The sequence below is a fragment of the Streptococcus sp. 3109 genome, assembly GCF_013276905.1.
Taxonomy (GTDB): Bacteria; Bacillota; Bacilli; order Lactobacillales; family Streptococcaceae; genus Streptococcus.
Genome location: NZ_VMLY01000013.1, coordinates 1 through 57,671, shown reverse-complemented (window position 1 = coordinate 57,671; position 57,671 = coordinate 1). Strand labels below are relative to the sequence as shown.

The window sequence follows — 57,671 nt, the reverse complement described above, 5'->3', positions numbered from 1 at the left end:
CTTAGACAGCCCTTTGTGATTCATCCTCTTCTCTTTTCGACTAAATCCAAAATGGACCAACTCTTGAAGATAGGCAGATTCCTTACTTTCACTTTCATTAAAAAGGCTTGGAGCCGATAAGACCAACTGCTTACGAGCAGAATTGACCAAGGAAAGCATAGTATAGCGATTTTTCTTGAGGTTTTCACTGCTGGCAATCAGCAATTGAACGCCTTCTTCGGTTGCTTGGTTTAAGCTTTGTCTTTCTTCATCTGTCAATAGACTGGTGTTTTGCGCAATTTTTGGTAAATGATTCTGAGTCAGCCCAATGGCATAAACAAAGTCAGCTGTCAGAGGAGCAATCAAATCATAACTCTGCACCAGAACGGTGTCCACTGTTGCTGGAATGGTACGGTACTGAGATAGGCTCATTCCAGAATGGAGCAAGGCTAGGAAGTCCTCCAGACTAACCTGTGAACCAGCAAAAACAGTCGCAAATTGTTCTAAAACATGACAGAATGCCTTCCAAACCTCGGCTTGTCTTTCCTGTTCAAGAGCTTCCATAGTGGCTGTCAAATCTTGCAACTGCTTGGTCACAGCTCCTTCTTTTAGAAAGCTATTCCACTTGTACAAGAGATTTTCAGCCTTTTGTTTTCGGCTAGCAAAAAGAGTCTCAAGAGGGGTTAAAATACGCAAACGAAGAGCATTTAAACGTTCCAGATTAAATTTTCCATGGTGGGATTTGGTAAAGATTTGCTGAAAGGCTGGCAAGCCATTGATACCAAGATAACGGATATATTGCTCAAAAGCATCAATATCAGCCTGACTAAGGTCGGTATACAAACCTGTTCTGAGAAGGTTAATCAAATCCTCCTGACGGAAACGATAGCGTTTTAAAGCCAAGATAGACTCGACAAACTGTGTCAAGGGATGGTGAGCCATAGCTTCGCTTCTACCAATATAAAAAGGAATCTGATACTGGTCAAAAATCGTTTTTAGAGATAATTGATAAGAAGCTACATCCCCCAAGAGAATACGAAAATGCTTGTAGCTCAGGTCTGAGTTCTCATGTAATTTCTGACGAATGCTACGGGCTACTAACTCCAACTCCTCCTTTTGTGTCAAGCAAGACCAGATTTGTAAGTTTTCACGGTCTTTCTCATCGACATCCAAAGCGAGTTCTGAAAAGTTATAAGAAGACTCCAGCAAACGAGAGGCCTTATCAAAACTATCCATCTTCTCATGAGTCTGAGAACGGTCTTGAGCAGGAATTTGGTATTTAGAGGCTAGATGATGGAGAAACTCCACACTGGCTTGATAGAGATTGCCTTCAGCGAATGGACTGGTATAAGCTTTCTTACTAGCATAAGCCCCAATAATAATCTCAACTCCCTTGCCATGAAGTAAGTCCACAATTCGTTCTTCTTCGGCAGAAAAACGGGTAAATCCATCAATGACTAAGGCGATTTGAGTAAAATCACTACTAACTTTGTTATTCTCAATAGCATCAATCAATTGAGACAACTGACTTCCTTGAGCCAACTGGCCTTGATTGAGATAGGCCGTTACCTTCTCAAAAATCAAGAGTAAATCAGATCGCTTGTCCTCATCCGTCAAACTCTCCAAGTCTAAAAAGTTCATCTGAGCCTTGGTCATCTCGTGGTAAAGCTCAATCAACTGCTGGATAAATTGAGGATCTTGCTTGATAGCGCCATAAACACGTAAATCCTTAGGATCAAGTTCGGCAAGGCATTTGTAAAAGGCCATCCCAAGACCAATATCATCAAGACTGATCTTGGCAGGCAAATCATTCAAAATCAGGTAACGAGCCATTTGAGTAAAGCGCGTGACGGTAATCGCAAAAGAAGCCTGCTGGGACAAGCATTCCAGCACGGCGCGTTCCTTTTCAAAAGAAAGAGAGTTAGGAGCGATATAGAAGACTCGCTTGCCAGCAGCAACTAGCTCTTCTGCTTCTCTAGTTAGAACCTCGGTCAAAGAAGTCCGAATATCAGTATAAAGTAATTTCATCTCTGCCTCGTTGGAATTTTTCATTACCCTATATTATACCATGATTAGTCTCGTAAATCTGTTAAAATATTTAGGCCATCCTTTCTTTTATTCATCATCTGCTAAATCTGCTAGATCTTAAATACTTAATTTTACTTGTATTATAGATAGAATAAATCTGCCTACTGAAAATCACATAATGAAAAAAGCCTCGGTAACAAGGCTTTGAGTTTTATGATTGTTTCTTAGGTACGGAATACACTTCAATGTGTTGTCCTAGTACCTTGATGTCGACTGGTAGATTATCTGATTTATCGCCATCAACATCCGACTCTAATTCGATATCAGAAGAAATTTTAATAGTACGTGCCTTTATATATTCAATATTTTCATTCTCTACAAGATCTCCTTTTAACAAATCCGGAATCAAAGATAATTTAGAGAATATAGAAGCATCTTTCAAAATTAGAATATTTGCATATCCATCCTTGTTTTCTTCAAAGATTTTTTTATCTGCAAAATAATTTGTTAGAAGTACTAAAACATGACTTGCTTCCCCAAGGTAATTTCCATTTTCGGTTTCAACTTTAATGTTAAAGACTTGATCTGTCATGACAGACTTCATGGTATTAACTGCATAAGCCAAGATACCAAATTTCGTTTTATCTTCAATTTCAACATTATGAATGGCTTCAGGGAGAGACCCGATACTAAAGATATATCCAAAATAGTGACCATTTGCTTTTCCGATATCAATCTTATCAGTTAAATTGAAATCTAGTTCTTCAATAGCTCCGTCAATATCTTGATTGATTTCTAAAAGTTTTGTAATCAGGTTACCAGTACCACCTGGTATAATTCCCAGTTTAGGAATATAGTCCCTTTCAGCAATCCCTGAAATAACTTCATTGACCGTACCATCTCCACCAAAAACTAGAATTGATTCATATCTTTCTCTAGCAGCTTCTTCTGCGAAATTTGTAGCATCTTTAGCTTTTTGAGTAATTTTAGTTTCCACATCATCAAAATACTCTCTTGCTTTATTCTCCAGCTTCTCTTTGTAATCTAAAGCTTTTTCTCCTCCAGAAGTTGGATTGATAATTAGCATTATTTTTTTCACTCTGTATTTTCTCCTTAAAATTGAAATAGAAAGGTTATTCTCGATGAAAATCAAAGCGTAAACTAGGAAACTAGACGCAGGCTACTCACGACATTGTTTTGAGTCTGTATATTAGCCTAACATGGTTTAAAAAGATTTTCTAAGAGTATTAACCTGATGACACATGATATTTGCGTATATTGCTATTATACAATGAAATGTTAAAAAATAGAAATAAATTGCTTTTAATATCGGTTTTTATCTCATATTAAAAAATGATCTATTTTTTACTAGTAGGTTGTTCTTAATCATCCAAATTAGTCTCTCTCCTCCACACGATGGAATATAGTTCGTAGATATTATTGCTATTTTCTAGTTTCGGATAAAGATAAAACTCACTTGAAAGAATATTTCCCCATATATAAATCAGTCTTTGTCTGACTAGCTACTAGCAAGTAGATGAGTTAATGTTCATTGTCTACTAATCTGAATATGAAAATACTTCAAAAGTCAGTTCAGCTAAGGATGGAAAAAACTCAATTTTTAAGAGAATATGAAATAATACTCAATCAAAATCAAATAGCAAACTAGAAAGCTAGCTACAGCTTGCTTAAAGCAGGACTTTGAGGTTACAGATCAAACTAACGCGGTCAGCTCAAGACACTGTTTTGAATTTGTAGATTAGACTGACATGGTTTGAAGAAATTTTTAAAGAGGATGAATATCTCTATAATAAAAGGCATCTTATCAAGTGTTTTTGACACCTGATAACATGCACTTTTCTGATTTTAAAGATTTTTTATCATTTAAGATAAGACATTTTCATTATGCTCTGTATTATCATCAACAAACTGTTCTTTAACCAAATCCTTGATATCACTTTTGATACTTTTAGTATCTATAATAGAATCTTCACCTAGTTGGTGAAATGTCGCTTTATCTTTAATAGTATATTCTTGTTCATCGTCATATTTTTTGGTTATCAATCGAATCATCTTTCGTCTTAAAGATTTTTCCCCTTTGATGTTTCCTCTTTCTTTTATCCATGCCACTGCTAAAATGACCAGCATTAGACAACCGACATAACCTAAAAGAGGATACATAATGGAGACTAATTCTTTAAATCCCATAAAAGATAAACCATATCCTATAGCGACCGTAGCAATTAGAATAGGGTAAAAGCGCTTAGGTTTGTTGGAAGAGAAACGTTTTGCCAAGGCATAAAATAAACTGAAAGCTGTATTAAAAATGAGTCCAAAAATAATTAGAGCATACAGTAAAGAAAATAGAGGATGAATTTGCTCCGCAATTGTTAACATAGGAATATCAACAGTTGAAACAAGTTTTATATTGGCGTATAAAATACCAGTTGCTACGGTAATAATCAAACTAACTACAAGTCCACCTAAGAGACCACTTTTTTCCGCAACACCAATTCTCATGACAGAACCTCCTAAGACAAATGCCATGGATACACCAGTCATAACAGTTAGTGCGAAATAATTTAGTAAAGAAACCCATACATTGGGCATTGGAGAAGAAAGTGTAGCTGTGATTGCTTCTAACTCTTCAAAATCAAAACTTTTCCCTACGAACGTATGGACTGCCATAATGATAATCATGACAAAGACCAAAGGAGTAAATATCCCAAGAACGCTGGTAATCTTTTCAAAATTAAGAAAACTGACAATAATGACCAAGATAGCACAAATCAATCCTCCCAACCAAAATGGCAAACCAAATTGTTGGTTAAGATTTGAACCAGCTCCTGCAATCATAACAAAACCAATTACAAAGCAGGAAACAATTAAAGCAAAATCAAGAATCTTATTAGTAATAGGCCCGGCAATTTGGGAAAGAACTTCAAAATGATCATTTGAACGGAAATAGCTTCCTAAGGTAATGATAATTTTACCAAAAATAATACTTATGATTCCAAGAACAATCGTTCCAATGATACCCCATTTACCAAAACTAACAAAGTATTGCATTAAATCTTGGCCTGAAGATAGTCCAGCACCAATAACAACACCGACATAAGCTAATGCTATATTTAAAATACGTTTTAACACTATTTTCTCCTAACTGTTATCACTACAATCAATGACTGTCTATTTAGTATACTATTTTCTTATATTATTGTCAAAAATATAAGAATTAGAACCTTGTACATAGAAATATTTCCGCACAATATAGCAAGATAACACAAGGACTAGTCAGCTACTAATCAAACTTCTATCCTCCTCAATTGTTTGGAGATATTGGCTGCTCTTACGTTAAACAAATATCATAAAGATAGCAAGACATTAGACATCCATACAACATTCAATCGATACATTCCAGATGATGATGGAACTAAGACTTTTGCCAGCTTCAGAACAACTCACCTCACAAAGAGAGAGATTGAGATACTAGACAAAATGGTTGAACTGAACCAGCTCAGTGAAAATACTGACCCAAATTGGTACAAGAGCACTCGTATATTCGTCACAAACACTGGTAAGCCAATCCACAGTTCAATTCTAAGCAAGTCTCTCCAGCGAGCAAACGAACGCCTTAAAAAACCAATTCCCAAACATCTGTCCCCTCACATCTTCAGACATACAACTATTAGCATTTTAGCTGAAAATAAAATTCCGCTAAAAACAATCATGGATAGGGTTGGACATTCTGATTCTGATGTTACTAATTCCATCTATACCCACGTCACAAAGAACATGAAAGATGAAGCAATCAATGTACTGGATAAAGTTATGAAAAAGATTTTTTAAAAAGTTTTGCCCCCTAAATACAAAAATAGCCCTTCGGATAAAATCCGAGGGGCTAGAAACGTTGTTAAATCAATGATTATTTCTTAAGGTTGTAGAATGATTTCAATCCACGGTATTCAGCTACTTCACCAAGTTGGTCTTCGATGCGAAGCAATTGGTTGTATTTAGCGATACGGTCTGTACGTGAAAGTGAACCAGTCTTGATTTGTCCTGCGTTAGTTGCAACTGCGATGTCAGCGATTGTTGAATCTTCAGTTTCACCTGAACGGTGTGATACAACGGCAGTGTAACCAGCTTCTTTCGCCATTTCGATAGCGTCGAATGTTTCAGTAAGAGTACCGATTTGGTTAACTTTGATAAGGATTGAGTTAGCAGCACCTTCTGCAATACCTTTTTCAAGGTAAGAAGTGTTTGTTACGAAGAAGTCGTCACCAACCAATTGAACTTTACCACCAAGACGTTCAGTAAGAGCTTTCCAACCGTCCCAGTCATTTTCATCCATACCATCTTCGATAGTGATGATTGGGTATTTGTTTACCAATTCTTCAAGGTAGTCGATTTGTTCTGCAGCAGTACGTACAGCTGCTCCTTCACCTTCAAATTTAGTGTAGTCGTAAACTTTACGTTCTTTATCGTAGAATTCTGATGAAGCACAGTCAAATCCGATAAATACGTCTTTACCAGGAACATATCCAGCAGCTTCGATAGCAGCAAGGATAGTTTCAACTCCGTCTTCAGTTCCTTCAAAACGAGGAGCGAATCCACCTTCGTCACCTACGGCTGTTTCCAAACCACGAGATTTAAGGATTTTCTTAAGAGCATGGAAGATTTCAGCACCCCAACGAAGAGCTTCTTTAAATGATGGCGCACCAGCAGGTACGATCATGAATTCTTGGAAAGCGATTGGAGCGTCAGAGTGAGAACCACCGTTGATGATATTCATCATTGGAGTTGGAAGAACTTTAGTGTTGAATCCACCTAGGTAGCTGTAAAGTGGGATTTCAAGGTAGTCAGCAGCAGCACGAGCTACAGCGATAGACACACCAAGGATTGCGTTTGCACCCAATTTACCTTTGTTAGGAGTACCGTCAAGAGCGATCATAGCACGGTCGATAGCTTGTTGATCACGTACATCGTAGCCAATGATAGCTTCAGCAATGATGTTGTTTACGTTGTCAACAGCTTTTTGTGTACCAAGACCACCGTAACGAGATTTGTCACCGTCGCGAAGTTCAACTGCTTCGTGTTCACCAGTAGAAGCTCCTGATGGAACCATACCACGTCCGAAAGCACCTGATTCAGTGTAAACTTCTACTTCAAGTGTTGGGTTACCGCGTGAGTCTAGGACTTCGCGAGCGTAAACATCAGTAATAATTGACATTTTTTACTCTCCTTATGAGTTAAATTTTTTACACCTCTATAATACCTTAAAAACCCACCTTTTTCAAGAAAAAACGTTATCTTTGTGCAAATTTTCCTTAACTTTATAAAGTAATCGCTTTCTTTTGTCTGTTTTATTCTAACTTTTATGATATACTGTTTTCATGACAGATTTATCAAAACAATTACTTGAAAAAGCTCATGGTGGGCCAAAATTAAATCCGGATGAGCAAAGACGCTATCTTGGTACCTTTGAGGAAAGAGTTCTTGGATATGCAGATATTGACACAGCAAATAGCCCTCAGCTAGAAAAAGGTTTTTTATCTATTTTAGAAAATCTTCAAGAAAAAGCAGAGCCACTATTTGTGAAGATTTCACCAACTATCGAATTTGACAAACAAGTTTTCTACTTAAAAGAAGCAAAAGAAACTGATAGCCAAGCTACCATAGTATCTGAAGAGCACACTTCTTCTCCTTTTGGACTGATTATCCATACCGATACACCAGTACAAGTAGAAGAAAAGGACCTTCGACTTGCTTTTGCAAAACTTTGGGAAGTTCAAAAGGAAGAACCAGTCAAAACATCCTTCTGGAAGAAATGGTTTGGCTAAATCTTGTGCATATTTAATAAGTGCCCAATATTGGCAGCCGTGCGCTCCAGATAGAGACTGGCATTTTTCAAACTCTCTTCTAAAGATTCACTTTTCTCCAAAATTGAAAAGGCAGCTTGAATATTTTCAAATGGTAGGGAAGGTAAATCTTCAGCAAGACTACCACAAATAGCAATGACAGGAACTCCGACAGGGGTTCTTTTTGCTACGCCTATCGGCGCTTTCCCAGCAAAGCTTTGACTGTCCAGTCTACCTTCGCCGACGATAACCAAGTCAGCATATGCAACTTTCTTATCAAAATCAATCAAATCTAAACAGGTATCAATTCCAGACACGATATTTGCCTGAGCAAAGGCACACAAACCAGCAGCAAGGCCTCCACCAGCTCCTGCTCCTTTAATTTCTAATGTTGCAGGTGAGACTTTTTCATAAAAATCTTGGATCGCTTGATCTACGACTGCAAACATAGTAGGTTGTAGGCCTTTTTGTTTGCCAAAAATGTAGGTCGCACCTTGATGACCACATAAGGGACTCACAACATCTGCTAAAATATGAATTTGCACATCTTCAGGAAGTTCATAGCGATTTTCTGTTGAAACAGAAGCTAATTTTAGTAAGGATTGACCGCATGCAGGCAAGACATTTCCATCCTTATCATAAAATCGATAACCTAAACCAGCAGCGATCCCAATTCCTCCGTCATTACTGGCCGTGCCACCAACGCCGATATAGATTTCTTTAATCCCTTGAGCAATGAGATGGCGAATCAACTCTCCGATACCACGAGTTTGGATTTGAAGTGGATTTCGTTTCTCTATCGGAATTTTTCCAAGGCCAACCAAATCAGCAACTTCAAATAGTGCCAGTTTCCCTTTTTGAAAATAGCGCATGGCTTCTTTTTGGCCAAAAGGGCCTGTCACTTGGATCCATTTTTCTTCTAGGTCAAGAGAATGTCGGATAGCATCTACAGTACCTTCTCCCCCATCACCAACAGGGCAGAGGAGATATTCTACATCTGCTATCGATTGTTGGAAACCTCTTTTAATAGCTTCAGCCACCTGTTGAGCAGACAAGCTTTCCTTAAACGAATCTGGTGCAATTACAATCTTCATATTTTCCCTCATTCTAAACAGTCAATCAAAGGTAGAACTTCTAAAAAATCCCTCTTGTCAACATGATTTGGTATTTCTTTTTTGAGTACTTCTTTTGCACAAAAGGCGATTCCTAGTCCCGCTGACTTCAACATCAATAAATCATTGGCCCCATCACCGATTGCAATCGTTCTTTCTTTAGGAAGTTTTAGTTTCTCTCTCCATTTTTCCAGAGTCTCTTTTTTGATCTGGGGACTGATAATTTGTCCAACTAATTTTCCTGTTAGAAAGCCACTTTTTACTTCAAGTTGGTTGGCAGAGAAATAGGCAATGTCGAGGGATTTTGCTAATCTTTCAACTATTGGTGTAAATCCACCTGACACCAGACCAACTAGGATGCCATTCTTTTGGAGAATAGAGATGAATTCTTGAACATTTGGCGATAGATGAATTGAGTTGAAAACTTTATCAAAGACCGAAATAGGAAGACCTTCCAAGAAGGACACTCTTTTTCGTAAACTGCTTTCAAAGTCTATCTCTCCTCGCATTGCCTGACTTGTAATCTGCGAAATTTCCTCCTCACGACTTACCTCTCTTCCCAAAAAATCAATCACTTCTTCTAGGATTAAGGTTCCATCCACATCCATAACACACAAGCCTTTTACTTGAGACATCAGTTCTCCTCTCTAAACAGCCCAAAAATCGTATGAAGTCATCATACGATTTTATCTATTAGTTAACTAAACTATGGTACAAGTCAAGATATGACTTGCAGGCTGTATCCCATGAGAAATCACACTCCATAGCTTGTTTTTGTAGATTTCTCCATACGTCTGGATGATTTCTATACAAGTCCAAAGCTGTTTGGAAAGTCCAATTTAACCAATAAGGAGATAGGTTGTCAAAGCTAAAGCCAGTACCGCTTCCTTCAATTGGATTAAAGGCTCGAACAGTATCTCGCAAGCCACCAACTTCATGAACCAATGGCAAGGTTCCGTAACGCATCGCCATCATTTGAGACAAGCCACACGGTTCAAAACGACTTGGCATGAGGAAGAGGTCGCAAGCAGCGTAGATTTCTTGAGCTAGTTTGACATCAAAAGTGATATTTGCTGATAGCTTGTCTGGGTAAATCTGAGCAAACCATGAGAAAGCTCCTTCAAAGGCTGGATCTCCAGTTCCCAAAAGAACAATCTGGACATCTTCTTGCAAGATATGGTGCAGACTTTCTACCACCACATCAAAACCTTTTTGACGTGTCAAACGAGAAACAATTCCCACCAGTGGAACGTCAGCTCTAACTGGCAAGCCAACTCTTTCTTGTAATTTTGCCTTGTTTTGGGCTTTCCCAGACAAATCTTCCTGATTAAAATGATAGTCTAAAAGGACATCCGTCTGAGGATTATACAGATCAGCATCAATCCCGTTCACGATACCAGACACCTTGCCAGATTCCATTCGAAGAATCTGATCCAAGTTACATCCGAACTGACTGGTCATAATTTCATGAGCATAGCTAGGTGAAACGGTTGAAACACGGTCAGCATAAAGAATACCAGCCTTCATCCAGTTCAGACAGTTGTTCCAGCGAAGGGTACCATCAGCATAACGTTCAAAGCCGACTCCAAACAAATCCCATAACATTCCTTCTGAAAATTGTCCTTGAAATTCCAAATTATGAATGGTTAAAACAGTTTTTATTCCTTGATAGGCTTGAATCCAACGGTATTTTTCCTTTAACAAGAAAGGAATCATAGCTGTATGGTAGTCATGAACATGGAGAAGGTCAGGAATGAAGTCAATCCTTTCCATAGCCTCAATGGCAGCCAGTTGGAAGAAAGCGAAACGTTCCCCATCATCAAAATCACCGTAAACATGACCACGGAAGAAATAATATTGGCTGTCAATAAAGTAGAAGGTTACACCGTTTAAGACGGTTTTCTTAATCCCACAATACTGTCTGCGCCAACCAACACTCACCTCAAAATGAAGCACATCTTCAATCTGATTTCCAAATTTAGACTCTACCATGTCATAGTAGGGTAAAATCACTGCAACTTCATGTCCCGCTTTTACCAGTGATTTAGGAAGAGCGCCAATGACGTCTCCCAGACCACCTGTTTTTGAAAAGGGTGCACCCTCTGCTGCTACAAATAAAATTTTCATGAATGAATATCCTCTGTTACTTTGCTACCTTTCTTAACGACAACTGGATGTTCTGCAGTTCCTCGAATCACAACACCAGGCTCAACTTCAACACCCTTGTCCAAGATAGCATATTCGATCTGAGCACCTTCTCCAATAACAACACGAGGGAAGAGTAGGCTATCTTTAACCAAGCTATCCTTATGGACATGAATATTACGTGATAGAACAGAATTAGCCACTTGACCTTCAATGATACTACCAGACGCAAACTGAGAAGTGCTTACTTTAGATGTATTAGCATAATAAGTTGGTTCTTCGTTTTTGACCTTTGTATAAATCTTTTGATTTGGTGAGAAGAGAGAATAGAATTTCTGTGATTCAAGCATATCTTTATTAGCTTGGTAATAAGACTCTACAGAATGAATATTTGCAAGGTAGCCTGTATACTCGTAGGCGAAAGCTCCCTCTTTTGCAGCCAAATCCCGTAAAACATAACGCAACTTCTCTGGATGTTCTTTTTTAGCTTCTTCTTCCAAGCGTTCAATCAACCAAGGTGTATCAACGACAAAGATATCTGTAGACATATTGAACGTTTCAGCTGCTGACTTGCTATCAAAGAGTTTATGAGAACGAACATGGTCTGTTTCATCCACTTCTAAGATTGCATTTACTTCTGAAATATCTTTCTTAGCTAGTTTTTTATAAACTACAGTGATAGGCCCTTTTGTTGTACTATGTAGGTGGAAAACTTGGTTCAAATCAATGTTAATCAAAACATCACAGTTGAGTGAAACTGTTTGGTTTGACCCAGAACGTTTCAAATAAGTGAGAAGCTGCTGGTAGTACTCTTTTCCAACTGTGCTACTTTCTACACGGGTATTGTAAATTCCTAGATAGTAATGGCTAAGAAGGGTTGATAAGCCCCACTCGCGTCCTGAACGAATATGGTCAAAGACTGAGCTGATATTATCCTGCTGGAAAATACCAAAGACACTACGAACACCTGCATTAGCAAGACTAGAAAGCGGGAAGTCAATCAAACGATATTTCCCACCAAATGGCAAACTTGCTACTGGACGGTGGTCCGTCAATGTCGACATATCATGAAAACCAACTGTATTTCCTAAAATGGCAGAATATTTATCAATCTTCATCTGTTGCTACCCCCACTACTTCATTATATCCTACAACTTGTACTTCATCTGTTCCATCAATTTCGACACCGTCAGAAATAATCGCACCTTCACCAATAATGGCACGTTTAATCTTAGCTCCTTGACCAATGATAGCTCCACTCATGATAACTGAATCAACAACTTCCGCTCCTTCGCGAACTTGCGCGCCTGTTGAAAGGATAGAATGTTTAACAGTTCCATCAACGAAACATCCGTCTACAACTAATGAGTCTTCCACATCAGCATTTGCACCGAGGAAGTTTGGTGGTGAAATCAAGTTTCTTGAGTAAATCTTCCATTGACGGTTACGGCTATCCAAGGCATTTTCTGGAGAAATGTACTCCATGTTCGCTTCCCAAAGTGACTCAATCGTACCGACGTCTTTCCAATAACCACTAAATTCGTAAGCATAAACACTTTCACCTGACTCAAGGTAATTTGGAATGACATTTTTACCAAAGTCTGACATATCTACATTGCTCTTTTCAGCAGCGACTAACATATTACGAAGGCGTTGCCAATCAAAAATGTAGATTCCCATAGAAGCTTTTGTAGATTTAGGTTGAGCTGGTTTTTCTTCAAATTCAACAATACGATTGTTGGCATCAGTATTCATGATACCAAAACGGCTTGCTTCTTTAAGAGGGACGTCTAAAACTGCTACTGTCAAGCTGGCATTATTATCCTTATGAGACTGGAGCATATCATCATAGTCCATTTTGTAGATGTGATCCCCAGACAAAATCAAGACATACTCAGGATTGACACTGTCGATATAGTCGATATTTTGGTAAATAGCGTGACTAGTCCCCTCAAACCAACGATTTCCTTCACTGGCAGAATAAGGTTGGAGAATAGAAACACCAGAATTAATACCATCTAGTCCCCAGCTTGAACCATTCCCAATATGATTGTTGAGAGCAAGTGGCTGGTACTGTGTAATGACTCCAACATTGTGAATCCCTGAGTTGGCACAGTTTGAAAGGGCAAAGTCAATGATACGGTAGCGCCCACCAAATTGCACAGCTGGTTTTGCGATGCTTTGAGTGAGTTTACCGAGACGAGTTCCTTGCCCACCAGCAAGAATCAAAGCTAACATTTCATTCTTCATTTTCTACTCCTTTTTGGTTTTTACTTGTGACGGTTTTTGCAGATTTCAAGCGACGTTTGATTTTCCAGACACTAGCCCCCATAGCCGGTAGGGTAAAGGTTAAGGTCTGCTCATAATCTTTCCATAGTCCTTCTTGCGTTTGAACAGTTTGATTATGTTCTTTCCAAACGCCTCCCCACTCTTCTAACTCAGTATTCCAGACTTCTTCATAAATCCCTGCAACAGGCAGACCGATTGTAAAATCTTTTCGTTCAACAGGTGCCATATTAAAGACGCAGACTAGCATGTCGCCCTTCTTACCCTTACGGATGAAGGAAAGAACACTCTGGTCTCGATTATCCGCATCAATGATTTCAATACCATCATAGCTGGTATCAATTTCCCACAAACAGCGGTTGTCTTTGTAAAACTGGTTTAGCTGAGAAGTGAAATACTTCATCTTAGCATTCATTGGGTCTTCTAGGTTAGACCATTCCAACTGTTCTTCAGATTTCCATTCTAGGAATTGACCATATTCGCTACCCATGAAGAGCAATTTCTTACCAGGGTGACAAATTTGGTAAGTGTAGAGATTGCGCAAACCTGCAAATTGATTGTAACGATCTCCCCACATCTTATGCATCATACTCTTCTTGCCATGAACCACTTCATCGTGCGAGAATGGTAAGAGATAGTTTTCATTGAAAACATACATAAAGCTGAAAGTCACCAAATTAAAGTCATACTTACGGTAAATTGGGTCTTCTTCGTAGAAACGGAGGATATCATTCATCCAGCCCATATTCCATTTGTAGTCAAATCCTAGACCACCAAGCTCTTTCATTCCCGTAATCTTGGTTGCAGACGAACTTTCTTCTGCAATCATCATCACATCTGGATATTCTAACTTAATAATGTCATTCAAGCGTTGAAGGAAATAATAACCTTCATAGTTGAGATTTCCCCCATCTTTGTTAGGTGTCCATGGAGCATCATCATAGTCCAAATAGAGCATGTTGCTAACAGCATCCACACGAATACCATCCAAATGATAGACATCGATCCAATGCTTAATACAAGAAATCAAGAAGGACTGGACTTCATTTTTTCCAAGGTCAAAATTGAGAGCGCCCCAACCATAGTTATGAGCCTTATTATGGTCTTGGTACTCAAAAGTCGGTGTCCCATCATAATAGGCTAAGGCATCATCATTGATGGTAAAGTGACCTGGTACCCAGTCTACGATAACCCCAATATTATGGATATGACACTCCTCGACAAAATCTTGAAACTCCTCTGGTCTACCATAAGCATGCTCTAAAGCGAAGTAACCCATAAGCTGATAACCCCAACTCAACCCCAAAGGGTGGGACATCAAGGGCATAAACTCAATATGAGTATAGTTCATTTCAACGAGATAAGGAATGAGTTCATCCTTGAGCTGGGCAAAACTATAAGGACTACCATCAGGATTTCTTTTCCATGAGCCAGCGTGAACTTCATAGATATTGACAGGACGTTCAGCAAAGCCCCAACGTTTTCTTCGTGCCAGCCAAAGTCCATCCCTCCATTTCTTCTCAGGAAGCTCTGTTACGATTGCCCCTGTTCCTGGACGCGCCTCATATCTGACAGCAAAAGGGTCAATCTTCATCAGTTGATGACCATTTTGACGTGTGACATGATATTTGTAAATATGCCCTTCTTGAGCCATATTGGTAAAGACTTCCCAGACCCCAAAGTCATTTCTTACCATTGGAATCTGACCCTCAATCCAGTTGGTAAAATCCCCCACCAAGTGGACAGCCTGAGCATTAGGTGCCCAAACACGGAAAGTATAGCCATACTCTCCATTCACTTGCTCTTTATGTGCTCCTAGATAATGCTGAAGGTGAAAATTCTCTCCTGTCATAAAGGTGCGCAAAGCTTCTCTTTTATCCATAATACCCCCTCTTTTCTGTAAGCGTTTTCTATGTTTTTATTATACTACCTTTTTAGAGAAGATTCAAGTAAATTACTATACTTATTTAAAATTATTTTGAAAATCTACAAAAAGTTCACTTTCTCGTTCAATTGTAAAGCAATATTTTTTCAAAAAAATGTGAAAACGCCTTTCTTTTCTCTACTATAATACCAAAAAGTTCGGATTTTTTCTATGATTATTATTGTTTTATAGCAAAAAAATAAAACCAGGAAAACAATTTCCTGATTTTACACATTTGATGAAAATATTTATCAACTTTTCTATACAAGTGAGTTGTTAGCTAAGCTCTTTCTATTCGTTCACTTCCAATAATGTGTTAGAATAGCGAGATAGATGGTCTTTATAAAACACTCAAGACGGCTAGACTAATATCATCTAAAACATTATCTTCTTTTGAACGACTATTGGTTACCAACATGGCTAAATTTCCTGCATTCTCAAACTGATAGGGTTCGGATTTAGCATTCACAACAACCAAGAGGTGTTCTTTCCCATGAACTTCATAGATAAGGCAGCCGCTATGTTCAATCGCAGAATGCACAAAGACATGATGGTAAATTTCATCATAGCTAGAGTAAGAAAAGGCACCAGTTTTTGTCTTCAATCGGATGACTTGACGGATAAACTCAATACTATCTTGACGCTCATTGATCAAATCCCAGTTGACTTGGTTCACACTGTCAGGAGCATTATAGCTATTCATCGCACGCTCTCTATCATCATGGGTCAACTCACCATTCTCACCAGTCGCAACCAGTTTGGTACGACCAAATTCTTGACCGATTTCCATAAAGGCCATTCCTTGCATGAGCAGATTCATGGCTGTGGCTGTCTCAACCTTGCGCATGATTTGTTCTGAACTTTGGTCTGGATGAAGAGTTGCCAATAAATCGTGAAGATTGTAATTGTCATGGGCTTCTACATAGTTAAGCACCTGATTTGGATGTGTATAGGTTCCTAATTCACGACTTCCTAGGATTGCTTTAGCTAGAATTGGCTCTGTCGCAGCACCACTGACAAAACCTGATTTAATTGCACCGTAAACTTCTCCACCTTTGACAGCATCACGCTGATTGTCATTAAAGAAACCAATGTTTGGCATTTCGTAGGCGTTGTCTTTCTTAGCCTTATCATAAGGGGCAAGACCTGTTCCCATATCCCAACCTTCTCCATAGAGGATAATGTTAGGGTCAATTTCATCCAAACTCTGACGAATCATCTGCATGGTCTTGACATCATGAATCCCCATCAAGTCAAAACGGAATCCGTCAATATTGTATTCCTGCACCCAGTATAGAAGAGAATCAATCATATACTTGCGAAACATTTCGTGTTCACTGGCTGTTTCATTTCCAACACCCGTTCCATTCTGGAAGGTACCGTCTGGATTCATACGATAATAGTAATCAGGGACAGTTGTTTGGAAAGGTGCATCAACAACTGAAAAGGTATGGTTATAGACCACATCCATAATGACACCAATACCCGCATCGTGGTAAGCTTGAACCATGGTCTTCAAATCACGAATGACCTGAGCTGGATCATCTGGATTAGTTGAAAAACTAGTTTCTGGTGCGTTATAGTTTTGTGGATCATAACCCCAGTTGTAGGTTACATTCCCGTCCTCATCGTATTCTTTGTGACGGTCTGCAATTGGTTGCAACTGAACATAATTGTAGCCCAACTTCTTGATATGATCAAAAGCAGTTGACTGACCGTACTGGTTAACCGTTCCAGTCTGAGCAGCACCCAAGAACGTTCCTCGAAGATGTTCATCCACACCTGAGGTCGGTGATTGGGTCAAATCACGAATATGCATTTCACAAATAACTGCCTTACATGGATTTTCCAAACGCCAAGCAGCATCAGAACCATGCTTGACCTCGAAATTTTCGACTTGTTTTTCTGCATGGCTCAGAATAGCAGAACGTTTGCCATCAGGGCTGGTCGCTATTGTATAAGGATCACGTGTCAGTGTTTCGTGATGAGGGAATTGGACTTGATACTGATAAGCCTTACCAGTCAAATCTTCCTCAACATCCAAACTCCAGACACCAATAGTATTGTCCTTATGGTTATAAGAGTAGCGATTGCCTCTCTCCATATCAAAAGTCTTCCAAACAGGTGCATCATTAGTAGCTGATTCATAAACCACAACCTGTACTGCTGTCGCTGTTGGTGACCAGAGGGAAAAATGAGCCTGATTGTCCTCTACATGGCAACCCAATTCCCCTTGGTAACCCCAATGATGGTCAAAACTAGCGCTGTTAATGGCCTTATCAAAGGCAAAAGGATTTTGATTTTTATAGAAAGGACTGGCAATAGCAGGATTTTCAGAGTAATAAATCCGATCATCGCCTTCCAAAATCCAGACCTCTGTTAAGAGGGGATAGTGATTAAAACGGATAGCATATTCTTTACTGATTTGGCCGGTATGAACCACAAAATTCAAGCTTTCTAAGGGATGAACACTTGGGTGTTCAAAGCTAAATAAGGCACCAAAATAATCTTCTTGGTAAGTTAGTAAATCAATTCGTTGATCCTGGCTTTTTACAAAAGAGCAAGTGTCATATTCACCATTCTTGCGATGGTAATGAATGCGCATAGGGTAGGTATACATTTTTATTTTTCCTTTTTATTTTATTTCTGTTTCACTAATAAATTCTTGACCGATTTTGTCCCGATTAACAAATATTGTCATTCTATCTAAACTCTATTTTTAAAAGATCATTACAAACTTTCTAGCCATGCCTCGTCTCTAACCTCAATACCAAGTTCTTGTGCCTTTTGAAGTTTACTTCCAGCATCTGCTCCTGCCACGACGAGGTCGGTCTTTTTAGACACACTGCCTGTTACCTTGGCACCCAGACTTTCGAGTTTACTTTTGGCTTCTGAGCGCTTGAGACGTTCCAATTTTCCAGTCAATACCACGGTCAAACCTGACAAGGCTGCATCCGCTACTACTGTCTGACCTTTATAGTCCAGATTGACCCCAGCTTCTTTTAATTCTCTGAGAAGAATTTCAGAGCCTTCTGTAGCAAAGTAAGTCTGAAGACTCTTGGCAATCACACCACCCAGGCTTTCAATACTAGCCACTTCCTCTGGATCTGCCTGAGCCAGATTTTCGATTGAGAGAAAATGTTGAAGTAAAAGCTGACTGGCCTTACTGCCGACATGACGAATTCCCAAACCAAACAAGAGTTTCTCGGCTGAATTTTCCTTAGATGCTTGGATAGCCTGATATAGTTTAGAAGCGGACTTTTCCTTGACCCCCTCTAAAAGGAGAAAATCTTCTTCTTTCAAACGGTAAATATCTGCCACATCCTTGACTAGATCTGCAGCAAATAATTTCTCAACTACTGATGGTCCAAGGCCTGTAATATTCATGGCATCTCGAGAGGCAAAGTGGATCAAACCTTCCATGATTTGAGCAGGGCAACGCGGATTGATACAACGGAGAGCCACTTCATCTTCAAAGTGCAACAAGTCAGAGTTACAACTTGGACAGTTTGTAGGAATATCTAGTTTCTCTTCAGAAACCCGTTTGGACTCTACCACACGTAAAACGGCAGGGATGATGTCCCCGGCCTTATAGACGATGACCGTGTCGTCTTTGCGAATATCTTTTTCAGCAATATAATCCACATTGTGCAGGGTCGCACGGCTAACAGTTGTACCAGCAAGCTGAACAGGTGTCAGATTTGCAGTTGGGGTTACAACACCGGTACGACCAACTGTCCAATCAACTGATAAGAGTTGAGCTTCTTTTTCTTCAGCAGGAAACTTGTAGGCTACTGCCCACTTTGGAGCCTTGACGGTAAAACCAAGTTCTTCTTGGCTTGCTAAGTCATTGACCTTGATTACAACTCCATCAATATCATAAGGCAGATTTTCCCGTTCCTCTCCTACTTCTTGGATAAAATTCCAAATCTCATCCATGCTTTCAGCCAGAATTCGTTTAGAATTGACTACAAAACCAAGTTGTTCTAGGTGCTTCAAAACCTTTTCTTGGCTGTCACGAGTTGACGGGCTGGCTTCTTGATAGAGAAACGTTGCAAGATTGCGCTTGGCAACTACTGCTGTATCCAGCTGACGTAGTGTGCCTGCCGCCGCATTACGGGGATTGGCAAATTCAGGCTCTCCATTTTCTTGGCGAGCTTGATTAACCTGGTCAAAAGAAGCGCGTGGCATATAACATTCCCCACGAACTGTGATATCTAGTTCTTCTGGCAAAGTTAAAGGAATGTCTTTAACACGCTTAAGATTTTCTGTGATGTTCTCCCCAACAGAACCGTCTCCACGTGTTGCACCTGCAACTAAAATCCCCTTTTCATACGTCAGCGAGATAGATAAGCCATCGATTTTCAGCTCACAAATATAGGTTGGATGAGCCACTTCCTTACGAACACGCGCATCAAAAGCTTCAAGCTCCTCACGTGAAAAAGCATCCTGCAAACTATAAAGAGGATACTGATGACTGTATTTTTCAAAACCATCTAAAACCTTACCACCAACACGATGGGTCGGACTGTCTGCTAATACTTGATCTGGATAGGCAGTTTCTAACTCAACCAACTCTCGGTAAAGACGGTCATACTCACTGTCTGAAACCGATGGATTATCGCTGGTATAGTACTCAGTCGCATAGCGATTGAGCAAGGCGACTAACTCATTCATTCTTTTATTCATAAGACCATTTTACCATAAACTAAGCCCTCCTCACAAACGAGAAGGGCGGAAAAAATACTTAGTTTGAAATTATTTTTGAAACTCAAGCAGCCTTATATCAATTTTTCAAAATGAGTTCGAACATAAATAAACGATATACAAGACAAGATGATAACACCACTTCCAATTATCAGGAAAGAAGAGAGATGTACACTTGGCAAGAATGTCATAAATCCTTTTGCAATAGGCATAAATAGAATAGCTAAGGTAAAAATTGTACTCAGTACTCTCCCAAGAAATTCGCTCTCAACCTTGGTTTGTACTTGAGTAAAAAAGTGAATATTAAAAATCGTCATAAACAATTCACAAACTAAATTTCCAGAAAAGGAAAGAAAAGTTGGCAGTGGTAATCCCATCATAAAAACTCCGACACCTGTCAAAGCCAGTAAAATCAAAAGATTATAAACATTAGCTTTAATTTTACTAGCTAGAAGAGCCCCAATGATGGAACCAATAGCCCCCATAGTTAAAATACTTGCATAGACTCCTTCTGACCCGTAAAGCTGATTCGAAAAGGGGAGGAGAAATTCAAAAGCTGCAAAAAAGAAATTAACGCTGGAAGCTACCAGCAAAAGGAAGAAAATTTCTTGCTGATGCCAGATATAGTGTAACCCATTCTTGATATCTACAAACATATCTCTCCCAGTAAAAGCCTTTTTCTCTTGAACTCCTGCTTCCTCTTTTGGAAGGAGAGCCACTAGAATAAAAGCAATGAAAAAAGTCAGCGAGTCTAGCAGTAGCGTCATATGGAGACTTGCAAACTGTAAAACAAGGAAGGAAAGAACAGGAGAGCTAACACCTACAACCTGCAAAATCAGCTCTAGGCGAGAATTATAGATCACAATCTCATCTTTCTCCACCACTTCAGTTATGATAGCTTTATTGGCTGTACGAGAAAAGGCAAAGGCAATCGACTGCACAATATTAGCAAAAATCAAAGCGCCAATCATCCAGCTGTCATTCCTTATGAAAGAAATAGCCAGACAAAGAATCCCACAAACAAGGTCTGTCACCATTAAAATCTTACGACGAGAAAAACGGTCTGAAATCACTCCGCCAAAGGGATTGATCAGAATAGATGTGACGAGTTCAGAAATCTGATACATTCCTAAAACTGTCTGTCCGATAGTCCCCATGGAAGCCAACCAGACACTATTTCCATAATCATAGAGCATATTCCCTATCTTGTTAACAGCTCCGCGACTAATCAACTGTACGGCATAGCGATTCATATAAAAACTCCTCTCAAATTTTGAAACTATTGTATCAAAACTGAAAGGAGCTTTTTTCTTTTTCCCTTATTTGGGAAAATTAATTTTTGATAAATTTTTCGTAGTGTTCCTGATAGTAGGCTACTTGCTCTGGAAGACCTAGCACGTCAAAAATATGCATGGCCTCTTGCATTTGGCTACAACCTTCTTTACACTTTCCTTTTTGATATAAGGCAAAACCTTTTAAATAATGGAAAACATTACGCTCATAAAGCTTAATACCTTTACCAATAATCTTCTCTGTATAAGTCTCAAAATAGCTTGCATTGTCAAAAGAAAGATGCTCTAAACAATGCTGGTAACAATTGAGGGCCAAAATCAACACTAATCTCTTATGGCGACCAATCTCTTGGTAAAATTCCTCCCTCTCCATAACTTCTCTACCAATCCGAGTGACATAGTCCACATCGTAGAAACTATAGAGGTTCCCGAAAAGAATCAATTCATACATGGTCCATTCTTCTGTTTTGAAGAGATAATCTGCTACCTTATCCAAATCATCCTGCTTCATCTCATAAGTCGAATCTCTTTGACAAATCAAACCTTGTAGCAAAATCCAGTTCAACTCAAAATAAAGGGGATTCGTCGAACTCTTAGCCTTTTCAAGTTGTTCTCTTTGAAGCTTTTGAAAACCTGCAATATCATTTGAGTAGTAAAGAGGTATAATTTGTGCCATCATAGAAACATGTTCATGATTATGAAAATCCCTTGCCTTATCCATGAAATTTTCGATTGTGACATGAATGTTGTCCAAAATCTCAAAGAAACGTGAGACTGCTAAGTCAGACTCCCCAAGCTCAAAGCGAGATAACTGAGAGGTAGAGCAGGACTCGCCTGCCGCCTCCTTTAAAGAATAATTTCCACTTGTCCGAAATTCACGAAATACTTTTCCAAGATGTTCCATCTTTACACCTGCTCTGATAATTCTTCCCACTCAAGCATAGCTTCTTCCTGACGGTGGCTGATTTTGTCCAGTTCAGCCTGCAATTCCATCAGTTTGCTGGCATCGTTTGTTTCTAACATTTTTTCAGAAATGGCTTGACTTTGACTTTCTAGCTCTTCAATTTCAGCTTCTAGACTTTCTATTTGTCGCATGAGCTTACGAACTTCTTTTTGACTTTCTTTCTGAGCTTGATAGTCATTAACTGGGCTTGCTTCTTTTGCTTGATTACTGGTTGAAGCTTCCTCAGTTTGAATCATTTCTACTTCTGATTTCTTCTCAACATAGTAATCGTAATCTCCAAGATAGAGAGTTGATCCATTCTCGGACAATTCCAGTACATGAGTTGCTACACGATTGATAAAGTAACGGTCATGGCTGACGAATAGAAGAGTTCCATCAAAGTCAATCAAGGCATTTTCTAGCACTTCCTTGCTATCAATATCCAAGTGGTTGGTCGGCTCGTCCAGAATCAAGAAGTTGTTGTTTTCCATAGACAATTTAGCCAAAAGCAAACGAGCTTTCTCTCCACCAGACAGCATGCCGACTGATTTTTTAACATCATCTCCTGAGAAAAGGAAGGCACCTAGACGGTTGCGGATTTCAACTTCTGGTGTCAGTTTAAAATCATTCCAGAGTTCATCCAATACAGTATTACTTGGTGTCAGCTTGCTTTGGCTTTGGTCATAGTAACCAACCTCAACATTAGCCCCAAAGCGCTTTTCACCCTTGATAAAAGGAATCTGATCCACGATTGATTTGATAAAGGTTGACTTGCCAATACCATTGGGACCAACGATGGCAATAGCATTCATCTTACGAAGGTCTAGGTTAATAGGCTCTGACAATACTTCCCCATCATAGCCAATAGCCGCATTTTCAACAGTCAGAACAACATTACCCGAGGTTTTCTCAGACTGGAAGGTCATATTGGCTGATTTCTTACCAGCTTCAGGCTTGTCTAAGCGGTTCATTTTTTCTAGTTGTTTACGACGAGATTGGGCACGTTTGGTCGTTGAAGCTCGGACTAGATTGCGATTGACAAAGTCTTCCAGAGCAGCAATTTCCTTCTGTTGCTTTTCATAGTTTTTTGCCTCAGTTGCTAGTTTTTGCTCCTTCAACTCGACAAAACGAGAGTAATTGCCCACATAACGATCCAAGGAATGCTTGGTCAAATCTAGCGTAATTGTCGCAACCTTGTCTAAGAAATAACGGTCGTGGCTGACAATAATGAGAGCACCGCTATAATTTATCAAGTAATGCTCTAGCCAAGCAATAGTTTCAATATCCAAGTGGTTGGTTGGCTCGTCCAAGACCAAGAGATTAGGTTTTTCAAGGAGCATTTTGGCTAGAGCCAAGCGAGTATTTTGACCACCAGAAAGATCTGCAATTTTCATCTGCCACATAGATTCGTCAAACTTGAATCCATTCAAAATCGCTCGAATATCAGCTTCATAGGTAAAGCCACCTGCCTGACGAAAATTCTCAGATAAGCGGTCGTAATCTGACATCAGCTTATCCAAATCCTCACCAGACTTTTCACCCATCTCCAACTCCATCTGACGAAGTTGTTTCTCCGTTCGACGCAAGTCATCAAAGACATGAAGCATCTCGTCGTAGATGGTATTTTCAGACTCAAAACGGCTATCTTGGGCTAGGTAAGACAGAGAAATATCTTTTTTCTTATTGATTTCTCCACTAGTTGGCTCCTCTTCTCCAACCAAAATCTTCAAAAGAGTAGACTTACCTGCACCATTTTTCCCAACAAGGGCAATCCGATCTCGTTCATCAACCTGCAGGTTGATATTATCAAAAAGAACCTCTCCTGCAAAAGAACGTTCAATTTTATTAGCTTGTAAAATAATCATACAAGTAGTATAGCATGTTTCCCTAAGGCATTCAAGATAATCGTAAGTCTTTTAGTACATTTTTTGTAACATAAAATAAATTATGTATATTTCATGTTATATTCCTTCGCTATCTTGTTGGATTTTCTAACCAGCTAATCTTGCTTCAAATAGTTATCGCACAATTCTATTATTTAATTCTTTTCATTATATACATACGTATAGCGGATTGAAATAAGATGAGAACAAATCGATTGAGGAAGTAAAATTAATTTCTATAAATGTTTTAGAAATTGTTTCGTACTATTTTAGATTCAACTACTATATATACAATATTTTCGGAGCATTCAACTTTTTAATTCTATTTATTACTAGATTTCATAATTAAAAAGCCTACTGACCAAGCTAGAAAGCTTGATACAATAGGCTTTTTAAAGACTGATTATTTAACAGCGTCTTTAAGAGCTTTACCAGCTTTGAATGCTGGAACTTTAGAAGCTGCAATTGTCATTTCTTTACCAGTTTGTGGGTTGCGACCTTTACGTTCTGCACGCTCACGAACTTCAAAGTTACCAAAACCGATCAATTGAACTTTTTCACCAGCTGCAAGATAGTCAGCTACCGCTGCAAATACAGCTTCAACTGCTGCTGCTGAGTCTTTCTTAGTCAATTCTGTAGCTTCTGCTACTTTAGCGATCAAATCTTGTTTGTTTGCCATGTTAACGATTCCTCCAAATAATTTCTAATTAACAAATATAATCATATCCTAAAATCCCTTTTAGGTCAAGTTAAAAACGCTATTTCTTCCCATTTTCTTTATTTTTTTAGGAGTGGTAACGTACCAAAATAGCCCAAGCATTCTCACCTGTGTGCGTTTGAATAATGGAACCCGTTTCCAAAACAGAAATTGGCTTTTCAACATAAGCTTGTAAGCTTTCTTTCATCTCTTTTGCCCAATCATCACTACCAGAATATGAAATTCCAATCTCTGCTACAGAACGTTCAGAAAGCGATGTTATCAACTCATCTAACCATTTTTTAAAAGTTTTAGCTCCACGACCTTTAACCATTGGCTGCAATTCATGGTCTTTCATTTGCATGACAACACGGATATTGAGAAGTGAGCTCAACAATCCAGTTACACGGCCAATTCGTCCACCTTTGACAAGATTTTCCAAAGTTGAAACGCCAATATAAAGTTCTGTGTTGTTTTTAACCTCTTCTACATGAGATAAAATTGTCTCCATATCTTTGCCTTCTTGTGCTAATTTAGCAGCTTCGACAACTTGGAATTTCAAGGCTTGGTCAGTGAAGGAACTATCGATAACTGTCACATCGGCAGTAGATAAACTAGCACCTTGGCGCGCTGCTTCTACAGTCCCCGAAAGAGCATGGGACATATGAATAGCAAGAATTTGGCTACCATCCTTGCATAGGTCTTCAAAAACTTCAGCGAAGACACCTACAGGCGGCTGGCTTGTTTTTGGAAGATTCTTAGCTTCTTGCATCAAGTGAAGAAATTTACCTTCTTCTTTCAAATCAGCATCAGAATAAACAACATTATCAATCATTACAGATAATGGAACAATTGTAATATCTAATTGTTTTACGAGTTCTGGTTCAATAGTAACAGATGAATCGGTTACAATCTTAATTTTTGTCATAGTATCAATCTTTCTATTTTAGGATTCAGATTGGTTTTCTTACTTTTAATTATATCAAAAAAAGATTAAAAATCCTAATGGAGTCACTCAAATTTTCCGTAAAAATTTGATATAATCAACTTATAAGAAAAGAGGTGTCCTATGATTAAAAAAATTTACCCCATTTTTACCATTTTACTAGGTGCTGCTATTTATGCTTTTGGCCTGACTTATTTTGTAGTTCCTCATCATCTCTTTGAAGGAGGGGCGACAGGTATTACCCTCATCACCTTTTATCTTTTTAAAATCCCTGTTTCTCTCATGAACCTGCTGATTAACATTCCCCTTTTCATCCTAGCTTGGAAAATCTTTGGAGCAAAGTCCCTCTATTCTAGTTTACTAGGAACCTTAGCCTTGTCCGCCTGGTTGGCCTTTTTTGAACGTATTCCCCTTCATATTGACCTTCAAGGTGATTTACTAATCACAGCCCTTATAGCGGGAATTCTATTGGGAATTGGCCTTGGAATTATTTTTAATGCTGGAGGTACAACTGGCGGAACTGATATTCTAGCTCGTATTCTCAATAAATACACTCATATATCCATGGGAAAACTGCTCTTTATCTTAGATTTTTGTATTCTCATGCTCATTCTCCTTATCTTCAAGGATTTGAGATTGGTTTCCTACACACTCTTATTTGATTTTATTGTTTCTCGTGTCATTGATTTGATTGGTGAAGGAGGATATGCTGGCAAAGGCTTCATGATTATTACAAAACGTCCTGACCACCTTGCTAAGGCAATCAATGATGACCTAGGAAGAGGTGTTACTTTCATCTCAGGTCAAGGCTACTATAGTCAAAAAGATTTGAAGATTATCTACTGTATTGTCGGCAGAAATGAGATTGTGAAAATGAAGGAAATGATTCATCGAATCGATCCGCAAGCCTTTATAACCATTACAGAAGCCCATGAAATCCTTGGAGAAGGATTTACCTTTGAAAAAGAATAAAAAGAGGTAATGTCGTGACATCAAAAGTTAGACTACATCATCTATCTTTTGGGTTACAGACAACCTCTTTTCTTTACTCAAACTCTTAAGACCAATTCCTAGCGACTTCTTCATCAGCCTTTAACTGATCCACTAATTGGTCAACTGAGTCAAATTTGGTCATATCTCGAATGCGATCAAGCCAATAAACCATGACGGTTTCCCCATAAATATCTTGATTAAAATCAAAAATATTGACTTCAAAACGTGCTTCTTCTCCATCAAAGGTCACATTTTTCCCGACACTAGCCATAGCACGATACTTCTGTCTTTGAATCTCAACATCAACAACATAAACGCCATCTGCTGGCATATAAGTACGGTCTAAAAGCACTAAATTAGCTGTTGGATAACCAATCGTACGACCACGAGCATTACCATGAACCACCATACCTCTGGATGGAAGCGGTGCCCCCAAAAGTTCTCCTGCTTCTTTCACATTTCCATCTAAAATAGCTTGACGGATACGAGTTGAACTAATCTTTCCTTTCTCATCTTCTACAGGTGGAACAATGATAACTTCTCCATCAAAGTAATCCTTTAAATTTTCTGCTGTTTTTTTGTCAGAACCAAATGTATAATCAAAACCTGCAACAATAATTTTGGCATTCATAGCCTTGATATAGGTTGCAAAAAATTCTTCTGCCGTGAGACTAGCGAATTGACTACTAAAATCAAGGAGATATAATTCTTCTACGCCTTCACGCTTTAATTTCCTCTCACGTTCAGCAGGGTTCAAAATATGTAAAAACAGATCAGGATGATAAGGCTCTAAAGCGATCTTTGGAGATTCATTAAAGGTCATAACGACGATAGGTAATAAATCTTTTCTCGCAGCCTTATTGGCAACACGAAATAATTCTTGATGCCCCTTGTGTATACCATCAAAATAGCCGAGAACAACGACTGAATCAGATGGTGTGCCAATATCTTTTTGGTTTTTTATAGGAATAGTAATAATCATAAAATAATTATATCATAGCGATAGCTATTTCTGGAACAGAAAATCTGAAATATCGTTTTTTTCACCTGAAGTGTACCTGTTTTCAAAAAGCACTTCACTCTATCGTTGCTTAACTATGAACTTTGCAATATTCTTCTCAAAAACTTGTAGGACATCTTCAAAAGTTTGAAAGGAGTGATTAGACTTGTTAGGTAACCATAAAGTGTCATACTATGCTTATGTATGAAAAAGCAATGCAACTAACTCCTGAGAACTTTAAATTACTAATTGGTGTCGAAAAGGTAGAATTTAGAATCGAGGTACACCTATGGCTGTAAAATTTACAAAACGAGACAACTTGGTCAAGATATTTGAAGAGTTTCCTAAACTCCCTGATTTGAAGCAAGTCACTTTCCCTGATGACAAAGAAAAAAAGCCAAAGTAGAAAAGAAAAACTAGATGACTGCTTTTCAACAACTCCCATCCAGTGTGCTTCAGATTGGAGCTATTTTTCTCTCCGTCTGTTAGCTTGGATTCTCAGACAGTTTCAGCTAAAGAATATCTTTTCCCTTATCAGAAGGAACGGCTCAAGCCATTCAGACAAGTTAAGGGACGACAAGCCAATATTTGAAACCGGATACCAGTTCTTATAGTCAATTGAAATAAAATCTGAAGAAATCGAGTAGGAAACTCAAATCAATTTTTAGCAGTGTTCTATTCCAGATTCAATCCACTATACATATTAAAAAGTATGGGTACCAAAACAAAAAAACAGGCTCTCCGAAAACTCGGAAAGCCTTATTTAATGCTACTTCGAGCTTCCTCACCTTTACAATTCAAGGCTCTGGATAAAAAGGTTCACTGGAACTTTTTATTTAGCGATTGGGTAAACAGAAACTTGTTTTTTATCGCGTCCTTTACGTTCAAAGCGTACTACGCCCTCAACTTTAGCGAACAAAGTATCGTCTCCACCACGTCCAACGTTTACACCTGGGTAGATATGTGTACCACGTTGACGGTAAAGGATTGATCCACCTGTTACAGTTTGTCCGTCAGCTGCTTTAGCTCCAAGACGTTTTGCTTGTGAATCACGTCCGTTTGATGTAGAACCTCCACCTTTTTTGTGGGCGAAAAGTTGCAAGTTGTTAAGAGTCATTTTTAACATAATGTTTTCCTCCGTGTTAGTTTTCTGTGATAACTCTGGTTTGGACGAACTCAGAAGAGTTCTCCGATAAGTTTGCCATACCTAAGAAAAATGATTCAAAGAATAACTGGGTCATTTCTCTCTGGTGTGAAGGCAGGTCTTTTGGAATCTCAACCATCAGATAGCCACCTTCATCTTCGTTTAATTCTAGGATTGGTTCATAGCCTGCAAATTTCTCAATGGAATTGATAAAGTTAATGGCAAGCGTAGAAACCGATGCACACACGACATCTAAGCCGTATTCGCCACTCTCGGCGTGTCCAGTAATTTCCGCACTCCTCAGCTCGCCATCTTCGGCTCTCTCAAAGACTGCCTGTATCATGTGTTCTCCTTAAAATTAAGCGTTAATTGCGTTGATGACAACTTTTGTATATGGTTGACGGTGACCTTGTTTACGGTGGCTACCTTTTTTAGGTTTGTACTTGTAAGTAACAACTTTCTTTTGTTTTCCTTGTTTTTCAACAGTTCCAACTACAGTAGCTCCAGCAACAAGTGGAGTTCCGACAACAGTGTTTTCACCACCAACAAGAACAACTTCGTTAAAAGTAACTTCTTGACCAGCTTCAACGTTCAATTTTTCAACGTAAACTGCTTGACCAACTTCAACTTTAACTTGTTTTCCGCCAGTTTTGATAATTGCGTATGTGCTCATTATGCACCTCCTATGATTTTTATGGGTTTCCCCGATTTTTTGTGAAGACTCGCCTAGCATCGTGGGACGAACCACTTAAACTTGAATAATCAAGCAACGATGTTCGTGCGGTTGCACAGGAACGTGCATAGTCAACTCTCTAAGTATAGCATATCTCCTATTTTCTTACAAGTAATAACACCTAAAATGAAGCTTTTTCTTTTACTTGCTAACTTCTCAAAGTAACTTCCACTTGCCTGACCAAAGTGGAAATTAGTCTAAAACGGATTTTTATGGTGGAATTAAGTGTGAGACGTTTGAGTTAGAAATGAGGCTCACTATGACAAAACATAAACATCTTACCCTTTCAGACCGTAATGATATCCAACTGGGCTTAGAGAGCGGTGAAACCTTCAAAGCTATTGGACAGTCCATTCTAAAAGATCCAACAACCGTTTCCAAAGAAGTCAAACGAAACAGACAAGTCCGAGAGTCTACATGCCATAACCTTCCTTGCCCTCTACTCGATAAGGCTCCCTTTGTCTGTAATGGATGCCCTAAAAGAAGACAGAATTGTGGCTATAAGAAGATTTTATACCTCGCTAAACAAGCTCAAAAGCAGTACGAACAAACTCTTGTCGAATCTCGTGAAGGAACTCCTCTCAATTCCAAGACCTTCTGGGACATGGACAAAGTCATTTCTGATGGTGTTAAAAAGGGACAACACATCTATCATATCCTCAAAACTCATAACCTTGATGTCAGCTCCTCAACCGTCTATCGACACATCCGAAAAGGATACCTATCTATCGCTCCTATTGACCTAGCCAGAGCCGTTAAATTCAAAGAAAGACGGAAAAGTAAGCTACCTTCCATCCCTAAAGAAGCTAAAAAAGGCCGTTCCTATGAGGATTTCCAAAACTATTTAGCACTGAATCAACTAGACTCTTGGCTGGAAATGGACACAGTTATGGGGAGAATGGGAGGTAAAGTCCTACTCACCTTCAATCTATCTTTCTGTAACTTTATCTTCGCTAGACTTCTGGATAATAAAACTGCCCTTGAGGTTACCAAACATCTCTATGACATCAAGAACACTCTTCACCAAGCGGACAAAGATTTCTTCCAACTCTTCCCTGTCGTCCTGACAGATAATGGTGGAGAGTTTGCCAGGGTCGATGATATCGAAATGGATGTGCGAGGGGAGAGTAAACTCTTCTTTTGTGACCCTAATCGCTCTGACCAGAAAGGGAGAATTGAGAAAAATCATACGCTGATTCGCGACATTCTACCTAAAGGAACTTCTTTTGACAATTTAACTCAAGAGGACATCAATCTCGTCTGTTCGCATGTCAACAGTGTCAAACGTGCTACTTTGAATGGAAAGTCAGCCTATGAACTCTTTGCATTTACCTATGGAGAAGAGATTCCTAAGCTTCTCGGCATTTCTAAAATACCTGCAGAAGACGTCTGTCAGTCGTCTAAATTACTCCAACATAAGTTCTAAAAACTAACCTTTAACCGCATTCAAACGTCTCACACTAACTTCCACCATAGCGGAACTTAATCTGAAACGCTTTCAGATGAGGGGATTTTGTGCGCTCTTTTTTTCAATTCATTTCGGCTACAAAAGCGATGAAATCAAGCATGTTTAAAACCAGTAGAACTTACCCTGACACGGATTTCCACTGGTTTTTACGATTTTTATCAGACTAACTTCCACTTGGATTAGCAGTGGAAGTTAGTTTGGGAATTTACCTTTTCTTTTACTTTTTTCCGCCACGAGGCAAAAAGCATACTGAGATAAAAAATGCTCATCATAATAGGAACACCAAGAATGGTCTTTTCATGATAGAAAATCGTCAAATAAGCTGAAAAGACAACACCAAGGACAAAACTACTAAGCAGGCTAACAAATATGAAGCCTTCACGTAAAAAAGGAGTGTGCTTGGTCCGGAAATAATCTCCAAAAGCTAACATCGTCCGTTTGATATTCCCTGTCATAAAGGCATTATTGTAGGCAATACCCGAAACCTCACCAAAGGCAGTTGTCACCAAGCCCATACAAAAGGCTAAGGGCGGTACTAGATAGATATTATCTACAGTTTGCGGCACAAAACCAATAATGATTGATAGTATTGCCAAAGGAATCAGTGACAGAATCGGTTTTTTTACAATTCTCAATTTTTCCTTATAAATGGTTAGTAAAAAAACTCCCAGCATAAACGCTATTAAGGTTAAAAGCTTATCCCTAACATCCGAAACATTATTTTGTATTAGCTCCACCGAAAGAAAGACAACATTTCCTGTTTGTCCAGCTACAAGGGTATTCCCGCGAACAATAAAAGTATAAGCATCTACATATCCAGCACAAAACGTCAAAAAAAGTGCTAACCTTTTAGACTGACGTGATATTTTTCTTATAGGTAATAACCTCATTTTCCCTCCCATTGTATTTTCTCTTAGAATATTGTACCATTTTCTTTCTAAAAAATCGTAGGCTACCATTTAGATTTTACTATTAGCATAAAAATAATAATAGACAACTATTTATCCAAAAATAGATAGAGGTAACATGTTTGTAAACAAAGCATACGAACCTTTAGTAAAATCATTTCCATGAAACTAGAATAGAGCCCCTCTTAGCAAAAATCATTATTTTAATTTATTTCTAATCACTCCTTGATATAAATAACTCTCACCAATAAAAGACTATGTCTTAAAAAAATGGTATAATAAAATCAGTACTTGGGCTTGATGGCTATGCTACTAATAACAATTAGGAGAGAAAATCAGGCACTTGTTAACAACAAGGATTATCCCCTTGAAACGAAAGGAACTTTAGAAATCTTATGATGAACATGCAAAACATGATGCGCCAAGCACAAAAACTTCAAAAACAAATGGAACAAAGTCAAGCTGAACTTGCAGCTATGCAATTTGTTGGCAAATCTGCTCAAGACCTTGTCCAAGCGACCTTAACTGGAGATAAGAAAGTTGTCAGCATTGACTTTAATCCAGCTGTCGTTGACCCAGAGGACCTTGAAACTCTTTCTGATATGACCGTTCAAGCCATCAACTCTGCTCTTGAACAAATCGATGAAACTACCAAGAAAAAACTGGGTGCTTTCGCTGGGAAATTGCCATTCTAAAAACAAGGACCTAGAACAATACTTGTCGATAACAAAGGCTAAGAAAGGTGCAAAAATTATAAAAAACGCATAATAGCAGGTGTCAAAAACACTCAATATTATGCGTTTTCTAATGAAAAAATTCTCTTTTCATACTCATTTAATACTCTTCAAAAATCAAATTCAAACCATATCAGCGTCGGCTTGTCGTACTCAAGTACTGCCTGCGCCTATCTTTCTAGTTTGCTCTTTGATTTTTATTGAGTATAAAAAGCCTCTTCCCAAGGGAAAGAGGACTAAATCTTATTGATGAACAGCTTGAGCTGCTGTGATAAGAGTCAAATTGTAAACATCTTCTGCACTACATCCACGTGAAAGGTCATTAACTGGCTTATTCAAACCTTGTAAAACAGGTCCCACAGCTGAGAAACCACCGAGACGTTCTGCAATCTTGTAACCGATATTTCCAGCTTCGATACTTGGGAAAATAAATACAGTTGCTTGTCCAGCAACTTTACTTCCTGGAGCTTTTAAAGCTGCCGTTTCAGGGTGGAAGGCAGCGTCAAATTGCAATTCCCCATCTATTTCAAGATCTGGGCGTAGTTCGTGCGCACGTTGTGTAGCTGCTACTACCTTATCAACGTTATCACCAAAACCAGAACCTTTACTTGAATAGCTCAACATAGCAATTTTTGGTTCTATACCAAACATTTTCGCAGTGATTGCTGAATTAATCGCAATTTCAGCCAAGGCATCTGCATCAGGATTGATATTGATAGCACAGTCACCAAATAGGTAACGTTCTGAACCACGAGTCATTAGGAAGGCACCTGAAGTACGAGTAACATTAGGACGAGTTTTAATGATTTGAAGGGCTGGACGAACTGTTGCAGCAGTTGAGTGAAGTGCACCTGAAACCATACCGTCAACCAAGCCCATATATACTAGCATTACACCAAAGTAGTTAACGTCTTCACGTAAGAGTCTAGTAGCTTCTTCTTCTGATATCTTACCGTTTCGACGTTCAACGAGCGCAGCAACCATTTCGTCAAACTTAGCGTAGTGGTCAGGATCGATGACTTCATAACCCTCGTGAATCCCTTCAATTTCAAGGTAAATTTTAATTTTTTCTGGTTTACCAAGCAAGACTGGAATAACATCTGTTTCTTTTACCAAGCGTTTCGTAGCTTGAAGAATACGAGGTTCTTTTCCTTCAGGTAGAACGATGCGGACATTTTTACCAACTAGGTTGGCTCTTAGACTTTCAAAAACTTCCATGAGTTTTCTCCTTTAAAATAATAAATTATACTCTAATATATTTTATTGAGTATTAGTTGATAACTGTTTAATAAGGTTACTGAAATCATCCGGCAAGAGACTTGATACCTGCAAGTCTTGCTCTAAAAATGGATGATAAAAGGATAGGTAATGGCAATGCAGGGCCTGACGTTGAATGCCGTCGTCCAGACTACCTCCGTACAAATCATCGCCCAACAAAGGGAAACCAATATGAGAAAAATGGACTCGGATTTGGTGGGTACGTCCAGTATGCAGGCGAATGTCGACCAAGTGGATATTTCCATAAGAAGCGACAATCTTGTAGGAAGTATGGGCGTACTTCCCACCTTTAGCTACTCTTCTAGTGATAATAGAGTCTTCATCACGCGCAATCGGAGCAATAATTTCTCCTTCAGGCTCTAAATATCCATCTCCTTTAACCAGAGCAAAGTAGCGTTTTTCAATGGACTTCTTCTGCAACTGCTTGTCTAATCGTGCATGGGCATAGCCGTGCTTGGCAAAGAGCATCAAGCCAGAAGTATCTCTATCAAGCCTGGTTACAATGTGAACCTGCTGATTTTTATAATTTTGCTTGACATAGTAACCCTTGATAAAATTGGCAATGGTATTGGAGTGGTTGACACTAGGAATAGACGCCACTCCATAGGGTTTATTCAAGACTAGAAAGTGGTCATCCTCATAGAGAATATCCAGTGAGCGCTCGATAGCTTCCAGAGTTTCAAAGCCTTCCTCAGCGGGAATATCAATAGTAACGCGGTCCCCAATATCCAATAGATATGTTGCATTTTGCGGTTGGTCATTGACCAGAATAGCCCCACCTCGAAACTTAATCTTGGCCAGCAGCCCCTTAGAAACCTCGTGCTTTTTTAAGAAGGTCTTAACCTTGATATGTTCATCTGCGATAAATTCAAACCTCATTCGTCCACCTCGCCGATAAAGGCATCCTTAACGCGGTTCCAGAAACTGGTATGGCTAGGAGTCGCGACAAAGTGAATCTTATGATGATCAATTTGATACTCGATTCGCTCGATACTACGAAAAGAATAGACACTATTGTCAACCGAAATGGTGTGGTAATCATTTCTTGTTGGAATGAGTTCAATCTTATCCTTCTTAGGCACAATAATGGAAGAGCCCAGCGTTCGATAGACACGATTATTAAGGCTGGCAATTTCCGTTAATTGCAAAGCTTCAATGGTAGGATGTAAAACAGCACCACCAAGAGACTTGTTATAGGCAGTACTACCAGTCGGTGTCGAAACTGTTAGCCCGTCTCCACGAAAACGTTCAAAGGGAACACCATTGATGACAATATCTGCCACCATGGTTCGATCAGACCTGCGAATGCTGGCTTCGTTGAGGGCACGAAAAATCTTGACCTCTCCATTTCCAAGAAAAACCTTCACATTTAGAACAGGGTAAGAAACCCTTGCTCCGGTATCTAGCTGCAAATTGGTCATTAACTTATCCAACTCAAAATCACGATAATCGGTATAAAAGCCCAGATGTCCTGTATGAAGACCGATAAAGCGTACCTTATCAAGTTGGTCTTCGTACTTATGAAAGGCCGACAAGAGCATGCCATCTCCACCAATGGAAATGACAATGTCCGGACTGCTATCATTGAGTATAAACTGATTTCTCTTCAAACGATCTCGCAATTCATACAAAACCCTTTGACTCTGCGGTTTTCTATTGGCTATCAGATCAATTCGTTTACCTGTATTCTTCATCTGTATCGTCACTGTTTCCTACACCGTCATTTAATTTTCTACTCAAGGGATCAAAAAGAGCCTGGGCTTCCTGGATATCATCACGAATTTCACCCATTTCTTCATCCAACTGATGGGCGATTCTAGCTGTAATTTCCAGTCGCTTCTTAATCTCATCTGGGAAATCCCCTTGGTACTTGTAGTTGAGAGAATGTTCTATCGTTGCCCAGAAATTCATGGCCAAGGTACGAATTTGAATTTCTGCCAAAATGGTCTTGGCTCCATTGATGGTATCAACCGTATATTCTACTACCACATGATAGGAACGGTAGCCTGAAGCCTTTCGATGAGTAATGTAATCTCGCTCCTGTATGATTCGCATATCCTGACGCTTATGCAAAATCTCCACTACTTCCTTGACGTCATCTACAAACTGAACCATCACACGTAAGCCAGCAATATCCTGCAAATCGTGCTCTAAGGTCGCATAAGTAATGCCACGACGAGCCATTTTTTCTTTGATGCTCTCAATTGGCTTGACCCGACCCGTCACAAACTCAATCGGAGAATGCTTATTTTGCTTACGATATTGCTTGCGAATACCACGAAGTTTAATCTTTAACTCACCAACAGCTTGAATGTAAGGATCTAGAAATTCTTCCCATTCTAAGGTCATATATTCTCCCTTGTTCTCATATTATCCGTCAAAAATATCTTTGATTTTTTCTCCAGATTCATATACAATAAATACAATGCTTATTATACCATAAAATAAAACAATCTCCGATTTCAAAATTGAAGGTGGAGATTGTTCAAAATATAGGTCGAAAAGAATAATAAGAAATTTAGAGATATTCAGTTGACTTACACCACCATACTTAGCCTATATTTCAGTACCTTACTTTAAAAGATAACACCTATAGACTAATCATAGAACTAAAAAGTTTCTTTCTCCCAGCCATCTTCTGTACGATGACGGTAGAAAAACTCTGACTTGTTCGGAGCTTCCATCATCTCCATCAAGGGTAACATATCATAGGCCAGATCCAAGTTTGTAATCTGGTCTTTTTGCACCCAAGAAACTTCTCCCTCTTCTGAGGATTGAAGGGTACCAGAGAACTCAGTCGCCTTATAACAAATGACAATGTAGCGCCCACCTGTATCCAGTGGCCAATTTTTAATGCCGACAAGTTGAGGATTTTGGATAGTCAACCCTGTTTCTTCATATATTTCACGAATGACAGACTCCGCAAAAGCCTCACCATTTTCAATATGACCTCCAGGAAATGCATAACCAGACCAGCGATTGGTTTCAGGAGAGCGATACTGCATCACCACGCGCTGGGTTTCTAGATCTTCAATCAGACAAATATTTGTTAAAATCGTTAATTGGGAACGGGACATAAATTTACTCGCTTTCTAATTTATTAAATTTTCAGACTTACTACCAGAGACATTAGCTTTTACTTTTTAAAATTGTTTAGTATTGAAATACCATTCGTTTTTCCTTTATAGGCTTTCCAAGTTCAAGTATTTTTTCTTGACCATCAAAAGTAAAACCCATTTTTTGATAGAAAGCAATGGCTCGCTTATTATCTTTCAATACCCATAAGAAAATTTCAGAAAAATGATCCAGAGCAGTCAAAGCTGCTTTCACTAACTTTTGTGCGATTCCTTTTCCATAATAGTCTTTTAAAACATATAAAGCAATAATTTCACCAGCTTGAATAGTCTCATCACGAAAGTTGCCATAACTTATAAAGCCAACTACCTTCATACCATCCATCGCAATCAATGTATTTTCTGGATATTTTTGACTAAAGAATCGACATCTTTCTAATGTCATCGTCTCCTGAAATTCTGCAGGTAAAAGGTCATCATAAGCCTCTCTCCACGTTTGCCAGTGAACGAAGGATTTACCTTCTATTTCTTCAGGAGTTTCCATTGATTTGATAATAACCGTCATTTATTTTCTTCTCCTACCCCAACGCCTTGACTTCTAGCATCATATCACGAATCTGTGCTGCTAGTTCAAAGTCAAGCACTTCGACGGCTTCTTGCATTTGTTTTTCTAGTTTCTTGACTAGTTCTTTGCGCTCTTGTTTGTTGAGGCTGTTGATGTCGACTTCCTTGTCCTCTTCCTTGGCAACTGCCTTAGTCACGGCAATCAAGTCACGAATTTCTTTCTTAATGGTTTGTGGCACGATACCATGTTCTTCATTATAGGCCATCTGGATTTTGCGACGGCGGGCCGTTTCATCGATGGCACGTTGCATAGACTGAGTCATCGTGTCCGCATACATGATGACATGCCCTTCGCTGTTACGAGCAGCACGGCCAATGGTCTGGATGAGCCCACGTTCGTTACGAAGGAAACCTTCCTTGTCAGCATCGAGAATGGCTACGAGGCTCACTTCAGGAACGTCAATTCCTTCACGAAGGAGGTTGATTCCGACCAAGACATCAAAGACACCCAAGCGCAGATCACGGATAATCTCCGTCCGTTCCAAGGTCTTAATATCCGAGTGCATGTACTTGACCTTGATGCCCATTTCCTTAAAGTAGTCGGTCAAGTCCTCTGCCATTTTCTTGGTCAAAGTGGTTATAAATGTTCGTTCATTCTTTTCAACACGGGCATTGATTTCACCTAAGAGGTCATCAATCTGTCCCATTGTCGGACGTACTTCCACCTCAGGATCCAATAGCCCTGTCGGACGAATGATTTGCTCAATCACTGTCTCGGTTTGTTCATTTTCATAGTCACCAGGTGTCGCTGAAACGTAAACAATCTGATGCACATGACTTTCAAACTCTTCACGACGGAGAGGACGATTGTCCAGAGCAGACGGCAAACGGAAACCATAATTAACCAGCATTTCCTTACGCGAACGGTCTCCATTGTACATGCCTTTGATTTGTCCCATAGTCATATGGCTCTCGTCAATCATGATTAAGAAATCATCTGGGAAGAAGTCGAGAAGCGTATAAGGAGGCTCTCCTTCGCTCCGTCCATCCATGTGGCGAGAATAATTTTCAACCCCATTGGTATAGCCCATCTCACGCAACATTTCGATATCATACTCTGTCCGCTGTTTCAAACGCTGGGCTTCAAGCAGTTTACCTTCCTTTTCAAAGACAGCTAATTGTTCTTCCAACTCGGCCTGAATCTTGGCAATGGCAACTTCCATATGGTCGTCATTGGTCACAAAGTGAGTAGCTGGGAAAATCGCCAAATGATCCACTTCTCCCAACACCTGACCTGTCAGAGCCTCAACCTCACGGATACGGTCAATTTCGTCTCCAAAAAATTCTACTCGAAAGGCGTGTTCATCACGGGAAGCTGGGAAAATCTCCACCACATCCCCACGAACGCGAAATCTTCCCCGTTGGAAATCAATATCATTTCGCTCAAATTGGATATCCACCAAGTCATTCAAGAGTTTATCACGGGAAATTTCAAGACCTGGACGGAGACTAACGACACTATCAGCGTATTCCTTGGGCGAACCCAGACCATAGATACAAGAGACTGAGGCCACGACAATAACATCATTACGCTCCAAAAGGGCTGAGGTAGCTGAGTGGCGAAGCTTGTCAATCTCGTCATTGACAGAACTATCCTTCTCAATATATGTATCGCTAGAAGGGACATAGGCCTCTGGCTGGTAATAATCATAGTAGGATACGAAATACTCAACTGCATTTTCAGGGAAAAATTCCTTAAACTCCCCATAGAGCTGTCCTGCTAACGTTTTATTGTGGGCAATGACCAGAGTGGGTTTATTGACTTTGGAAATGACCTGACTCATGGTATAGGTCTTCCCTGTTCCAGTCGCCCCCATCAGAATCTGAGCTTTTTCTCCACCCTCGATATTATCAACCAACTGCTCGATAGCTTGGGGTTGATCTCCTGATGGTTGATATTTTGATACTAGTTTAAATTGATTATCTGTAATGCGATTGATCATAAGAATCCTCTCTCGATGTGCTATTCCTATTTTAGCATACTTGTAGCATTTTCACGAAGAAAAGGACGGACCGAAGTCACATCCTTTCATTTTCTTTCTTTAATTGATAAGCGAGATAAAGAATCAGCAGAAACAAAATAATACTGGACACGATGGAACCCTCAATACCAAAAGACCCACCAGATAGCCAGTCTTGATTGCCTTGTGGAGTAAATTTCATGATTGATGTTCCTGAAGACTGACCACTAACTAATACTCCAAAGAGGTTTCCCTGTGCGAAATTCCAAGCTCCATGAATACCACCTATACCCCATATAGTATCTGTTTTAAGAAGATATAGAGACATGGCAACCCCAAATAAAAAGAGATCAATTGCAGATAAGAAGGTTATGCCTGAATTTCCTAAATGAAGTAAGGTAAAGAGACTACTAGATATGATAATAGCGACTTTAAGATTGGTTCTCTTAGCCAATTGTGGAATCAACCAAGCACGAGTAACCAATTCTTCTGCCGTTCCCTGTAAAATCCAAAAAGGTATTGTAAATAAAGTAAAAGCTAGCGAATAAGTATCCAAGTGAATGGAATCAAATTGATACTGCCCCAACACTACTAGTCCAGCCAAAGCAAGTATAAAGAGGGATAGACCAAGACCGTATCCTTTAAATAAGGCACTTAAAAAATTTTCTTTATAGAATCCCAAGGTTCGAATCGGTCTTTTCTCTACTTTTCTAGTCCATCTAAACACAGTTAAGATGATAAAACCAAAGGACAGTAATTCAAATATCAAATGGATGGCACTTGATTTATCAGATAAATTCTGAAATAACATTTGAAGGAAATCTGCAATTCTTTGACCACCCATACCAAGATTGCTAAATAGCCCGATCAATGCTAAAAAACTAAGGCCAAAAAATAGAGAAGATATGAACTCAGATATATAGACGAAAAATAAAGCTAACAAGGGGCTTGTGTAAATGTTTAAACTCATTTTAGAAGTTTCAAAGTCTTTTAAGATTCTTTTGTCTTTCATAACTTTATCCTCTTTTACTATATGATATACCTTTATTATAGCACTTCTGTTGTGTGATTCAAGACAAAACAAGAATTATGGATGTTATATTTTCTAACACAGAAATATAAAAATTTGCCTTTTTTTACTTTTTCTGATATAATGGGAAAATATTCGGAAAAGGAGACTAAAAATGAAGAAAAAATTTCTAGCATTTTTGCTAATTTTATTCCCAATTTTCTCATTAGGTATTGCAAAAGCTGAAACGATTAAGATTGTTTCTGATACCGCCTATGCACCTTTTGAGTTTAAAGATTCAGATCAAACTTATAAAGGAATTGATGTTGACATTATTAACAAAGTCGCTGAGATTAAAGGATGGAACATTCAGATGACCTATCCTGGATTTGACGCAGCGGTCAATGCGGTTCAAGCTGGTCAAGCTGACGCTATCATGGCAGGGATGACAAAGACTAAAGAACGTGAAAAAGTCTTCACCATGTCTGATACTTACTATGATACAAAAGTTGTCATTGCAACTACAAAGGCACACAAGATTAGCAAGTACGACCAATTGTCTGGTAAAACTGTTGGTGTTAAAAATGGAACTGCTGCTCAACGTTTTCTTGAAACAATCAAAGATAAATACGGCTTTACTATTAAAACATTTGACACTAGTGATTTGATGAACAACAGCTTGAGTGCTGGTGCCATCGATGCCATGATGGATGACAAACCTGTTATCGAGTATGCCATTAACCAAGGTCAAGACCTCCATATTGAAATGGATGGGGAAGCTGTAGGAAGTTTTGCTTTCGGTGTTAAAAAAGGAAGCAAATACGAGCACCTGGTTACTGAATTTAACCAAGCCTTGGCTGAAATGAAAAAAGATGGTAGTCTTGATAAAATCATCAAGAAATGGACTGCTTCATCATCTTCAGCAGTGCCAACTACAACTACTCTAGCAGGCTTAAAAGCCATTCCTGTTAAAGCTAAATATATCATTGCCAGCGATTCTTCTTTTGCACCTTTTGTTTTCCAAAATTCAAGCAACCAATTTACTGGTATTGATATGGAATTGATTAAGGCAATCGCTAAAGATCAAGGTTTTGAAATTGAAATCACCAACCCTGGTTTTGATGCCGCTATCAGTGCTGTTCAAGCTGGACAAGCTGATGGTATCATTGCTGGTATGTCTGTCACAGATGCTCGTAAGGCAACTTTTGACTTCTCAGAATCCTACTACACTGCCAATACTATCCTTGGTGTCAAAGAAGCAAGTACCATTGCTTCTTATGAAGACTTGAAAGGGAAGACAGTTGGTGTTAAAAACGGAACCGCTTCTCAAACCTTCCTAACAGAAAATCAAAGCAAATACGGCTACAAAATCAAAACCTTCGCTGATGGTTCGTCAATGTATGACAGTTTAAATACTGGTGCCATTGATGCCGTTATGGATGATGAACCTGTTCTCAAATATTCTATCAGCCAAGGTCAAAAATTGAAAACTCCAATCGCTGGAACTCCAATCGGTGAAACTGCCTTTGCCGTTAAAAAAGGAGCAAATCCAGAATTGATTGAAATGTTCAACAACGGACTTGCAAACCTTAAAGCAAACGGAGAATTCCAAAAAATTCTTGATAAATATCTAGCTAGCGAATCATCAACTGCTTCAACAAGTACTGTTGACGAAACAACTATCTGGGGTTTGCTTCAAAACAACTACAAACAACTTCTTAGCGGGCTTGGTATCACTCTTGCTCTAGCTCTTATCTCATTTGCTATTGCCATTGTCATCGGGATTATCTTTGGTATGTTTAGCGTTAGCCCCTACAAATCTCTTCGTGTGATTTCTGAAATTTTCGTTGACGTTATCCGTGGTATTCCATTGATGATTCTTGCAGCCTTCATCTTCTGGGGAATTCCAAACTTCATTGAGTCTATCACAGGCCAACAAAGTCCAATTAACGACTTCGTAGCTGGTACTATCGCCCTCTCACTCAATGCGGCTGCTTATATCGCTGAGATCGTTCGTGGTGGTATTCAGGCTGTTCCGGTTGGTCAAATGGAAGCCAGCCGAAGCTTGGGGATCTCTTATGGAAAAACCATGCGTAAGATTATCTTGCCACAAGCAACTAAATTGATGTTGCCAAACTTTGTTAACCAATTCGTTATCGCACTTAAAGATACAACCATCGTATCTGCTATCGGTTTGGTGGAACTCTTCCAAACTGGTAAGATTATCATTGCCCGTAACTACCAAAGTTTCAAGATGTATGCAATCCTTGCTATCTTCTATCTTGTAATTATCACGCTTTTGACTAAACTAGCGAAACGCTTAGAAAAGAGGATTCGTTAATGGCAAAATTAAAAATTGATGTAAATGATTTACACAAAAGCTACGGAAAAAATGAAGTTTTAAAAGGAATTACGACCAAGTTCTATGAAGGAGATGTTGTTTGTATCATTGGTCCTTCGGGTTCTGGTAAGTCAACTTTCCTTCGTAGCCTAAATCTTTTGGAAGAAGTTACGAGCGGTCACATCACTGTGAACGGTTATGACTTAACTGAAAAAACAACCAACGTTGACCACGTCCGTGAAAATATCGGAATGGTTTTCCAACACTTCAACCTCTTCCCACATATGTCTGTATTGGACAACATTACCTTTGCTCCTATTGAGCACAAGTTGATGACTAAGGAAGAAGCTGAAAAATTGGGAATGGAGTTGCTTGAAAAGGTTGGACTAGCAGATAAGGCTAAGGCCTGTCCAGATAGCCTGTCAGGTGGTCAAAAACAACGTGTAGCCATCGCTCGTGGACTTGCAATGAATCCAGACATCATGCTCTTTGATGAACCAACTTCTGCCCTTGACCCTGAGATGGTCGGAGACGTACTAAACGTTATGAAGGAATTGGCTAAACAAGGTATGACCATGATTATCGTAACCCATGAGATGGGATTTGCCCGTCAGGTTGCCAACCGTGTTATCTTTACTGCAGATGGTGAGTTCCTAGAAGATGGGACACCTGACCAAATCTTTGATAACCCTCAGCACCCTCGTCTGAAAGATTTCTTGGACAAGGTCTTAAACGTCTAAACGCAAACTGTAAGGATTTCCTTGCAGTTTTTTTCTATCTCGTATTGGAATTTTTGATTTTTCGGAAAATTATGTTAGAATTAAGTTTATGAAATGAGGTTTCCTCATACCTAGCAAAACTAGGAATAAAAATAGAAATTAGGTAGCTAGATGTCATCTAAGGTTATTGTTACAATTTTCGGTGCGAGTGGAGACCTGGCTAAACGCAAGCTCTACCCTTCCCTTTTTAGACTATATAAATCCGGTAATCTTTCCAAACATTTTGCCGTTATTGGAACTGCCCGTCGTCCTTGGAGCAAGGAATATTTTGAATCTGTTGTAGTCGAATCGATCCTTGATTTGGCAGATAGTACCGAACAAGCTCAGGAGTTCGCTAGTCACTTCTACTATCAAAGCCATGATGTCAATGATACAGAACACTATATTGCTCTACGTCAATTGCAGGCTGAACTAAATGACAAGTACCAAGCTGAACACAACAAGCTCTTCTTCTTGTCTATGGCTCCTCAATTCTTTGGAACCATTGCTAAGCACCTCAAGTCTGAAAATATCGTAGATGGAAAAGGTTTTGAACGTTTAATCGTTGAAAAACCATTTGGTACAGATTACGCAACTGCAAGCAAGTTGAATGACGAGCTCCTAGCAACATTTGACGAAGAACAAATTTTCCGTATTGACCATTATCTTGGTAAGGAAATGATCCAAAGCATCTTTGCAGTCCGCTTTGCAAACTTGATTTTTGAAAACGTTTGGAACAAGGACTTTATCGACAATGTTCAAATTACCTTTGCGGAGCGCTTGGGTGTAGAAGAACGTGGTGGCTACTATGACCAATCTGGTGCCCTCCGCGACATGGTACAAAACCATACTCTACAACTTCTTTCGCTCCTTGCTATGGACAAACCAGCCAGCTTCACAAAAGACGAGATTCGTGCTGAGAAGATTAAGGTCTTTAAAAACCTCTATCATCCAACGGATGAAGAGCTTAAAGAACACTTTATCCGTGGTCAATACCGTTCTGGTAAGATTGATGGCATGAAATACATCTCTTATCGTAGCGAGCCAAATGTGAATCCAGAATCAACAACTGAAACCTTTGCATCTGGTGCTTTCTTTGTAGACAGCGATCGATTCCGTGGTGTTCCTTTCTTCTTCCGTACTGGTAAACGTCTGACTGAAAAAGGCACTCATGTCAACATCGTCTTTAAACAAATGGATTCTATCTTTGGTGAGCCACTTGCTCCAAACATTTTGACCATCTATATCCAACCCACAGAAGGCTTCTCTCTCAGTCTAAATGGGAAGCAAGTAGGAGAAGAATTTAACTTGGCTCCTAACTCACTGGATTACCGTACAGATGCGACCGCAACTGGTGCTTCTCCAGAACCATACGAAAAATTGATTTATGATGTCCTAAATAACAACTCAACTAACTTTAGCCACTGGGATGAGGTTGGTGCATCATGGAAATTGATTGACCGTATCGAAGAGCTCTGGGCTGAAAATGGTGCCCCACTTCATGACTATAAAGCTGGAAGCATGGGACCTCAAGCCAGCTTTGACCTACTTGAAAAATTCGGTGCCAAATGGACTTGGCAACCAGATATCGCTTATCGTCAAGATGGTCGTTTAGAATAAAAAAAATCCTGCAAGTTTGTACCTTGCAGGATTTTTGCTTCTGATTAGATTAAGCCTTCCAAGAGACCCTTCATAAAGTTTTCTGAGTTAAACTCTCCAATATCATCGATTTTTTCACCAAAACCAATCAATTTTACAGGAATATTGAGTTCTTCACGGATGGCTAGAACCACACCACCTCGAGCAGTTCCATCAATCTTAGTCAAGACAATTCCAGTTAATGGCGTGATTTTTGAAAATTCTTTGGCCTGTACAAGAGCGTTTTGACCTGTTGATGCATCAAGTGCCAAGAAGGTTTCATGCGGAGCTTCTGGCACAACACGTTTGATGATACGACCAATCTTCTCCAACTCAGCCATGAGGTTGTCCTTGTTTTGCAGACGACCTGCTGTATCAATCATGAGAATATCGATACCTTCAGCCACGGCACGTTCCATGCCATCAAAGACCACACTGGCTGGGTCAGCTTTTTCAGGTCCAGTTACAACTGGAACGTCAACACGACGGCCCCATTCAGCTAGCTGTGCAACTGCACCTGCACGGAAAGTATCTGCCGCAACTAGCATAACCTTCTTACCTGCTTGTTTGTAGCGGTGGGCTAGTTTTCCGATAGAGGTTGTTTTCCCAACACCATTAACACCAACAAAGAGCATGACTGTCAAGCCATCTTGGAAGTGGATATTTTCATCGTAGTTGCCATCCTTTTCATAAAGCTCAACCAATTTCTCAATGATGACACGGCGCAGTGCATCAGGTTTCTTGGCGTTTTCAAGCTTGGCTTCGTAGCGTAGCTCCTCAGTTAAGTTGGAAGCCACCTGTACACCAACGTCACTCATGATCAGTAATTCTTCCAGTTCCTCGAAAAATTCTTCGTCAACAGAGCGGAAATTAGCAAAGAAGGCGTTCAAGCGAGCTCCGAAGCCTGTACGAGTTTTCTTAAGACTGCGGTCATATTTTTCCTGAACAGTTTCTTCTGCTTGAGGCGTTTCTGCTTCAAGAATTTCAGAATTATTTTCTTCTACAGTTTCTAGGAGCTCAGTATTCTCTTCCTCTGGGACTTCTTCTGAGTTTAGCAATTCTTCGACTTCTTCTTGAGAAACTTCTACAACTGGCTCTGAATTCTGACTCTCTTCAACTGTCTCTTGATTATCCTCTTCTTCGAGCAAAGATTCTTCAGAACTTTCAACCTCTGCTTCTTCTTGAGGAAGTTCCTCAGCTTCTGTAAGAGAAGACTCAACATCTTCAGACAAATCAAGATTTTCCAGAGCTTCTTTTACAACTTCTTCGATTTTAGGTTCTTCTTTTTTTCCGAATAGACGGTCAAACAATCCCATATCTTAGTTCTCCTTTAGCACATATTCTTCGATAGCCCAGGCGACAGCTTCCTCATCGTTGGTCATCGGCGTCACTACATTTGCGGCTGCCTTTACTTCAGGAACAGCGTTTTGCATGGCAACACCGAGCCCTGCCCATTCAATCATAGAAAGGTCATTGGCCTCGTCACCACAAGCCATCACTTGGCTTTGGTCGATTCCAAGATGGCTGATTAGTTTTGCCAAGCCTGTTGCTTTATGAACATTCTTTGGTGACCACTCTAGCAACATTTCACGTGATTTAAAGATTTCATATTGGTCAAACAATTCTGGAGAAATCTTCTGAATGGCTGCATCCAAGGGTTCTTGAGCAAAGGCAGTCACGCATTTATTGTAAGTCATTTGACTAGACAGATCTTCAAAGTCAACTGGAACAAAGGTCAATGCTGGATTGAATTTGGCATACAGACTTTCTTGGTCCGATTGGATTTGATAAACAGTTCCTTCTGAGATGGCATCAAGAGGCAGTGATAATTTCTCTGTTTCCTCATACAAGCGTGCCACATCATCATATGAAAAGACTGTTTTATCAAGGATTTCACCTGTATTTTTCTGAACTAATCCACCATTAAAAGTAATCGTATATTCATCTTCGTGGCCGTCAGTCCCTAACTCATGGAGAAAGAAGTCCATGGCTTTTAAGGGACGACCAGTTGTCAATACGACCTTGATACCACGATCACGCGCAGCTTTCAAGGTTGCCTTGGTGCGATCCGTCAGCCTTTTATCAGTAGTCAGCAAGGTCCCGTCCAAATCCAATGCAATCAATTTTATATCTGCCATTATAAGCCCTCCATATAAGCTATAACCGACCGGTCCTTATGGTGACCAATCACAGTCTTTGCTAATTCTAAAATTTCAGGTCGTGCATTTTCAGGAGCTACAGGATGTCCCACAACCTGCATCATATGCAAATCATTTAGATTGTCTCCAAAAGCCATAACCTGATCCATCGTGATACCAAGTTTTTTAGCTAATTCAACAATAGCCACTCCCTTATCGACATAGTCCAGAACAATATCAATGGATTCAAAGCCAGTTGTCATAGCCTTGACACCAGGGACATGTTCATTGACCCAAGCTTCCCCAGCTTCTAGCGTTTCTTCTGTGAAGTTGGTTGTAAATTTGAAAATGTCATCTGTGATAGCTTCCAAATTCGCTACTTTTTGAATATTTTCATTATAGTGCTGACTCACTTTTAAATAGGTCTCATCAACCGTATCTAGAACATAAGCTCCCTTTTTTCCCGTCAAGAGCAGTTTATTGATATCTACATAAGGTGACGTTTTCAGCCTTTCAAAAGTTGATAGATAAAAGTCACGAGACATAGTCGCTTCATACAAGTCCTGACCTTGATACTCTACTAAACTGCCATTTTCCGCGATGAAAATAATGTCATCGCGAACATCAGCAAATAATTTTTCTAGAGACAGAAATCCGCGCCCTGAAGCTACTGCAAAGTAAATCCCTTTTTCCTTGTAGGAAACCAAGAGAGACTTGAGGCGATCCATATCAAAGCGCCCATTCCCATCTAGGAAGGTTCCATCCATATCTGTTGCTACTAGTTTAATTGTCATCCTTCAATACTTTCTAAATCTTTTAACTTCACCGAAACAATTTTTGAAACACCTGATTCTTGCATGGTCACTCCATAGATGGAATCAGCCGCTGCCATAGTTCCCTTACGGTGGGTTACGACGATAAACTGGCTATCCTTGTCAAATCGATTGAGGTAATCCCCAAAACGTTTTACATTAGCTTCATCCAGCGCAGCTTCCACCTCATCCAAGATGACAAATGGGATAGTCTTAACTCGAATGATAGAAAAAAGCAAAGCAAGAGCTGATAATGCTTTTTCACCACCACTCATCAGATTAAGCGACTGGATTTTCTTACCTGGAGGTTGAACAGAAATCTCAACCCCAGCTGTCAGCAGATCTCCTTCAGTCAAGATTAAGTCTGCCTGACCTCCACCAAACATCTGCTTGAAGGTCACTTTAAAGGACTCACGAATAGCCTCAAAGGTTGATTTAAAGCGGTCTTTGACCTCATCATTCATCTCTGTAATTGTCTCAAGGAGCAGATTTTTCGCTGACAAAATGTCATCTCGCTGGCTATTGAGGAAATCCAGACGGCTGTGAACTTCTTCGTACTGGTCAATAGCTTCCAAATTGACAGGACCCAGTGAGCGAATAGCCTTCTCTAAATCCTGCACCTCTTGCTCTGCCATATTGAGGTTTTCCAATTCATGTGCCTTTTCTAGTGCTTCAGTATAGCTAATCTGATACTGGTCTGTTAATTGGCTTTGTAAATGGCGTAAGCGCTCGCTGACCTTTTCTTTCTTGGCTTCAGCACGTGTTTGCTTGCGAATCCACTCCTCATTCTGCTGGCGAGCCTGATCCAAATGACTGGCAATATCATCCAGTTGACCTTCTATATCATCCAACTCAAACTGCTTGCGAATCAAACCTTGTTGGAGATTTGTTTTCTGAGTTTTGGCTTCTTCAGCCTGCTGAGCTAGAAGCTCTGTATCAACTTTCTCAAGATTGTCAACTTTTTCTTGTAGAAGGCGCTGAATTTCCTCTTGTTCGATATTCAGATTGTCCAATTCCTTGCCTAAACGCTCAATATCAGCTACTTCATAACGTTTTTGTCCTTGCAGTTCTGTCTTAAGCAAGCGTGCTTGCGCTACCTCTTCCTGCAAGTTTTGATAACGTTCTTGAATGGCGTTTTTGTTAGACTTAATTTCTTCAATCTCAGCTTCCAGATTTTGCTTATCACTGGCGATAGTAGCAAGGCGTGCTTGGCATTTTTCCTTATCCGCTTTCCAATCTCCCTCAGAAAGACGATTTAATTCCTCTTCTTGGAGTTTCCAAAGAGTTTCCAGTTCTTCAACTTGCTGACTAGTTTGCTGATAAGCAAGGGACAAGCCCTGCTCCTGAATACGTGCCTGTTCTCCTTGAGATTTGATGGCTTCTAATGATTCGGTCAATCTAGCCATCTTGTCTTGCAAGGTCTTCAAAGTCGCCTCTTCTGAACGAAGACTTGCTTCTTCTTCAGCAATTTCTTTTTGTAATTGCTCCAGTTCTGGCTTGATGAAAATGCTGTTATTCTGGCGATTAGCTCCACCTGCATAGGAACCACCTGTGCGCAACTCTGTCCCGTCCAGTGTCACCATACGAACCTGGTAACGAACTTGGCGAGCTGCTGCACGCGCATGTTCTACGGTATCAAAGATGGCTGTCGTAGCTAGCAAGTTCTTGAAAATAGCTTCCAGTCTAGTATCGAAAGTAACTAACTCATCAGCCATACCAAGGAAGCCTGAACTTGATGCGATAGTATCTTGGTTCTGACTAGAAATCGTACGCGCCTTGATCGTTGTCAAAGGAAGGAAGGTTGCACGGCCGGCTCTGTTCCGTTTGAGGAAATCAATAGCCTTAGTAGCTGCGTTCTCATCTTCTACGATGATATGCTGACTGCTGGCTCCAAGCGCAATCTCCAGGGCAGTTTGATAATGCACATCAAAGGTCAGATGCTCACTAACAGCACCAATAATTCCACCAAGGCGAGCTTTTTCTTGGAGAACACTCTTGACACCTGCATAAAAGTTACTATGATTTCTCAGGATGTTTTCCAAACTTTGAGCTCTAGCCTGCTTGTTTTTAAGACTGTCCAGACGGTCAAAGAGTTGACTTTGTTGAGCTTGATAGGAAGTTTTCTGCTCCTCTTGCTCCTTGGCAATAGCTTGGTAGTCGGCCAATAATTTTTGAACCTGCTCCTTGGCAGTTTCAAGCTCAGCCTTTTGCTGACTAGCCTTCTCTTTAGCTGTAGCCAGTTGTTCTTTCAGCTTTTGTAGTTGATCTGCTTGTTTTTGAGAAAGCTGACGACTATTTTCCAACTCGTTTTCGATACGGGTCAGCTGGTTTGAGACATCTGCTTCTTCTTGTAAAAGAGCTACAAAGCGTTCGCGTAAGAGCTCAATCATTTGATCAGGATCATCTGAAAAAGCTAGCAATTCAGCTTCTAAACGATTGAGTTTTTGATTATTTTGGACTAGATTTTCCTCTAACAGAGTTAAAGAGCTTTCTTTATCAGATTTTTCTTGGCTGAGTGAACTTTTCTTCTCCTCCAAAGTAGCCAAACGGGCTTGTGCCTCCTGTTGATTCAGGGCTACTTGCTCAGATTCTAATTTCGATAGGGCTAATTTTCTCTCTAAATCACTAATCAGACTGGTCAAATCCATCAAACTGCCTTGGTCTTTAGCCATTTCAGCCTGTAAATCTTGGCGTTGCTTCTTGAGATTCTGATTTTCTTCTTCTAATTTTTCACGCTTTTGGTAGTAGCTTGTCAAAAGTTCCTGAACCTGAGTCAACTCTTCTTCTGTCGAATCTAGTTCAGCCTTATTTTCCTTGATTTGAGCAACCAGCACGTCTAAATAAATAGCCTTGCGTTGGCCTTCCAAGTTTAAAAACTTACGGGCATTTTCAGCTTGCTTCTCAAGAGGTTTGATTTGATTATCCAACTCGTAGATAATGTCCTCTAAGCGGTCTAAATTATCCTGAGTTTGTTGCAGTTTACTCTCCGTTTCTTTTCTGCGAGTCTTGTATTTCAAAACTCCAGCAGCTTCTTCGAAAATGGCACGACGTTCCTCAGGCTTGGAATTAAAAATCTCCTCAACCTTCCCTTGGGAAATGATAGAGAAGGAATCTCGTCCCAAACCAGTATCCAAGAAAAGGTCATGAATATCACGCAGACGGACTTTCTTGCCGTCAATCTTGTATTCGCTATCTCCACTACGATAGATATGGCGTTCCACCCTAATTTCTTGACCTGCGTCCTTGATAAATCCGTCATGATTATCCAGAGTCACAACTACAGAAGCATAATTGAGCGGTTTGCGACTTTCGGTACCAGCAAAGATGACATCTGGCATCTTGCCACCACGGAGACTCTTGACACTAGACTCCCCCAAGGCCCAACGCAGACTTTCTGTAATATTGGACTTTCCAGATCCATTGGGTCCAACGACTGCCGTCACACCTTGGTCAAAGACGACCTTGGTCTTGTCAGCAAAAGACTTGAATCCCTGAATTTCAATTTCCTTTAAATACATGAATCCAGCCCTTTCTCAACGGCATTTTTGGCAGCTTCCTGCTCTGCTAGTTTCTTAGAACGACCTTGACCTTGACCAATACTCTTACCTTCAACCAGAACTTCTACATCAAAGACCTTATCGTGGGCAGGACCCGTTTCAGAAATCACCTGATAACGAATAGCCACATCGCCATTTACCTGAAGTAACTCTTGGAGATGGGTTTTGTAGTCTGTAATCATCTCAAATTCGCCTGCTTCAACCTTAGGAATCATGACTTGATAGATAAATTCCTTAACCTTGGCCACATCCTTGTCCAAAAGGAGGGCACCAAGAAAGGCTTCAAAGGCATCACCAAGAATGGTATCACGATTGCGCCCACCAGACTTTTCTTCCCCTTTACCAAGTTTGATAAACTGATCAAACTGGCAATCACGCGCAAATCCAGCCAAACTCTCCTCGCGAACAATCATGGCACGGAGTTTGGACAAATCGCCTTCAGGCTTTTTAGGATATTTTTTATACAGATATTCTGAAATCAATAACTGTAGAACAGCGTCTCCTAAAAATTCCAAGCGCTCATTGTGTGAAATTTTTAAGAGGCGGTGCTCATTGGCATAACTCGTATGAGTAAAGGCAGTCTCCAGTAAGTTTTTGTCTGCAAATTCGATTGCAAAATGGTTCTTTAGTACAGTTTGTAATTCTTTCATACCAACCTCTTTCTAACTGATAACAGTCCTTTTTATTATATCAAAAAAAGCCCCCTGAGTCACTCTAAAACGGGAGAAAACAAGTGACCCAAGGGAACTTATCGACTACTATTAAAATGGGAAAATATTAGAATAAGGGGTGCAAGTTATTTACTTTAAGTTACCAGCCAAGTGGAATCGTTTCAAACTGACAACCCAATCGGCGTAATTCATTTTGACGGGCCTCATAGTAGGGGAGGGAAATGCCTATGATAGTCACATGAGGCAGGTCTTGTAAGTGGAGACTGACTGATGAAGTAAAATGGTAGACCTGAACAAACTCGTATTCTTGAAAAAGATGGGCTAGGACATCTTCAAAGATTAAAGCTGTAGCCAAGTAAGTTACATCTGGAATATGGAAGGTTTCCTTGGGATGGGGGAGATAGAGGTCAATTGCCAAAGCCTTAGCATAGGTACTGATAAAACGGATGGAGATTTGGTCATCCTCCTCAGAGAACTTTTGTCCCAGCAGGACCTTGACCGTCTTACCATTTGAGACGGGTGCTTGTGGCAGGTCAAAAAAATGCTCCAGATAAACAAGCTTTTCTCTAGCTACGATATGGTAGTCACTGCGATAGAGGGTATAGTGCTTTTCCGTCCGCTCAATCAAGTCATCTCTGGTCAAGCCCAAAGAGCCTACCTGACTAGGATGGAGAGGGCAAGCATACATGCCCAAGGGGTAAATATCCGCATAGCCATCATCAAAACTCATGAGATGCTGGTAGGAGGAACTAGCAACCAAGTCCAGAATCAAGCTATTGTCAAAACTAGCATAAAAGATAGTGTCATAGTCTCCCGCCAGTTCCTGACAAATCTGAGTCAAGTCCTCTACGTTCTGAGGATAGTAAACATGGTCAAAATCCTTAGCATAATGCTCCTGACGGGCATTTTTGACAGAACTGACATAAAGACTGACAAAGTCCTGATCAGGATAAAATCCCTTGATATGATGGGCAATTTTAGCCTGTAAGGGCGTTGTAGCAATGATGAGGTGTTTCATCTCTTTGATTCTCCTAGGTGGTGATGTTGTAGCAAGGTCTCAACGACTTCAAAATCCAAGGCATCGTCGATATCATAAGAATAGAGTTTAGGCATTTCATAGGCTACTGTCTTATCTGTGTAAAAGGTCTCATCTCGTAGGTAACGATCCTTGCGAGAAATCCAGATACTACCGTTGGGATAGTAATAGACAGGCTCTTTCTGCCGAGCATAGTGCTTGGACACCTGAGGCGGACGGATAAAAGGTGACTCCTCTAACTGCAAGAAAAGACTACGACTCTTGTCCGCCTTAACACAGGAAATCAAATGGTCGGCGCCAGACTGACAGTAGAGGTGATAGGACTCGACGAGGTGCTCCACCTCTCTCAAGGGTGAGGTCACCTGTAGATTCACAAAGATCTGCTCTTCCTCAAAGGGCTGTAAAAAGTCTCGCAAGCTTTCTAAGCTAGAGGTTGTTGACAAGGCCAATTCTTTTGGTCTGTGGACACAACGAATCTCTGGATAGGCTTGACGACAAAGTTCCAGATAGGCTAGTGAGTCTGAAGAAACCCAGATATCACTAAATAGCTTGGAGGCTAGAGCGACTTCTATGGTGTAGAAAACCAAAGGTTTTCCTACAAGTGGTTTGATATTTTTATCCACTAAGCCTCGTGAACCCGAACGGATCAAAATGACGGCTATGGGTTTAGATTGTGCTTTCATATAGTCTTCCTAGAATTGAGATAAACAGGGCAGATAGGGTAGTGATGATGCTATTTAACCAAGGATTGGGGTTGGCAAATAAACCACTGTAATAATAGAGAAACAAGGCTCCTAAACTAAAGAACAGATAGATTTTGGCTAGTTGTAAACTCGGTCTTTTGAGGAGTAAAACCAAGAGATACAAACCACCTATCACGCCTAGTGTCAGCCCCATAAAGCCGTTAATCCATTCGTAGATGGAGTAGATTTCTGCATTCATGAGTAAGAGGCAGAGGAACCAAGACAAACCTGCTAAGGCAAAGGATAGGATACTTGGCGACCAGCGAATCTTTGACCAAGCAAAATCCAACTTCAAGCAGGTCACAATTGCATTCATACTGGATGAAACTGTGGATTGGCCTGCTGCCAAGAGAGCTAGCATGATGAAACTGCCAAACCAAGGTGATAGACATTCCTGAACATAGGCAATGAGAACAGGATTGGGCGATGTGGTGGCAAAATTTTCCTGACGAATCAAGCGACCAATCAGATACAGTAAACTGGCAATCCCAAAGGACAAGAGTCCCTGTAGCCATAAGATTTTTCCAATCTTTTGGCGCCCCATTTTGCTATTAAAACGTTGGACAATATCCTGTGAGGAAACGTAGGAAAACAAGCTACTAAAACCTGCTCCTACAACTAAGATCAAGACCGTCTTCCCATCCAGCGTCTCTGCAAAGTGAAATATCTGTTGACTGCTATTCATGACTAAACCAGATTGGGCAATTCTTGGTAGAAAGAGAGCTAATATAGCCAGCAGGACCAAGCCCTGAAAGAAGTCCGTCCACAGCACAACCAAGAGACCACCCCTTGCCAGATAATAGACCGTCAAAAGAAGGAGTAGACCTGACAAGACCAGCTGATTGAGAGGGATAAAGGGCGCTAAGGCCTGAGACAACAAGTAGGTCACCACTGCTATTCGCCCCAACTGATAGAGGATGAAGAGTCCTGAAGCCAGTGAACGAATGCTAGGAGATTGAAACTTGTCCTCTAAAAGATGATAAGCTGTCTCGTAGTTTCCCTTTTGATAGAGGGGCAGAAAATAGCGATGAGCTAGTGGAATGGCTAGAAAAATCCCGCACTGGGCAAACCAGAGATAGGATCTACCTGTATAGGCATTCCCCACCAGAGTCAGAAAGGAAATGGGGCTGAGCAAGGTGGCAAAGACTGAGAAGCCCAAAACTGTCACAGGAACAGCTTTCTTAACCTGATAATAGTCCCCCTCACTCCCTTTTTGCCGATAGGCAATCCAGGAAATCAAGCAGAAATAGAGCAATAGGATAGCTAGAATTCCCAACATCCTAGAAATTCCTATCTAGTAATTTTCGGTATATTTGAGCTACTTTCTCTAGTGAATAGTGAGATGCTAGGGCGATATTTTCTGCATTTGATTTACAAAAATCCACTTGTTCCATTTCTTCTATCTTTTCTATTAACTCTTCCTTTGTTCTAAATAAGGTGATTGAACTGGATTGTTCTGCATAGAAACGATGAGCAATGTCCACATCTGATAACAAAGCTAGCAAGCCATGACTCAAAGCTTCTACACAGGCATTTGCAAACAATTCAGTGTAACTGGCTGATAGATAGCATTGATGTAGATTATAAGGAACATTATCTACCACTCCTCTTAGATGGATTGTGGGAGGGATATCATACTGATTACGAAGTTCTTGTATTCTTGTTTCCGATCCACCATAAAATGTAATCTCAACATTTGAACCCTTTTTATACAACTCAATAAATGCTTCAATAACTAGTCCAACATTTTTTATTTCCCCCATATGCCCCACCAAGCAATAGTCTCGTATTGGGCCTATATGTCTTAATTCTCCTAACTTTTCTGAAAACATAGGAGCTAAGAATGTGGAATGATAGCCCTTTGTTTGTAATGATTCTGTTAATTTCTCACTAGCCACAAGATACTTATTTTTTTTCCTTAAATTAGCATGTGACATATTCATTGAAACATTTGAATGAATCACTTCATAGTAATTCTTACCCGTGTTTTCCATATATCTCCATAGACTAGGCTTTGGTATACTTTGTTGATCGCGAATAATTAAGTCTGTATCCTGAGCTATATCAACCAAAAATTTGACAAGTAAATCTTCTTCAGAGTAAATAACTCCATCTTTTCGAAAAATATATTCAGGATAAAATAAAGAAACAGGAGAAGGTTCTTTGAATGGATTGATAAAACGCCCTTCAAGTGCTAGATTTCCATCTTTATGAAACCAGCGTAATTCTTTTGCCTTAAAATCTTCAAAAAGGAAAGGGCCACTTGTATAATAGTAACGACCCGAGCCATCTCCTAACGTAAGAGAAGAGACAAAACCATCTGCAGTGAGTTCAACCGTATCACTATCTGATAAATTGAGAGTTTCAGGCTTAACCGATAAGGAATCATGTCCTATATCAGAAAAACTATGAGGAACACAGATTAGTTCTTTTTCTAAAAATCCTAGCTTTTTTAAAACCACCTTCCAGTCAGGTCTAACTTGTGGGTTTGTCAGAATATGGAGATAATCTACTCCCAGATATCTTGCGATACGCGCTCGATAAAACTGGGTACTTTCAAAACCATATCGCTGTATTTTTGTAAAAGAATGCAGTGTAATAATTCTTGACATATTTCCCTCTCTTATTTTCAGTATAAAAATTGAAAAATCTCCTCTCACAAAAAGGAGAAAAGATTTTCCATCTCATATCGTGGAAGCTAGAATGACACTAAAATAGTTTTTATCAATCAATAATTCAAAAGCACCTCTGAAAACGACCTGTTCATCAAAATACATAGCCGGAAAAGATTGGTAAATCAATGTTTTCAATTTTAACATTGCGTTTTTTGAAGTGCTCAGAATCATCAATTTTAATTTAATAATTAAGACATTTGATTGAAGTCACTATTTAGTTATTATAAGTTCAGCTAATAACTAATCAAAAGATTGAGTTATTCTGATTCTTCTTTTTTCTTAAATAACCCTAATGCCAATCCTGTTACCATAGCTAGTAATCCCATAGTTGATACGTTCGTATTTTTTTCTGTACCAGTATTCGGTAGTTTTTCTTCTGATTTCTTTGATTCCGGCTGGATACTATTTGATTTTTCTGGATTAGGCTCTGGTTTAGGTTCTGGCTTAGGCTCTGGCTTAGGCTCTGGTTCGGCGTTTTCCTGAATGTCTACATCAGTTACTTCATGAGTTTGCCCTGCAACAACCTTGCCTGTTTCATTTCTTGTTGTACTTTGAGGAAGCAGGTTATAAAATTTA

The 57,671-nt window shown here is 39.7% G+C and carries 49 protein-coding genes and 1 other annotated feature (1 of these 50 running past the window's edge); of the genes, 9 read left to right on the top strand and 40 right to left on the bottom strand.

The features are described 5' to 3' along the window. The 3 genes from rexB to HT698_RS07285 form a co-directional block, all read right to left on the bottom strand. A protein-coding gene (gene rexB, locus HT698_RS07295; RefSeq protein WP_173217864.1) for an ATP-dependent nuclease subunit B crosses the window boundary here: on the bottom strand, positions 1 to 2,007 show its 5' portion. It extends 1,269 nt beyond the left edge of the window; 2,007 of the gene's 3,276 nt are visible here — the first part of the coding sequence; its start codon is at positions 2,005 to 2,007; the stop codon falls past the left edge of the window. A gap of 211 nt (positions 2,008 to 2,218) precedes the next feature. Continuing rightward, the gene (locus HT698_RS07290) at positions 2,219 to 3,106 is read right to left on the bottom strand and encodes a diacylglycerol kinase family protein (protein WP_050253051.1); all 888 of its coding nucleotides are present in this window, start codon (positions 3,104 to 3,106) and stop codon (positions 2,219 to 2,221) included. A gap of 785 nt (positions 3,107 to 3,891) precedes the next feature. Then, complete coding sequence (locus HT698_RS07285; protein ID WP_173217862.1) at positions 3,892 to 5,157, bottom strand: hypothetical protein; 1,266 nt, start codon at positions 5,155 to 5,157, stop codon at positions 3,892 to 3,894. A 189-nt stretch (positions 5,158 to 5,346) separates the two neighbouring features. Between HT698_RS07285 and HT698_RS07280 the strand changes: the two genes are divergently transcribed. Next, entirely contained in the window at positions 5,347 to 5,856 is a 510-nt protein-coding gene (locus HT698_RS07280) for a tyrosine-type recombinase/integrase (RefSeq protein ID WP_173217860.1), read from the top strand. A gap of 76 nt (positions 5,857 to 5,932) precedes the next feature. Here the strand turns inward: HT698_RS07280 and eno are convergent, their stop codons facing one another. Further along, positions 5,933 to 7,237, bottom strand: a complete 1,305-nt coding sequence (eno, locus tag HT698_RS07275) for a surface-displayed alpha-enolase (protein WP_000022821.1) — start codon at positions 7,235 to 7,237, stop codon at positions 5,933 to 5,935. A gap of 163 nt (positions 7,238 to 7,400) precedes the next feature. On the opposite strand from eno, the gene HT698_RS07270 reads away from it, so the two are divergent. After that, positions 7,401 to 7,847, top strand: coding sequence for a DUF1694 domain-containing protein (locus HT698_RS07270; protein ID WP_173217858.1), 447 nt, complete (start codon positions 7,401 to 7,403; stop codon positions 7,845 to 7,847). Here the strand turns inward: HT698_RS07270 and HT698_RS07265 are convergent. The 13 genes from HT698_RS07265 to HT698_RS07205 all read right to left on the bottom strand — a co-directional run bounded on the left by HT698_RS07265 (position 7,844) and on the right by HT698_RS07205 (position 25,782). Further along, entirely contained in the window at positions 7,844 to 8,959 is a 1,116-nt protein-coding gene (locus HT698_RS07265; RefSeq protein WP_173217856.1) for a glycerate kinase, read from the bottom strand. The two genes, HT698_RS07270 and HT698_RS07265, sit on opposite strands and share 4 nt — an antisense overlap. Before the next feature lie 8 nt (positions 8,960 to 8,967). Continuing rightward, on the bottom strand, positions 8,968 to 9,612 hold the full coding sequence (gene serB / locus HT698_RS07260; RefSeq protein ID WP_173217854.1) for a phosphoserine phosphatase SerB: 645 nt from the start codon (positions 9,610 to 9,612) through the stop codon (positions 8,968 to 8,970). Positions 9,613 to 9,670: 58 nt separating this feature from the next. After that, a complete protein-coding gene (glgA, locus tag HT698_RS07255) occupies positions 9,671 to 11,104 on the bottom strand; it encodes a glycogen synthase GlgA (RefSeq protein ID WP_173217852.1) in 1,434 nt (477 codons plus the stop codon). Beyond that, positions 11,101 to 12,240 carry a glucose-1-phosphate adenylyltransferase subunit GlgD gene (glgD, locus tag HT698_RS07250; RefSeq protein WP_173217850.1) on the bottom strand — a complete coding sequence of 380 codons (1,140 nt, stop codon included), beginning with the start codon at positions 12,238 to 12,240 and terminating at the stop codon, positions 11,101 to 11,103. Before glgD ends, glgA begins: the two co-directional genes overlap by 4 nt. Further along, positions 12,230 to 13,372: a glucose-1-phosphate adenylyltransferase gene (locus tag HT698_RS07245; protein WP_000787253.1), complete on the bottom strand. Its 1,143-nt coding sequence runs from the start codon at positions 13,370 to 13,372 to the stop codon at positions 12,230 to 12,232. Before HT698_RS07245 ends, glgD begins: the two co-directional genes overlap by 11 nt. Continuing rightward, a complete protein-coding gene (gene glgB / locus HT698_RS07240; RefSeq protein WP_173217848.1) occupies positions 13,362 to 15,290 on the bottom strand; it encodes a 1,4-alpha-glucan branching protein GlgB in 1,929 nt (642 codons plus the stop codon). Before glgB ends, HT698_RS07245 begins: the two co-directional genes overlap by 11 nt. Positions 15,291 to 15,672: 382 nt before the next feature. Continuing rightward, a complete protein-coding gene (pulA, locus tag HT698_RS07235; RefSeq protein WP_050971579.1) occupies positions 15,673 to 17,952 on the bottom strand; it encodes a type I pullulanase in 2,280 nt (759 codons plus the stop codon). Between the two features lie 110 nt (positions 17,953 to 18,062). Then, on the bottom strand, positions 18,063 to 20,021 hold the full coding sequence (gene ligA / locus HT698_RS07230; RefSeq protein ID WP_173217846.1) for an NAD-dependent DNA ligase LigA: 1,959 nt from the start codon (positions 20,019 to 20,021) through the stop codon (positions 18,063 to 18,065). Between the two features lie 92 nt (positions 20,022 to 20,113). Beyond that, a complete protein-coding gene (locus HT698_RS07225; RefSeq protein ID WP_112443680.1) occupies positions 20,114 to 21,292 on the bottom strand; it encodes an MFS transporter in 1,179 nt (392 codons plus the stop codon). A gap of 79 nt (positions 21,293 to 21,371) precedes the next feature. Continuing rightward, positions 21,372 to 22,235, bottom strand: a complete 864-nt coding sequence (locus HT698_RS07220) for a MutR family transcriptional regulator (RefSeq protein ID WP_173217844.1) — start codon at positions 22,233 to 22,235, stop codon at positions 21,372 to 21,374. A gap of 2 nt (positions 22,236 to 22,237) precedes the next feature. After that, positions 22,238 to 24,139 (bottom strand): ABC-F family ATP-binding cassette domain-containing protein, encoded by a 1,902-nt coding sequence (locus HT698_RS07215; protein WP_173217842.1) that lies wholly within the window; start codon positions 24,137 to 24,139, stop codon positions 22,238 to 22,240. 421 nt (positions 24,140 to 24,560) lie between these two features. Further along, complete coding sequence (locus HT698_RS07210) at positions 24,561 to 24,836, bottom strand: HU family DNA-binding protein (protein ID WP_001284639.1); 276 nt, start codon at positions 24,834 to 24,836, stop codon at positions 24,561 to 24,563. A gap of 106 nt (positions 24,837 to 24,942) precedes the next feature. Continuing rightward, positions 24,943 to 25,782 (bottom strand): DegV family protein, encoded by an 840-nt coding sequence (locus tag HT698_RS07205; protein WP_061439431.1) that lies wholly within the window; start codon positions 25,780 to 25,782, stop codon positions 24,943 to 24,945. 141 nt (positions 25,783 to 25,923) lie between these two features. Between HT698_RS07205 and HT698_RS07200 the strand changes: the two genes are divergently transcribed. Next, a complete protein-coding gene (locus tag HT698_RS07200; RefSeq protein WP_173217840.1) occupies positions 25,924 to 26,772 on the top strand; it encodes a YitT family protein in 849 nt (282 codons plus the stop codon). Positions 26,773 to 26,857: 85 nt separating this feature from the next. On the opposite strand, the gene HT698_RS07195 is transcribed toward HT698_RS07200, so the two are convergent. Beyond that, positions 26,858 to 27,775 carry a bifunctional riboflavin kinase/FAD synthetase gene (locus HT698_RS07195; protein WP_173217838.1) on the bottom strand — a complete coding sequence of 306 codons (918 nt, stop codon included), beginning with the start codon at positions 27,773 to 27,775 and terminating at the stop codon, positions 26,858 to 26,860. 307 nt (positions 27,776 to 28,082) lie between these two features. Here HT698_RS07195 and HT698_RS10490 point away from each other — a divergent pair, with 307 nt between their 5' ends. Continuing rightward, positions 28,083 to 28,199, top strand: a complete 117-nt coding sequence (locus HT698_RS10490; RefSeq protein WP_267240009.1) for an SPJ_0845 family protein — start codon at positions 28,083 to 28,085, stop codon at positions 28,197 to 28,199. Positions 28,200 to 28,625: 426 nt separating this feature from the next. Here the strand turns inward: HT698_RS10490 and rpmA are convergent, their stop codons facing one another. Genes rpmA through rplU form a run of 3 tightly spaced genes read right to left on the bottom strand, consistent with a single transcriptional unit; the run spans position 28,626 to position 29,610 of the window. Then, positions 28,626 to 28,919, bottom strand: a complete 294-nt coding sequence (gene rpmA, locus HT698_RS07190) for a 50S ribosomal protein L27 (RefSeq protein ID WP_000916509.1) — start codon at positions 28,917 to 28,919, stop codon at positions 28,626 to 28,628. A 16-nt stretch (positions 28,920 to 28,935) separates the two neighbouring features. Continuing rightward, the gene (locus HT698_RS07185; protein ID WP_000613699.1) at positions 28,936 to 29,280 is read right to left on the bottom strand and encodes a ribosomal-processing cysteine protease Prp; all 345 of its coding nucleotides are present in this window, start codon (positions 29,278 to 29,280) and stop codon (positions 28,936 to 28,938) included. Between the two features lie 15 nt (positions 29,281 to 29,295). Continuing rightward, entirely contained in the window at positions 29,296 to 29,610 is a 315-nt protein-coding gene (rplU, locus tag HT698_RS07180; RefSeq protein WP_000109141.1) for a 50S ribosomal protein L21, read from the bottom strand. A 35-nt stretch (positions 29,611 to 29,645) separates the two neighbouring features. Then, positions 29,646 to 29,733: a sequence feature (ribosomal protein L21 leader region), on the bottom strand. Positions 29,734 to 29,929: 196 nt separating this feature from the next. Between rplU and HT698_RS07175 the strand changes: the two genes are divergently transcribed. Continuing rightward, a complete protein-coding gene (locus tag HT698_RS07175) occupies positions 29,930 to 31,096 on the top strand; it encodes an IS30 family transposase (RefSeq protein WP_173217836.1) in 1,167 nt (388 codons plus the stop codon). A gap of 221 nt (positions 31,097 to 31,317) precedes the next feature. Here the strand turns inward: HT698_RS07175 and HT698_RS07170 are convergent, their stop codons facing one another. After that, positions 31,318 to 32,040, bottom strand: coding sequence for a YoaK family protein (locus HT698_RS07170; RefSeq protein ID WP_173217894.1), 723 nt, complete (start codon positions 32,038 to 32,040; stop codon positions 31,318 to 31,320). A gap of 401 nt (positions 32,041 to 32,441) precedes the next feature. On the opposite strand from HT698_RS07170, the gene HT698_RS07165 reads away from it, so the two are divergent. Next, a complete protein-coding gene (locus HT698_RS07165; RefSeq protein ID WP_000981526.1) occupies positions 32,442 to 32,741 on the top strand; it encodes a YbaB/EbfC family nucleoid-associated protein in 300 nt (99 codons plus the stop codon). Positions 32,742 to 33,023: 282 nt separating this feature from the next. Here the strand turns inward: HT698_RS07165 and pta are convergent, their stop codons facing one another. From pta to HT698_RS07125, 8 genes are all read right to left on the bottom strand, one after another. Next, a complete protein-coding gene (pta, locus tag HT698_RS07160; RefSeq protein WP_173217834.1) occupies positions 33,024 to 33,998 on the bottom strand; it encodes a phosphate acetyltransferase in 975 nt (324 codons plus the stop codon). A gap of 42 nt (positions 33,999 to 34,040) precedes the next feature. Continuing rightward, on the bottom strand, positions 34,041 to 34,937 hold the full coding sequence (locus HT698_RS07155; RefSeq protein ID WP_173217832.1) for an RluA family pseudouridine synthase: 897 nt from the start codon (positions 34,935 to 34,937) through the stop codon (positions 34,041 to 34,043). Beyond that, the gene (locus tag HT698_RS07150) at positions 34,934 to 35,752 is read right to left on the bottom strand and encodes an NAD kinase (protein WP_000799049.1); all 819 of its coding nucleotides are present in this window, start codon (positions 35,750 to 35,752) and stop codon (positions 34,934 to 34,936) included. The genes HT698_RS07155 and HT698_RS07150 overlap by 4 nt, the downstream gene beginning before the upstream one ends. Further along, complete coding sequence (locus HT698_RS07145) at positions 35,736 to 36,407, bottom strand: GTP pyrophosphokinase family protein (protein ID WP_000171681.1); 672 nt, start codon at positions 36,405 to 36,407, stop codon at positions 35,736 to 35,738. The genes HT698_RS07150 and HT698_RS07145 overlap by 17 nt, the downstream gene beginning before the upstream one ends. 260 nt (positions 36,408 to 36,667) lie before the next feature. Then, entirely contained in the window at positions 36,668 to 37,135 is a 468-nt protein-coding gene (locus HT698_RS07140) for an 8-oxo-dGTP diphosphatase (protein ID WP_173217830.1), read from the bottom strand. 76 nt (positions 37,136 to 37,211) lie between these two features. Beyond that, positions 37,212 to 37,697 carry a GNAT family N-acetyltransferase gene (locus HT698_RS07135; protein WP_050971371.1) on the bottom strand — a complete coding sequence of 162 codons (486 nt, stop codon included), beginning with the start codon at positions 37,695 to 37,697 and terminating at the stop codon, positions 37,212 to 37,214. A 13-nt stretch (positions 37,698 to 37,710) separates the two neighbouring features. Further along, positions 37,711 to 39,699 (bottom strand): excinuclease ABC subunit UvrB, encoded by a 1,989-nt coding sequence (gene uvrB / locus HT698_RS07130; protein ID WP_050971372.1) that lies wholly within the window; start codon positions 39,697 to 39,699, stop codon positions 37,711 to 37,713. A 76-nt stretch (positions 39,700 to 39,775) separates the two neighbouring features. After that, a complete protein-coding gene (locus HT698_RS07125; RefSeq protein ID WP_173217828.1) occupies positions 39,776 to 40,729 on the bottom strand; it encodes a type II CAAX endopeptidase family protein in 954 nt (317 codons plus the stop codon). A 172-nt stretch (positions 40,730 to 40,901) separates the two neighbouring features. Here HT698_RS07125 and HT698_RS07120 point away from each other — a divergent pair, with 172 nt between their 5' ends. The 3 genes from HT698_RS07120 to zwf all read left to right on the top strand — a co-directional run bounded on the left by HT698_RS07120 (position 40,902) and on the right by zwf (position 45,445). Continuing rightward, positions 40,902 to 43,067, top strand: coding sequence for an ABC transporter substrate-binding protein/permease (locus HT698_RS07120; RefSeq protein ID WP_173217826.1), 2,166 nt, complete (start codon positions 40,902 to 40,904; stop codon positions 43,065 to 43,067). Continuing rightward, entirely contained in the window at positions 43,067 to 43,807 is a 741-nt protein-coding gene (locus tag HT698_RS07115) for an amino acid ABC transporter ATP-binding protein (RefSeq protein ID WP_172923525.1), read from the top strand. The genes HT698_RS07120 and HT698_RS07115 overlap by 1 nt, the downstream gene beginning before the upstream one ends. A gap of 150 nt (positions 43,808 to 43,957) precedes the next feature. After that, complete coding sequence (zwf, locus tag HT698_RS07110) at positions 43,958 to 45,445, top strand: glucose-6-phosphate dehydrogenase (RefSeq protein ID WP_000096150.1); 1,488 nt, start codon at positions 43,958 to 43,960, stop codon at positions 45,443 to 45,445. Positions 45,446 to 45,489: 44 nt separating this feature from the next. Here zwf and ftsY read toward each other — a convergent pair whose 3' ends face one another. From ftsY to HT698_RS07060, 10 genes are all read right to left on the bottom strand, one after another. Next, positions 45,490 to 46,779, bottom strand: coding sequence for a signal recognition particle-docking protein FtsY (gene ftsY, locus HT698_RS07105; protein WP_173217824.1), 1,290 nt, complete (start codon positions 46,777 to 46,779; stop codon positions 45,490 to 45,492). A gap of 3 nt (positions 46,780 to 46,782) precedes the next feature. Continuing rightward, positions 46,783 to 47,601: a Cof-type HAD-IIB family hydrolase gene (locus HT698_RS07100; RefSeq protein ID WP_050102488.1), complete on the bottom strand. Its 819-nt coding sequence runs from the start codon at positions 47,599 to 47,601 to the stop codon at positions 46,783 to 46,785. After that, entirely contained in the window at positions 47,601 to 48,395 is a 795-nt protein-coding gene (locus HT698_RS07095; RefSeq protein ID WP_173217822.1) for an HAD family hydrolase, read from the bottom strand. Before HT698_RS07095 ends, HT698_RS07100 begins: the two co-directional genes overlap by 1 nt. Next, the gene (smc, locus tag HT698_RS07090; RefSeq protein ID WP_173217820.1) at positions 48,392 to 51,931 is read right to left on the bottom strand and encodes a chromosome segregation protein SMC; all 3,540 of its coding nucleotides are present in this window, start codon (positions 51,929 to 51,931) and stop codon (positions 48,392 to 48,394) included. Before smc ends, HT698_RS07095 begins: the two co-directional genes overlap by 4 nt. After that, the gene (gene rnc / locus HT698_RS07085) at positions 51,922 to 52,620 is read right to left on the bottom strand and encodes a ribonuclease III (protein WP_000661487.1); all 699 of its coding nucleotides are present in this window, start codon (positions 52,618 to 52,620) and stop codon (positions 51,922 to 51,924) included. Before rnc ends, smc begins: the two co-directional genes overlap by 10 nt. A 160-nt stretch (positions 52,621 to 52,780) precedes the next feature. After that, the gene (locus tag HT698_RS07080) at positions 52,781 to 53,659 is read right to left on the bottom strand and encodes a glycosyltransferase family 52 (protein WP_173217818.1); all 879 of its coding nucleotides are present in this window, start codon (positions 53,657 to 53,659) and stop codon (positions 52,781 to 52,783) included. Next, positions 53,656 to 54,360, bottom strand: a complete 705-nt coding sequence (locus HT698_RS07075; protein WP_112443763.1) for an acylneuraminate cytidylyltransferase family protein — start codon at positions 54,358 to 54,360, stop codon at positions 53,656 to 53,658. The genes HT698_RS07080 and HT698_RS07075 overlap by 4 nt, the downstream gene beginning before the upstream one ends. Then, on the bottom strand, positions 54,344 to 55,699 hold the full coding sequence (locus tag HT698_RS07070; protein ID WP_173217816.1) for a sodium:solute symporter: 1,356 nt from the start codon (positions 55,697 to 55,699) through the stop codon (positions 54,344 to 54,346). The genes HT698_RS07075 and HT698_RS07070 overlap by 17 nt, the downstream gene beginning before the upstream one ends. Position 55,700: 1 nt before the next feature. Continuing rightward, positions 55,701 to 57,032 (bottom strand): glycosyltransferase, encoded by a 1,332-nt coding sequence (locus HT698_RS07065; RefSeq protein ID WP_173217814.1) that lies wholly within the window; start codon positions 57,030 to 57,032, stop codon positions 55,701 to 55,703. 320 nt (positions 57,033 to 57,352) lie between these two features. Then, the coding region (locus tag HT698_RS07060; protein WP_173264392.1) for an LPXTG cell wall anchor domain-containing protein at positions 57,353 to 57,671 on the bottom strand (319 nt) is incomplete at its 5' end.

Bases quoted from the DNA above. Each gene is read 5' to 3' on its own strand.
- eno (WP_000022821.1), bottom strand. From the start codon at position 7,237: ATGTCAATTATTACTGATGTTTACGCTCGCGAAGTCCTAGACTCACGC.
- HT698_RS07270 (WP_173217858.1), top strand. From the start codon at position 7,401: ATGACAGATTTATCAAAACAATTACTTGAAAAAGCTCATGGTGGGCCA.
- HT698_RS07265 (WP_173217856.1), bottom strand. From the start codon at position 8,959: ATGAAGATTGTAATTGCACCAGATTCGTTTAAGGAAAGCTTGTCTGCT.
- serB (WP_173217854.1), bottom strand. From the start codon at position 9,612: ATGTCTCAAGTAAAAGGCTTGTGTGTTATGGATGTGGATGGAACCTTA.
- glgA (WP_173217852.1), bottom strand. From the start codon at position 11,104: ATGAAAATTTTATTTGTAGCAGCAGAGGGTGCACCCTTTTCAAAAACA.
- glgD (WP_173217850.1), bottom strand. From the start codon at position 12,240: ATGAAGATTGATAAATATTCTGCCATTTTAGGAAATACAGTTGGTTTT.
- HT698_RS07245 (WP_000787253.1), bottom strand. From the start codon at position 13,372: ATGAAGAATGAAATGTTAGCTTTGATTCTTGCTGGTGGGCAAGGAACT.
- glgB (WP_173217848.1), bottom strand. From the start codon at position 15,290: ATGGATAAAAGAGAAGCTTTGCGCACCTTTATGACAGGAGAGAATTTT.
- pulA (WP_050971579.1), bottom strand. From the start codon at position 17,952: ATGTATACCTACCCTATGCGCATTCATTACCATCGCAAGAATGGTGAA.
- ligA (WP_173217846.1), bottom strand. From the start codon at position 20,021: ATGAATAAAAGAATGAATGAGTTAGTCGCCTTGCTCAATCGCTATGCG.
- HT698_RS07225 (WP_112443680.1), bottom strand. From the start codon at position 21,292: ATGAATCGCTATGCCGTACAGTTGATTAGTCGCGGAGCTGTTAACAAG.
- HT698_RS07220 (WP_173217844.1), bottom strand. From the start codon at position 22,235: ATGGAACATCTTGGAAAAGTATTTCGTGAATTTCGGACAAGTGGAAAT.
- HT698_RS07215 (WP_173217842.1), bottom strand. From the start codon at position 24,139: ATGATTATTTTACAAGCTAATAAAATTGAACGTTCTTTTGCAGGAGAG.
- HT698_RS07210 (WP_001284639.1), bottom strand. From the start codon at position 24,836: ATGGCAAACAAACAAGATTTGATCGCTAAAGTAGCAGAAGCTACAGAA.
- HT698_RS07205 (WP_061439431.1), bottom strand. From the start codon at position 25,782: ATGACAAAAATTAAGATTGTAACCGATTCATCTGTTACTATTGAACCA.
- HT698_RS07200 (WP_173217840.1), top strand. From the start codon at position 25,924: ATGATTAAAAAAATTTACCCCATTTTTACCATTTTACTAGGTGCTGCT.
- HT698_RS07195 (WP_173217838.1), bottom strand. From the start codon at position 27,775: ATGATTATTACTATTCCTATAAAAAACCAAAAAGATATTGGCACACCA.
- HT698_RS10490 (WP_267240009.1), top strand. From the start codon at position 28,083: ATGGCTGTAAAATTTACAAAACGAGACAACTTGGTCAAGATATTTGAA.
- rpmA (WP_000916509.1), bottom strand. From the start codon at position 28,919: ATGTTAAAAATGACTCTTAACAACTTGCAACTTTTCGCCCACAAAAAA.
- HT698_RS07185 (WP_000613699.1), bottom strand. From the start codon at position 29,280: ATGATACAGGCAGTCTTTGAGAGAGCCGAAGATGGCGAGCTGAGGAGT.
- rplU (WP_000109141.1), bottom strand. From the start codon at position 29,610: ATGAGCACATACGCAATTATCAAAACTGGCGGAAAACAAGTTAAAGTT.
- HT698_RS07175 (WP_173217836.1), top strand. From the start codon at position 29,930: ATGACAAAACATAAACATCTTACCCTTTCAGACCGTAATGATATCCAA.
- HT698_RS07170 (WP_173217894.1), bottom strand. From the start codon at position 32,040: ATGGGAGGGAAAATGAGGTTATTACCTATAAGAAAAATATCACGTCAG.
- HT698_RS07165 (WP_000981526.1), top strand. From the start codon at position 32,442: ATGATGAACATGCAAAACATGATGCGCCAAGCACAAAAACTTCAAAAA.
- pta (WP_173217834.1), bottom strand. From the start codon at position 33,998: ATGGAAGTTTTTGAAAGTCTAAGAGCCAACCTAGTTGGTAAAAATGTC.
- HT698_RS07155 (WP_173217832.1), bottom strand. From the start codon at position 34,937: ATGAGGTTTGAATTTATCGCAGATGAACATATCAAGGTTAAGACCTTC.
- HT698_RS07150 (WP_000799049.1), bottom strand. From the start codon at position 35,752: ATGAAGAATACAGGTAAACGAATTGATCTGATAGCCAATAGAAAACCG.
- HT698_RS07145 (WP_000171681.1), bottom strand. From the start codon at position 36,407: ATGACCTTAGAATGGGAAGAATTTCTAGATCCTTACATTCAAGCTGTT.
- HT698_RS07140 (WP_173217830.1), bottom strand. From the start codon at position 37,135: ATGTCCCGTTCCCAATTAACGATTTTAACAAATATTTGTCTGATTGAA.
- HT698_RS07135 (WP_050971371.1), bottom strand. From the start codon at position 37,697: ATGACGGTTATTATCAAATCAATGGAAACTCCTGAAGAAATAGAAGGT.
- uvrB (WP_050971372.1), bottom strand. From the start codon at position 39,699: ATGATCAATCGCATTACAGATAATCAATTTAAACTAGTATCAAAATAT.
- HT698_RS07125 (WP_173217828.1), bottom strand. From the start codon at position 40,729: ATGAAAGACAAAAGAATCTTAAAAGACTTTGAAACTTCTAAAATGAGT.
- HT698_RS07120 (WP_173217826.1), top strand. From the start codon at position 40,902: ATGAAGAAAAAATTTCTAGCATTTTTGCTAATTTTATTCCCAATTTTC.
- HT698_RS07115 (WP_172923525.1), top strand. From the start codon at position 43,067: ATGGCAAAATTAAAAATTGATGTAAATGATTTACACAAAAGCTACGGA.
- zwf (WP_000096150.1), top strand. From the start codon at position 43,958: ATGTCATCTAAGGTTATTGTTACAATTTTCGGTGCGAGTGGAGACCTG.
- ftsY (WP_173217824.1), bottom strand. From the start codon at position 46,779: ATGGGATTGTTTGACCGTCTATTCGGAAAAAAAGAAGAACCTAAAATC.
- HT698_RS07100 (WP_050102488.1), bottom strand. From the start codon at position 47,601: ATGGCAGATATAAAATTGATTGCATTGGATTTGGACGGGACCTTGCTG.
- HT698_RS07095 (WP_173217822.1), bottom strand. From the start codon at position 48,395: ATGACAATTAAACTAGTAGCAACAGATATGGATGGAACCTTCCTAGAT.
- smc (WP_173217820.1), bottom strand. From the start codon at position 51,931: ATGTATTTAAAGGAAATTGAAATTCAGGGATTCAAGTCTTTTGCTGAC.
- rnc (WP_000661487.1), bottom strand. From the start codon at position 52,620: ATGAAAGAATTACAAACTGTACTAAAGAACCATTTTGCAATCGAATTT.
- HT698_RS07080 (WP_173217818.1), bottom strand. From the start codon at position 53,659: ATGAAACACCTCATCATTGCTACAACGCCCTTACAGGCTAAAATTGCC.
- HT698_RS07075 (WP_112443763.1), bottom strand. From the start codon at position 54,360: ATGAAAGCACAATCTAAACCCATAGCCGTCATTTTGATCCGTTCGGGT.
- HT698_RS07070 (WP_173217816.1), bottom strand. From the start codon at position 55,699: ATGTTGGGAATTCTAGCTATCCTATTGCTCTATTTCTGCTTGATTTCC.
- HT698_RS07065 (WP_173217814.1), bottom strand. From the start codon at position 57,032: ATGTCAAGAATTATTACACTGCATTCTTTTACAAAAATACAGCGATAT.